Source organism: Achromobacter denitrificans NBRC 15125, assembly GCF_001571365.1.
GTDB lineage: Bacteria > Pseudomonadota > Gammaproteobacteria > Burkholderiales > Burkholderiaceae_B > Achromobacter > Achromobacter denitrificans.
This window is the reverse complement of sequence record NZ_BCTQ01000008.1, coordinates 1-55,468: the sequence shown is the minus strand read 5'-3', so window position 1 is coordinate 55,468 and position 55,468 is coordinate 1. Positions and strand designations below refer to the sequence as shown.

The window sequence follows — 55,468 nt, the reverse complement described above, 5'->3', positions numbered from 1 at the left end:
TGATCCGCGTCGCCGTCGAGCACGCGGCGGGCCGCATTCCGGTCATTGCCGGGGTGGGTGCCAACTCCACCGACGAAGCCATCCACCTGACGCGCCACGCCAAGGCCGTCGGCGCGCAGGCCGGCCTGTCGGTGGTTCCGTACTACAACAAGCCTTCCCAGGAAGGCCTGTACCGCCACTTCCGCGCCGTGTCGGAAGCCGTCGACCTGCCCACCATTCTGTACAACGTGCCGGGCCGCACCGTTGCCGACATGAGCAACGATACGGTCCTGCGCCTGGCCCAGGTGCCGGGCATCATCGGCATCAAGGATGCCACCGGCGACATCGCCCGCGGCGGCCTGCTGCTGCGCGAAGCGCCGGCCGGCTTCCAGGTCTTCAGCGGCGACGATCCCACCGCCGCCGCCCTGATCCTGCTGGGCGCGCGCGGCAACATCTCCGTGACCGCCAACGTGGCGCCGAAGCTCATGCGTGACCTCTGTGCCGCCGCCCTGGCCGGCAATGTGCCGAAGGTGCGCGAACTAAATGCGCGCCTGGCGCGTCTGAACAAGGCTTTGTTCGTTGAAGCCAATCCCATCCCCGTCAAGTGGGCGCTGGCCGAATTGGGCCGCAGCGCACTTGGCTACCGGCTGCCGCTGGTGGAACTGGGGGCGCAGCACCATGCGACGGTGCGCGACGCGCTTCAGGATGCGGGCCTGCTCTAAATATCGTGAGGATACGTATGAACAAGCGTCATGCCGGTTTGTCGGCATTGATGTCTCTGGTGTTGTTGGCCGGTTGTAGCGAGGTCAATCAACTCCTGGGCAATGAAGAGTCCGTCAATTACAAAAGCGCGGTCACGCAGCGTGGAGAGCCCCTGAGCATCCCGCCCGACCTGACGCAGGCCAACAGCGATCCGCGCTACCGCGCGCCCGCTTCGGGTTCGACGACGTACTCGCAGTTCCAGCAGCAGGGCGAGGCGCAAGCCAGCGCGCCCAAGACCAGCAACGTGCTGCCCGCTCGCACGGACATGCGCGTCGAGCGCGACGGCGACCTGCGCTGGCTCGTCGTGGACCGTCCCCCCGAGGACGTGTTCCCGCGCCTGATCGACTTCTGGACCGAAAGCGGCTTCACCGTGGCCAGCAACAGCCCCAGCGCCGGCCTGATCGAAACCGATTGGGCGGAAAACCGCGCCAAGATCCCGGAAAGCTGGCTGCGTCAGGCCTTGGGCATGATCCTGGAATCGGCCTGGGATAGCGGCGAGCGCGAGAAATTCCGCACGCGCGTCGAACGCGTCAACGGCCACACCGAAGTCTACGTCAGCCATCGCCAGATGCTCGAAAAGCGCGTCGGCGCCGACGGCGGCCAGGTGCAATGGCAGAACGGCAAGGAAGATCCGGGCCTGAACGCCGCCATGCTCGCCCGCATGATGGTCTACCTGGGTTCCGACGTCGACAACGCCCGCAAGCTGGTACAGCAGGCCGAGGCCGCGCCGCAGAAGCCGGCGGTGCAGCAGGATGTCCGCGCGCAGGGCGCGTCGCTCATCGTCAGCGAATCCTTCGACCGCGCCTGGCGCCGTGTCGGCGTGGCGCTGGACGGCGGCGGTTTCGCCGTGGACGACCGCGACCGTTCCGCCGGCGATTATTTCGTCCGCTACGTCGATACCGACACGGGCGAGAAGATCGAGCAGCCGGGCTTCTTCAGCCGCATGTTCTCGGGCGACAAGAAGGCCGAGGCGCCGCAGTACCGCATCCACCTGGCCGCCAGCGGCGACCAGACCCTGGTCACGGTGCTGGACGCCAATGGCGCGCGCGACAACAGCGCCACCGCCCAGCGCCTGCTGAGCGTGCTGAAGGACAAGATGTAAGGCAATCAGCCCGGCGCCCCGGCGCCGGCTGCAAGAAGAGGCCCCCGAGCGGGGCCTCTTTTTTTTGTCCCGGCGCGGCCAGGAGAGCGGCGCGCAGGCGGGGGATGCGCAGACGCAAAAAAGCCCCGGCAGTCGCGCTGCCGGGGCTTTCTTGTCCTCTCTCTGCGGGGGTTCGTCGCGGAGCGGTTTAGGACGCGGGGGTGGTCGATCCGCCCGGGGTGGTCGAACCGCCGCCCGGCGTGGTGTTGGGCGTGGGCGCCGGCGCCGGGGCAGTGGCCGGAGGCGTGGAAGGAGCAGGCGTGCTGGCGCCCGGAGCGGGGTTGGTCGCGGGCGCCGGGGCATCTTCCTTCTTGTTGCAGGCGCTGAGCGCGACGGCCAGCACCGAGGCAATAATCAAGGTTTTGCTCATCATTTTTAGACTCCTGTAGATGACGACTCTTGAAACCCCGTTAGGGGAAACCAGAATCCAGGCTACAGGAACACGCTGGCCGATCCCGTGTGAAAGTTAAAAAGGTGGCTTCCCAACGGCAACAAACCTTTCAGCTTCGTGTTATGTCTTTCCTGATGTGACGCGCCGAATAGACCTGTTTTCGTTCTGTCCTAGACAGATACGTACCCGTTTCCAGATACTACGCCGCCTCGAAGCGGATCCAGCCCGAATCCAGCCAGTCCGCCAGGCAGGAGCGCGCCTCGTCCGACAGGCGGGCGCAGGCCGGGTCGGCGCAGTCCAGGCTGCGCGCATCGGCCAGCGCGCGCAGCGCGGCATCGGCCGGCACCATGGCCGTCTCGCCGTTGATGAACAGCTGCTTGCCGCGATACAGCATGCGGCTGCGGCGATCCAGCACCAGCCGGCCCGACGCGGGCCAATCCTCTTCCAGGTCCACGTCCATGCCTTCGGGCCCGTCGAACACGCTGAGGTTGCTGGGTTCGGTCAGCCAGCAGCCCAGGAAGCGCGAGGCCAGCGCATCGTCGAAACGCAGCTTCTCCACCGTTTCCAGGGTGGCGGCCACCAGCGCGTCGGGCAGGGCGGCCGGCGTGTCGACGGCGGGCTGGCCCGGATCGCGGTAGACCGCGGACAGCTTGGGTCCGGGCAGGGCAGGCTCGCCATAGGGGCCGCCCAGCAGGCCGACGCGCGCCATGACCTGGTCGGCGGCCGCCTCCAGCAGGCCGCGGGCCAGCGTGGCCTGCGTGGGCGCGCGGAAACCGATGGAGATCGTCATGCACCCGTCGCCCACCGCGACGCCGTCGTGGGCGGCCTGCGGCGGCAGGTAGAGCATGTCGCCGGGCGCCAGCACGGCCGTTTCCTCGGGCTCGAAGCGGCTCAGGATCTTCAGCGGCAGGCCGGGCTCCAGGGACAGGTCCTTCTGGCGGCCGTAGCGCCATTCGCGCTCGCCCGCCGCTTGCAGCAGGAACACGTCGTAGCTGTCGAAGTGCGGACCCACGCCGCCGCCGTGGCTGGCGATGCTGATCATCACGTCGTCCAGGCGGGCGTCGGGGATGAAGCGGAACAGCTGCATCAGCTCGGACGCGGCATCGCTGTGGAGGTCCACGCTCTGCACCAGCAAGGTCCAGTCGCCCTCGTTGTCCTTCGGCAGCCGCGCGAAGGGCCCGTTCTCCATTTGCCATTCGCCGTTCTCGCGCCAGATGAGGCGCGACTCCACGTCGTCGCGGCGCGCCAGCTTCTTGATGGCGGCGATGGTGACGGGCGGCTTGAAGCCGGGGATCGCCTGGCGGATCAGCAGCGGCTTGCGCTGCCAGTGGCGGCGCATGAAGTCATTGGGGCTTTGGTTGCCCAGCAGCGGCAGGGGATGGTCGAGGTTCATTGGAGGTGCTTCTTCAAGCGGTAAAGGGCATCCAGCGCTTCGCGCGGGGTGAGGCTGTCGGGATCGATGGCGGTAAGTTCCTCGCGCAGCGCATCCAGCGCCTCGAAGGCGTCGACGCGTTCGGCCTCGGCGTCCGCGTGGGCGTCGGCCTCGGCCGCGGCCGAGAACAGGCCGAGCTGCGGCGTGGGCGCGCCCTGGGCTTCCAGGCGTTCCAGTTCGCGGGTGGCCTGGCGGATCACGGCGGCGGGCACGCCGGCGCGCTGGGCCACCTGGATACCGTAGCTGCGGCTGGCGGGGCCTTCGCGCACTTCGTGCAGGAACACGATGCCGCCCGCGGATTCCGCGGCGGCCAGGTGCACGTTGGCGGAAGCCGGCTGCTCGGCCGGCAGGCGCGTCAGTTCGAAGTAGTGCGTGGCGAACAGCGTCAGCGCGCGGTTGTGCGCCAGCAGGCGGCAGGCGATGGCCCAGGCCAGCGCCAGGCCGTCGTAGGTCGACGTGCCGCGGCCGATCTCGTCCATCAGCACCAGGCTGTTGGGCGTGCTGGCCGACAGGATGGCGGCGGCCTCGGTCATCTCCATCATGAAGGTCGAGCGTCCGCCGGCCAGGTCGTCGGCCGCGCCGATGCGGGTGAAGATGCGGTCGATCTTGCCGATGCGAGCGCGCGCCGCGGGCACGAAGCTGCCGATGCGCGCCAGCAGCACGATCAGCGCCACCTGCCGCATGTAGGTCGATTTACCGCCCATGTTCGGGCCGGTGATCAGCAGCATGCGGCGGGCGGGCTCCAGCCGGCAGCCGTTGGGCGTGAAGCGCTCGATCGCGTGTTCCACCACGGGGTGGCGCCCGGCCTCGATGTCGATGTCGGCCTGCTCGGACAGTTCGGGCGCGATCCAGTCGTGGCGGCGCGCGTGCTCGGCCAGCGAGGCCAGCGCATCCAGTTCGGCCAGTGCGGCGGCGCAGTCCGACAGCGGGCGCACGTGCTCGGCCAGCACGTCGAGCAGTTGCTCGAACAGCCACTTCTCGCGGGCCAGCGAGCGGTCCTGCGCCGACAGCACCTTGTCTTCCCAGGTCTTGAGTTCGGGCGTGATGTAGCGTTCGGCGTTCTTCAGCGTCTGGCGGCGGCGGTAGTCTTCCGGCACTTTCGCCGTCTGGCCCTTGGTGACTTCGATGTAGAAGCCATGCACCCGGTTGAACTCCACGCGCAGGTTGCTGATGCCGGTGCGCTCGCGCTCGCGGGCTTCCAGCTGCACCAGGAAGTCGCCGCCGTCGGCGGCCAGCGCGCGCAGTTCGTCCAGCTCAGAGTCGAATCCCGGGGCCAGCACGCCGCCGTCGCGGATGGCGACAGCGGGCTCGGCCGCGATGGCGCGCACCAGCAGGGCGGCCAGCGCCGGATCGACCGACAGGTGCGAAACCAGGTCGCCCAGGCGCGGCGAATCCGCCATCGGCTCGACCTGCTCGCGCAGCGCCGGCAGCGCCTGCAGCGCGTCGCGCAGGCTGGCGAGTTCGCGCGGGCGCACCGAGCGCAGCGCCAGGCGCGTGGCGATGCGCTCGATGTCGGGGAAGGCGTTCAGCGCGCCGCGCAGCGATTCCAGCAGACCGGCCGAGCCGAAACCGGACCCGCCGAAGGTCTGCTCCACGTCCATGCGGCCGGCCAGCAGCGCCGAGATGGCTTGCTGGCGGGCTTGCGCCGGTTCGTTCTCGCGCAGCGGGTGATGCAGCCAGCGGCGCAGCAGGCGGCTGCCCATGGGCGTGCGGCAATCGTCCAGCAGCGAGAACAGCGTGGGCGAGTCTTCGCCGGAGAGGGTCTGGGTCAGCTCCAGGTTGCGGCGGGTGACCGGGTCCAGCAGCACGTACTGGCCGGGGCGCTCGGCGGACAGCGTCTGCACGTGGGCCAGGGCCTGCGACTGGGTGCGGGCCGCGTAGCGCAGCAGGGCGCCCGCCGCGCAGACGCCGGCCGGCATGTCTTCGACATCGAAGCCCGCCAGCGTGTCGGTCTTGAAATGCGCCAGCAGGTGGGCGCGCGCGCTGTCGGTCTCGAAGTGCCAGTCCGGCACGCGGGTGCGGGCGCTTTCGAAGGGGAAATCGAATTCGGCGCCGTCGGCGCAGATGACCTCGGCGGGCGCGATGCGGTGCAGTTCCGATTCCAGCTGGGCGGGCGCGCATTCGGTCACGCGGAACTCGCCGCTGGCGAGGTTCAGCCAGGCCACGCCGGCGCGCGGCGCGCGCGCCGGGCCGATGACGACCACCGCGGCCAGCGCGCGGTCGGCCTTGGCCGGCAGCAGCGCGTCGTCGGTCAGGGTGCCGGGCGTCACGATGCGCACGATGCGGCGTTCGACCGGGCCCTTGGAAGCGGCCGGATCGCCGATCTGCTCGCAGATGGCGATCGATTCGCCCATCGCGACCAGGCGCGCCAGGTACTGCTCCATCGCGTGCACGGGCAGGCCCGCCATGGGGATGGGAATGCCGTTGGACGATCCCCGCTTGGTCAGCGTGAGATTGAGCAGGCGCGCGCCGCGCTCCGCGTCTTCGTAGAACATTTCATAGAAGTCGCCCATGCGGTAGAACAGCAGCAAGGGACCGGCCTCCGCCTTCAGGCGGAGGTATTGCTGCATCATGGGAGTGTGGCCCGAAAGGGCGTCGGCGGCGGAGTGGGGCGTTGCTGAATTCATGCCCGTAATTGTATCGGGCGGGCGAGGGGCTGCGGGGCCGAGCAACGGATTTCGAGCGTGTTTGTCTTTTTCAGTATTGGTGATGGCGAATGGGGAAGCGTTGCATCTGAGCCCGCAGTTTTCGCATGCATGAATGCTATGTTGGATCGATGTTGTCCCAGGCGATGGTGTCGATCTGTGTCGTTTGGCAATCGGGGCAGTTGCCTAAGAATGGATTGCTAGCCCAAGCATATGACAGAAATTCCACATTAGACGTAGGTGGCATGGCAGGCATCGACACCTGCCGCCACGTCTACGTCACTGTTGTGAAACGGTACTCAGTGCATGACTAGCCGGCAACTACATGTCAAACGCATGTTGGTGCTGAGAGACTTCATCGATGAGATCCTCCCACGGCCATCGAACAGTAGCGAACTGGCGGTATAGCAATAACTGTCTGTCGACAACGGTGATTTTCTCGTCTTGTGGGTCATAAGCCAACACTAATCCTCGGCCGTCCGAGTCAACCTGTAGCTCTGGAAAACGCGACAGAACGGCTTTCAGATTTCCCATCTGAATGCGTGGCTGCCGGGCATGTGCCGCAGCATAAATTACGCGCGCACTGAGGCCTTGTGAGAGCTGCTCATCCGTTGCCGACATGATTGCAGCCATTGCATGCGCGTAAATTCCTGTTGAATTTGGCCGGTTGCGGATGCCTTCACATACGCGTTTGGCGAAGGCTTGGTAGAGCTGATTGAGCTGTTCCGAGACATGCATTGCAGCATCTTTCACAGCATTTGGAAAATCCAATCGCAATGGGTCTGACCGCTTGGAACCATCGGGGATGTCCAACTCATCGGCTATTGTGCGTAGTGCCAGTTTTTGCACTAAGCCGACGCTTCCATACGAAATTCGCGCCAACTCTGAGGTCATCGGCTCTGACAATTCAAGACCCAAGTTCTTCGCCCCTTTACTAAGGACCGCCTTTAGTTCATGTTCTTGCCAAGTGACGGAAATTTCTTCGATACGATCTGAGAGGTCAGGGTTCAAAGTAATCAGCATATTTTCGCTGATCCAAACTCCGACAACCACCACGTAAGTTTTGTAGTCCCAGAGGGTCTTCAAATCGAACGCAAATTTCTTCTGTTCTTCGGTGGTTAGGTAGTGAAAATCCTCGATTACGAGAATTCGTCCGGAAGAGCGAATGATCTCTGCGATAAAGTCGAGATCATGGAGATCCTTACCTACAACTTTCGTAGTCTTTCCGGCCTCGTAACCGCCTTCAGTTTCGATTTCGCCGGTCACTTTGGCGAGGAGCTTAAATCCCGCTTCGCCTGAGGCCGACAGTCGCCCGTTCACGCCAAGTGTTCTTGTTCGTTCTCCCTCGATACTGATGTCGAGTTTGGCAAGGGCGTCCCGATATATATCAAGGGTAGTGTATTGAAGTCTGCATTGAACAATGATTGGGTCGTGCAATACGCGCTGGCGCAACCATGATTTGCCGGCTTTCGAAGCTCCCCTGATCGCGATATGCGTATGCTGGCGTTCAATCAGTTTGAGAAACTCCAAATCGAGATCACCTCGATCAATGTAGGAATATTCGCGAACCTCAGCCTGAATCCCAAATACTTCATGTGTCTTCATGTGCACACCCAGTAAATTATGGCAGCGTATTGTCACATAATGCGTGTTCCTTTGCAGGTGCCACTTCTTCCCCTTGCGTTCAGCTCAGCGCAAATTGTGGGTAATGCACAAAGTGGTGGTGTCTAGTGCGCAAGGGGGACGTAGGGTCGTCGCGCGGCATGCTCGTATGGAGCCAGCTTGGTGGCGGGACATGACTCCCACATGGATTTAACCACCCGTCCGCAGTCGACGAGACGATTGCGGCGAGCGGGAACAGATGCGCGCCGCAATCGACTTGAGAGGACTTCGTTTTCGCCGAAGCTCTATTTATTGATGATGTTGCCCAGTTTCTTGATGACTTCGCGCTCGGTGTCGGCGCTGGCCTCGGCCGCCTTGGTGTAGGACGCGGAATCCATGTACTGGGGCGAGACGCCGGATTGGCGCAGCAGGGCCAGGAAGGCCTCGTCCTTGAGCGTATCGCGGAACGCGCCGTCGAGCCTGGCGATCACGGCGGGGTCCATGCCCTTGGGGCCGGCGATGCCGAAGGGCGAGGTATGGACCACCGGATAACCGGACTCTTTCAGGGTGGGCACGTCGGGCAGGTCGGGCGAGCGGCGATCGCCCAGCGAGGCGAGGATGCGGACTTTGCCCGAGGCGACGTAGGGCAGGATGGTGCTGGCGCCGACCAGCACCTGGATGTGGCCGCCCAGCATGGCCGACAGGGCGTCGGAGTCGCCCTTGTAGGGCACGTGCGTCCACTTGGCGCCGGCGGCCTCGCCCAGCTGCACCATGGCGATGTGCTGGCTGCTGTAGGCGCCCGGCGTGCCGTAGGAGAGGGCGTCCGGCTTGGCCTTCGCGTAGTCGACCAGGTCGCCCAGCGTCTTCCAGGGCGAGTCGGCGCTGACGGCCACGTAGTAGTTGTAGCCGGCGATCATGGAGATGTAGGTCAGGTCCTTGATCGGGTCGTAGCGCGTGCCGGTGATGTGGGGCATGCGGAAGATCCCGATCGGCACCATGGTGACCGTGTAGCCGTCCGGCGCGGTGTTGAGCATCTGCGTCGCGCCCAGCGTGCCGTTGGCGCCGGTCTTGTTCTCGACCACGACGGTCTGGCCCAGCCGCTTGCCCGATTGTTCGGCCAGCGCGCGGCCGACCACGTCGGTGACGCCGCCCGCCGAGTACGGGATGATCAGGCGGATGGGGTGGCTGGGGTAGTCCTGCGCCAGGGCGGGGGTGCCGGCCGTGGCGGCCAGGGCCATCGCGGCTGCTGCGAAAATCTTCTTCATGCCATGTCTCCGTTATGTGTGCGGGGCCTCCGGTCGGGCGGAGGCCTGTTATAGGGGTCAGTCGATGATGCGGGCGCGGCTCTCGCCGAAGCCGATGCGCGGGTAGCCGTCGCGCTGGCAGTACGCCGTCAGCAGGATTTCGTCTCCCGCTTCCAGGAACAGCCGGGTTTCGCCCGAAGGCAATTCGATGGGCCGGGTGCCGCCTCGCGTGAGTTCGAGCAGGCTGCCGTGCCCGCCGTCGTCCGGCGTGGAGATGGTGCCGGAACCGAGCAGGTCCCCGGGGCGCAGGTTGCAGCCGCCCAGGGTGTGCTGGGCCACCATCTGCGCGGGCGTCCAATACAGGTGGCGCGTGTCGCTGGCGGCAAGCCGATGGGGGTCGAGCGCCAGTTCGCGCATGCGCGCCGTCGACAGCCGGGCTTCCAGCGCGACGGCCAGCCCGCCCGTGGCGGAATCGGCGTCGTCGCGCAGATAGGGGAGCAGTTCCGGGTCGTCGCTGCCGCGCGCCATGGGCGCGCAGCGGAACGGCGCCAGCGCGTCGGCCGTGACGATCCAGGGAGACACCGTCGAGGCGAAGTTCTTGCCCTGGAAGGGGCCGAGAGGCTGGTATTCCCAGGCCTGGATGTCGCGGGCGGACCAATCGTTCAGCAAGCCGTAGCCGGCCGCGTGGCCGGCCGCCGAGGCCAGGGGAACCGGAGCGCCCAGCGGATTGCCCGGCCCGATCCAGATCGCCAGCTCCAGTTCGAAGTCCAGTTGCGCCGACGGCCGCAGCGCCGGGACGTCCACGCCCTTGGCGGTCCTGACCTGGCCGGTCGGGCGCCGCACCGGAGCGCCGGAGGGGCGGATGGAGGAGGCGCGGCCGTGATACGCGATCGGCACGTGCTTGTAGTTCGGCATCAGCGGGTTGTCGGGGCGGAACAGCTTGCCCACCTGCGTGGCGTGGTGGATGCCGGCGTAGAAGTCCGTGTAGTCGCCGATGTCGGCGGGCAGGAGCATCTCGCATTCCGTCTGCGGATGCAGCAGTTGGCCGGCCAGCGCGGCGTGGCGCGCGCGTTGCGGATGGTTCGCGTCGAGCAGGGCGAACACGGCATGGCGCAGCGCCGTGCGCGCGGCGGCGGGCAGGGCCATCCAGGCATTGAGCGTCGGGGCCGCCAGGGCCTGGCGCGAGGCCGGCTCCAGGCCGTCGAGCAGGCCCAGTTCGACGGCGGCGCGGGCGTCCAGCACCCGGTCGCCGATCGCCACGCCCACGCGCGGCGCGCCGCCATCCCGGCGGAAGACGCCCATGGGCAGGTTCTGTATGGGAAAGTCCGCGTGGCCGAGGGCGGCGTCGATCCAGCTTGCCGCTTCGGGCGCGTGGGTATGGTCCAGCATCAGGGTCTCCAGAGTCCGCGGCTTCAGGCCGCCGTCGTGCCGCCGTCCATGGCCCATGCCACGCCGCGGACTTCGTCCGCGTCCGGCGAGCAGAAGAATTCGCACAGGCCGGCTATCTGCTCCAGGGTCACGAACTTGCCCGACGGCTGGCGCAGTCCCAGCAGCCGGTCGGTGGCGGCCGCGTTGTCCAGGCCGTCGCGTTCGGCCAGCGCGTCGATCTGCTTCTGCACCAGCGGCGTGTGGACCCAGCCGGGGCAGATGGCGTTGCAGGTGATGGCGGTCTTCGCGGTTTCCAGGGCCACGGATTTGGTCAGCCCGATAAGCCCGTGCTTGGTGGCGTTGTAGCCGGTCTTGCCGGCGCGGCCGCGCAGGCCGCTGATGGACGCCATATTGACGATTCGGCCCCAGTTGCGCGCGCGCATGGCGGGCAGCGCCGTGCGGATCGTGTGGAAGCTGGCGGACAGGTTGACCGCGATCATGTCGTCCCATTTCTCGACGGGAAAGGCCTCGATCTGGCTGACGTGCTGGATGCCGGCGTTATTGACCAGGATGTCCAGCGCGCCGTACGCCTCGTTCAGCTCCGCCATCATGGCTTCGATCTCGGCCGGCTTGCGCAGGTCGCAGGGTTGGAAGCGCACGGGCACGCCATAGGTTTCCCGGAATTCGGCGCACAGCGCGTCGGCGGCGGCCGCGTCGGCCAGGCCATTGAGGACCAGGGTGGCGCCGGACCGCGCCAGGCGCCTGGCCACGGCCAGGCCGATGCCGCTGGTCGAGCCGGTAACCAGGGCGACCCGCCCCGAAAGATCTGCCATCGTCGTGCCTCTACATCATGTCGTTGTTCGATGCATGGCAGGTTAAAACGGGTGGATTGAGTCGTCCAATTTATTATGGACGTATTATTTATATACACTGAGTATTAATTTGCGTGTCGGCCTGTAGGGAATCCGTCCGATGGAATTGCGCCACCTCCAGAGTTTCATGGTTGTCGCCACCGAGCTGAGCTTCACTCGCGCGGCCCTGCGGCTGCACATCGCCCAGCCGCCGCTCAGCCAGCGCATCCGCGAACTGGAAGAGGAACTGGGCGTAAAGCTGTTCGAGCGCAGCACGCGCAAGGTCACGCTCACCGTCGCCGGCCGCGTGTTCCTGGACGGCATCCAGCCCATGTTCCGGCAACTCGACGGCGCCGTGGAGGCCTGCCGCAAGGCCGGGCGCGGCGAGACCGGCAGCCTGCGCCTGGGCTACACCGGGCGCGCCAGCCACGTGCGCCTGCCGGGGCTGGTGCGCGACTGCCGCCGGCTCCACGGCAATATCGCGCTCGATATCCAGGGGCCGCTGCCCACCGGCGAGCTGCGGCTGAAGCTGCTGGACGGCACACTGGACGCGGCGCTGTGCTTTCTGCCGCTGGAAGGCCGCAACATCGCGTCGCACGAGTTCATGCTCAGCGAGTTTTCGATCGCGCTGGCCGACACGCATCCGCTGGCGGCCAAGGCCGATCTGGCTATCGCCGACCTCGCGCACGAGCCCTTCATCGCCTATCCCTCGGGCAAGGGCTTCCATCTGCGCGACGCCATGAACGCGATCTGCCTGGGCGCGGGGTTCATGCCGCGCGTGGTGCGCGAGACCGAGGCGTCGCAGACGCTGCTGTGCCTGGTCGCGGCCGGAACCGGCGTGGCCATCATTCCGCGCGATATCGAGTCGTTCAATATGGAAGGCCTGGTGTTTCGCCCCTTGCCCGCGGACGCGCCCAAGCTGCAGCACGGCATCGCGTGGCTGGACACCAACCAGAATCCGGCGCTGGGCCATCTGCTGGCGCTTTGCGGAGTCCGTTCCGCGAATAGATAGGGCGCGGCGGCCGCCGCCGCGGCGCTTGCGGCGGCGGGGCGCCGGCGTCACAATCGCAGCGCGCGGCCCAGTCTTTGCCGCCGGAGCCGTACAGACATGCAGGATATTCCCGTTCCCGAGACGCTGGACGCCAGCGCGCGCGTCACCATTGTCAGCGGGGCGCACCAGGCCGAGTTCGCGCCAGCGGGCGGGGGCCGGCTGACGCGCCTCTCCACGGGCGGGCACGATTGGATCGTGCCCTTGACCGACACGCACTGGCCGGCGGCGAAATGGCCGCGCGCGGGTTCCTACCCGCTGGCGCCCTATGCCAACCGCATCCGGGACGGCGTGTTCACCTTCAACGGCGCCAGGCATGTCCTGCCGTCCCTGTCCGGGCGTCCCCACGCGATCCATGGCGCGAGCCTGTACCAGGCCTGGCGGGTGCGCGACCAGGCCGAGGACTGCGTCGACCTGGTGCTGGATCAGCCGGCGGGCATGCTGGGCTGGCCCTGGCCGTTCGAATGCGTGCAGCGCTACCGGCTGGATGCGCGCGGCCTGAGCGTGGCGCTGGCCATCGTCAACCTGGGCGACACGCCGATGCCATTCGGCTTGGGGCTGCATCCTTATTTCACGGCGCAGCGGGTCACGCTGCATGCGCGGCGCCTGTGGCCGGCGGACGCGGACGGCTTGCCCACGGGCAGCCAGGTCGGCCACGTGCGCGAACTGCGGCGCTCGGCCGAAGGCTGCGATACCTATCTGTCGCAGTGGGAAGGGCGCGCCACCCTGCACTGGCCCGACGGGCACGAACTGGCGCTGCATGCCGATCCGGCCTTCGCGCACCTGGTGGTGTACACCGCCCCGGGCTCCGATTTTCTCTGCGTCGAGCCGGTGACCAACGTGGCGGACGCGTTCAATCTGGCGGCCGCGGGCGATACGCGCACCGGCATGCGGGTGCTCGAACCCGGCGCGCGTTTCAGCGCGACCGCCTTGCTGGGCCTGACCGCGCCGCGCGCGGCCCGCGCCTGAGCCGCGGCGCGAGGGCGCATGCCGCGCTTGGAAAGCGCGCTCGCCTGCGGCGATAATCCGGGCAATCCAAGTCTAGGGAGTCGATACGTGAAAAAGCTCAGCACCGAACAATTGCAGGCCGCGGCCGAGACGCTGCGCCGGGTGCAGGCAAGGCTGGCGCGCGCCGGCAACCTGCCGCTTGAGCCCACGATCTATGCCTGCGCGAAAGGCTTTCGCCGCAACGTGCCCGACTACGTCTGGTCCTGGCTGTCCGGCCTGCTGGCGCCGCACAAGAGCCTGTCATCCTGGATGGACGCGCACCAGCCGGGCTGGCGCGAAGGCAAGACGCCGGCCGCCGCGGTCTATGCGCGCAGCGAGAACGGCTGGTTCGAATGGCTGATCGCCGAACTGGAATCCGAGATCGCCGATCCCCATGCCCGCGCCAGGCGGGAAGGGCGCGGCTAGGCGCGACGCGGGCCGGCGCGGCCCGCGCTCAGGCGCGCTCGGCGCGCGAACGGCGCAGCAGGTGGAACAGCAATTCCAGCATGGCGGCCGCGAGCACGGCGGCCAGCACGGACCCCAGCACCAGGGCGTCCCACATGCGGGGAGGCCCGACCCGGAACTGGACGGTATCGAAGACGAGTCCGGCGGTGATGCCCGCCACGACGGCCGCTTTCCAGCCTTGCAGGGGGGCGAGCCTGAGCATTATCAGGGTGAAGGCCACCATCGCCCACAAGATGGGCTCAAGCATCTGATCGAGCAGGTGATCAAGCAGAGGAAACTCCCTATGGCGTTGCGCGCAGACGAGTTTTTACTGCTTTCTTGCCCTAATTGCGAGATGCCCCGCCCGCGGGCGGGCGGGGCGCGGCCTCCACACGGAGGCTAGAAGCCTTCCAGCACCACCTTGCCCCGGGCCTTGCCGCTTTCGATGAAGGCATGGGCGCGGCGCAGGTTCTCGGCGTTGATCTTGCCGTAGTGCTCGCCCAGCGTGGTGCGCAGCGTGCCGTTGTCGATCAGCCGGGCAGCCTGGTTCAGCAGTTCGTGCTGGGCGATCAGGTCGGGCGTATCGTGCAGGGGCCGCGCGAACATGAACTCCCAATGCAGCGAGGCCGACTTGGACTTGAGCAGGCGCACGTCGAGCGCGGCGGGATCGTCGATCAGCGCGACCCTGCCCTGCGGCGCGATGGCCTCGGCGATCTGCGGGAAGTGCGTGTCGGTGTGGGTCAGCGCGGCGATGTCGCTGACGTGCTCGAAGCCGATGCGCTTGAGTTCTTCCGTCAGCGGCCGGGTGTGGTCGATCACGTGATGCGCGCCCAGTTCGCGCACCCAGGCCTGGGTTTCCGGCCGTGACGCGGTGCCGATCACGGTCAGGCCCGTCAACTGGCGGGCCAGTTGAACCAGGATGGAACCCACGCCGCCGGCCGCGCCGATGACCAGCAGGCTGCGCTGGCTGGGGGCGTGGTTGTCCAGCACGCGCAGGCGGTCGAAGAGCAGTTCCCAGGCGGTGATGGTGGTCAGGGGCAGCGCCGCGGCCTGGGCATAGTCCAGGCTGGCGGGCATTGCGCCCACGATGCGCTCGTCCACGACGTGCAGTTCGCTGTTGGCGCCGGGGCGGGTCAGGGCGCCCGCGTACCAGACCCGGTCGCCGGGCTTGAACAGGCTGGTCTTGGCGCCCACGGCGCGCACCACGCCGGCGGCGTCCCAGCCGATGATCTCGGGCTGGCCGTCCTTCGGCTTGCGATTGCCGCGGATCTTCACGTCCACCGGATTGACCGAGATGGCGCGGACTTCCACCAGCAGGTCGCGGTCGCCCGGCACGGGATCGGCGACGGTGATGTCCTGCAGGGCTTCGGGATGGTCGGCGGGCAGGTTCTTGAAGTAGGCGATGGCTTTCATGGATAGGGCTCGGACAGGGATGGGGAATCAGAGGATGGAGCGGACCACGCCGCCGTCGACGCGCAAGGCCGCGCCATTGGTGGCGGAGGCCTGGATGGAGCTGGCGTAGACGACCATGTTGGCCACTTCTTCCACCGTGGCCAGGCGGCGCAGCAGCGAAGTGGGGCGGTGCTGGGCGATGAAGTCGCGCTCCATGTCGTCCTGCGTCACGCCTTGTTCCCTGGCCATTTCGGCGAAGAAATCGGCCACGCCTTCGGAGCGGGTAGGGCCGGGCAGCACGGCGTTGACGGTCACGCCGGTGCCCGCGGTCAGTTCGGCCAGCCCGCGCGACACGCCCAGCATCGCCGTCTTGCTGACGCCGTAGTGGATCATCTCGGCGGGGATCTGCACCGCCGATTCGCTGGAGATGAAGACGATGCGGCCCCAGCCGGCGGCGAGCATGCGCGGCAGGTAGTAGCGCGACAGGCGCACGCCGCTCATGAGGTTCACGTCCAGCATGTATTGCCAGTCGTCGTCGGTGATCTCGGTGAAGGACTTGGGCGCGAAGTAGCCGGCGTTGTTGATCAGGATGTCCACGTCCGGGTGCGCGGCCGAGATCGAGGCCGCGCCGTCGGCGGTGGCGAGGTCGGACTGGACCGTTCCGATCTGGGCGGAGGGAAACTGCCGGGCGAGGCTTTCGGCGGCCTGGGCGAGCTTGGCGGCGTTGCGGCCATGCAGGACGACGTGGGCGCCCGCCTGGGCCAATCCCTGGGCGATCGCCAGCCCGATGCCGCCGGACGATCCGGTGACCAGGGCCTTCTTGCCGTTGAGTTCGATGTTCATTGGGGACTCCTTGCGTGTCGGGAACAACTGCATGATTACCCAGTCCGCGGCGGGGAAAAACCGGCTAGCATCGCAGTCAGTTTCAATCATTCGTTGAAAATGAGAGCGCCATGGTGCGGTTCGAGGACCTCAAGATTTTTCTGGCCGCGGTGGACCAGGGCAGTTTTTCGGCCGCGGCGCGCGAGCTGGACCTGACGCCGGCGGCGGCCAGCGCGGCGGTCAAACGGCTGGAGCAGGCCCTGGACGCGCGCCTCTTCGTGCGCTCCACGCGCAGCCTGAGGCTGACGGGCGACGGCGAGCGCTATCTCGAATACGCCCGTTCCTCCATTTCCACGCTGGAAGCGGGCAAGAACGCCGTGGCGCGCAGCAAGACCGAGATCTCGGGCACCTTGTCGGTGTCCATCCCGTCGGACCTCGGCCGGCATGTATTGCTGCCCTGGCTCGACGCGTTCCAGGAACAGCATCCCCGCGTCGGCTTCCAGGTGCGAATCAGCGACCGCCTGGCCGACCTGTACCGGCAGCCCGTCGACCTGGCCGTGCGCTACGGCACGCCGACGGACTCCGGGCTGGTGGCCTTGCCGTTGGCCGAGCACAACCGCCGCGTGATCTGCGCCTCGCCCGCCTACTTCGCGCGCCACGGCATGCCGCAGGCGCCGGCGGACCTGCGCCGCCACAACTGCCTCTCCTTCGTGCTGGGCGAAACCCTGCACGATCGCTGGACGTTCCTGCGCGCCGACGGCTCCACGCTGACCGTGCCGGTCAAGGGCGACCGCGTCGGAGACGACGGCGAACTGGTGCGCCGGTGGGCGCTCGCGGGCCAGGGCGTGGCCTACAAATCGCGCTACGACGTGCTGTCGGACCTGCGCGCCGGACGGCTCGTCGAGGCCCTGGGCGACTACGCCAGCGAGCCGTCCCCGCTGTACCTGCTGTGCGTGCACCGGATGTTGCTGTCGCCGGCGGTCCGGCGCCTGCGCGAGTTCCTGCAGGAACGCTTCAGGCAGTTCGAGGCGGGGTAGCGCGGGTCTCGCCGCATTCGCTCAGTGCGCGTGGGCGGCGCGATTGGCCGCGCGGGTGCGGGCCGCCTTCTTCGCGGCGGCCGACCGGCCCGCGGCGCCCTTGGTGGCGGCGGCCTTCTTGGCCGCGGCCGAACGAGACGCCGCCGTGCGCTTGGAGGCCGCGGTGCTGGCCTGGCGCGACAACGCCGAGCGCGATGCCGGCTTGGCGCTTTCGCGTTTCAAGGCGGTGGTGGTGGCGCGGGCGCGCGTGGCGGACTTGGCGTGCCCGTCGCCGGCCGCATGGCTGTCCTGCGCGGCCTTGCGCTTGGTGGCGGCGCTGGCCTTCTTGGAAGCCGGCAGCTTGACGCCGGCGCGGCGGGCCTTGGACAGGCCGATCGCGATGGCCTGCTTGGTGGACCGCACGCCGTGCTTGCCTTCGCGCACGTGCTCGATTTCCTCGCGCACGAATTCTCCGGCCTGCGTGGATGCGGACTTGCCTTGACGTTTGTCGCGCGCCGCTCGTTCCAGGGTTTTTCGTTCAGGCATGACGATACCTCCTTGCTTGCGTTGCGGGTTGCGGCTCCGCGCGCCGAGTTCGGCGCGACGGAACTCGTAACACCACTCTAGCGCCGAGAGCGTATGCTGTGTGTTCGAATGGATTGCCGGTCGTAAGCGCCGGAACATCGCCGCCAGGCCGACGATTCACGACTCACCCCCCTTCGTGGAGACGAGCTATGTCGAATCACATCTACAAGCAAATCGAACTGGTGGGCTCTTCCACCAAATCCACCGACGACGCCATCTCGCAGGCCATCGAGCGCGCATCCGAAACCCTGCGCAATCTGGATTGGTTCGAGGTTACCGAGGTGCGAGGCCACATCAAGGACGGCAAGGTGGCGTACTGGCAGGTCGGCTTGAAGATCGGCATGCGGCTGGAGGGGAACAGCTGAGTCGGCACCGCTGCTTCTTTCTTGAGCATGCCTTCCAAGTGACTGTCGGATAAGGGCTTTTTCGGCTTGTTAGGCGACTGTTCATAGGCTTGTCCACATTCGCTGGGGACAAGCGGGGCCCGGTCGTGGCGCGGGCCTCGCCACCGCGCCCGCGCCTGCGTGAAGGCGCGGGCTTGCGCGTTTCTTGCCCGGTCCTTCCAAGTCGTTGGCCCATAAGGACTTTTGCGGTCTGCCCTCATACTGTCCTCAGGCTTATCCACATTTCCCGGGGACAACCGGGGCGTCGCAACCCGGCGATTGGGCCTTTCTTGATCACCCCCTGCAGGTCATTGATCTGCAAGGGAAATACCGACCTGCCCTCATACTGTCCTCATGCTTTTCCACAGAACGCGGGGACAAATCCACATTGCCGGCGGATCTGGCGCGCGGCATCGCCCGCAGGTCGGGTTTTAGTGGATAAGTGCGTCAAAAATCATCCAAAAGCATGATTGCGCAATTTTTGACCGGCCTTTGCAAGTGCTTGGCGGGGCAGGGGATTTTGGTTCTGCCCCAAGGCTGTCCTCAACCTTCTCCACAGTTGACGGGGATAAGTGGGCCCCCACGCTGCGCGCGCTTCGCGCGCTTGCTGCCCCCCGAGGGGGCTGGCCCGCCTTGGGGCGGCCCGGCGGCGGGCCGGCTATTTTTGCGGAGGCTGTGCAATCCGCCTCCCTCGCGCGCTTGCTGTTCTCCTAGGGGGCTGGCCCGCCTTGGGGCGGCCCGGCGGCGGGCCGGCTATTTTTGCGGAGGCTGTGCAATTCGCCTCCCTCGCGCGCTTGCTGTTCTCCGAGGGGGCTGGGGGGTAGGCCGATATTGTTGGGCCCCCACGCTGCATGCCTCGCGCAAAAAAAAGCCCCCCGACGTATCGGGGGGCGTGATCGCCTGGAGGTAGGGCAGGCGATCTCTGCCGGCTGGAGCGGGGCTCCTGGCCGGCAGCGGCGGCGATCAGGCGTTGAATTTCTTGATCCAGTCTACGTAGCGGTCGATCCAGCCTTGCAGGAATTTGCGCGTGCCTTCGTTGGTGACGTTGTACTGGTCGTCGATGAGGCCTTCCGTGAATTGGAGGAAGACTTCCGGCGTGGTCAGGGCATTGGCGCCTTCCGCGGCGAGGATGTTGCGCAGGTGCTGCTGCATCATCGCGGTGCCGGCGGCGCTGGGGGAGGTGCCGACGATGCCGACGGCCTTGCCGGTCCAGGAGTTCTGGCCCCACGGACGCGAGCCCCAGTCGATGGCGTTCTTGATGGCGGCGGGGACCGAGCGGTTGTGCTCGGGCGAGACGAACAGGATGCCTTGGGCATCGGCGATCTGCTGCTTGAGCTTGGCGGCGGGGCCGGGCAGGTTGTTCTCGTTGTCCTGGTTGTAGAGCGGCACGTCGCCCAGGCTGACGTATTCGAACTTGAAGTCCGCCGGCACCAGCTTTTCCAGCGCTCGGGCCAGCCGCAGGTTGAACGAGGCGGCGCGCAGGCTTCCGACGAAAACAGCGATCTTGTAGGTGCTCATGGGGCGCATGCTCCAAGCGGTGTAAGGGAACGATCAGTGTAGACCTGTCCGCACGCGGGCTCAATGCGGATCGCGCATATGGTTATTCAGCAAGATGACGCGCTGATGTCGGCGACGTTTGCCGTCGCGCACCGCCGTGGTGCGCGGCGCGGCCGGCCTTCACCAAGCTGGACCCTTTCGGCGCCCTGCCGCGGATCGCGGACGGGACCCGCCCCCTCCGGCGCGCGCCGCGGCGCGGCTGGCACGCCGCTTGCTTGCGATATGGGGCATAACACGCTGCACGCTGCCCCAGGAGTTCCGCCATGTCCAGTTCCGCCGTTCCCGCCCCGGTCACCATGTTGGTGACCCGGCATATCGCGCCCGAGCGCTATAGCGATTTTCTCGCCTGGATGCGGCAGGGGGAGATCCTGGCGGCGGGCTTTCCCGGGTTCCTCGGGTCGGGCGTGCTGCAGCCGCCGGAAGGCGGCGACCAATACCAGATCGTGCTGCGCTTCGCGGACGAGGCCAGCCTGAGCCGCTGGGAAAACTCGCTGCCGCGCCGCATGTGGCTGGAACGCGGCACGGCGCTGGTGCGCGCCAGCCATGCCCGCCGCGCCAGCGGCACCGACGGCTGGTTCGCGCCCAAGCTCAGCGCGCCGCCCCGCTGGAAGCAGGCGGTGAGCATCTGGCTGGCCTACTTCCCGGTGCTGCTCGCTTTCTCGATCCTCGCGAGCGAGCACCTGAGCGCGCTGCCCGTGTTCTGGCGCGTGCTGGTCACCAGCGTGACCCTGACGCCCATCATGGTGTTCGTGTGCATCCCCGTGGTGTCGCGGGTGCTGCAGCGCTGGCTGCGCGGCGGATGACCCCCGGGGAGCGGGGGCCGCCGCGCGTTACGCGGCCCGCGCGTGGCGCTTGGAATACAGGCGGTGCAGCGTGATTTCGCGCACGGCCGCCTGGCTGTCCAGGATGTGCGCGCGCAGCAGCCGCACGGCGCCCGCGGCGTCGCCGTCCAGCGCCGCGGCCAGGATTGCGCCGTGTTCTTCGTAGGTCTTGCCCACGCGGTCGGGCTGGGTGAAGTCCAGCCGCCGCACGATGCGGATGCGCTCCGTCGCGGCGCGGTGCACGCGCGATATCTCGGGGTTGCCCGCGGCGGCGACCAGGTCGATATGGAAGCGTTCGTCCAGGTCGGCCAGCCATTCGCAGTCGTTGGAGCGCTCGCCCGGGTCCACCAGCCAGGTGTCGGCCAGCCGCCGCAGCGCGCGCTGCGGATCGACGCCCTTGGCGGGCGCGCAGATCGCCTGCACCGCGGCCGCCTCCAGCACGCTGCGCAATTCGTAGAAGTGGTCCAGGGTGTCGAAATCCAGTGGCTTGACCAGCCAGCCGTTGCGCTGCCGCACTTCCAGGTAGCCCTCGCGCTCCAGCCGGAACAGCGCTTCGCGCACCGGCGTGCGGCTGACCTGCAGGCGGTCGGCGATCTCGGTTTCGGTGAAGCGGTCGCCCGGCGCCAGGCGGAACTCCAGGATGTCTCGTTTCAGCGTGCCGTACACGGTGTCGGCCAGTGTGCGGGGGATGTCGATCGCGGCGAAAGCACTTTCCATGTCGGGCCTCGGCGTTGCGGTTCAGAGAGGAAGGGCGCGCGCCGCGCCGGCCTGTTCCAGGACCAGGGCGGCGCGCAGGCAGTCGGCTTCGCGCCAGGGCGCGCCGATCAGCTGGACGCCCAGCGGCAGGTGGTCGTCCAGCCCGGTGCGCGGCCAGGTGGGGGCCGTGCATACGGGCAGGCCGATGCAGGAAATCGGTTGCGTCAGGATCCCCATGCTGGCCCGCGCCGGCAACTGCCGGCCGGCCAGCGTCAGCCAGTCGGTGCCGACGGGCGGGGCCGCGACCGGCGTGGCGGGCGCGATCAGCACGTCGTAGTCCTCGAACAGCGCCAGCGCCTCGCGATAGACGCGGTGGCGGATGCGCTGCGCGTGCTGCGTCCAGGCGGCGGGCACCAGGCTGCCGGCAACCAGCCGGTCGCGCGACAGGGGCTCGTAGTAGTCGTAATGCGTGACCAGCCGGCGGCGGTGCAGGGCGCCGCCTTCGGCCGCGGTAATGACGAAGGCGGCGGCGCGCGCCTGCTCGGCGCCTTTCAGTTCGACGACGCCGGCCGCGCCCAGCGCTTGCGCGGCGATCTCGACGGCGCGGCGGGCCTGGGGGCCGGCCCATTCCGAAAAATAGCCGTCCAGCACGGCGACGCGCAGGCGGGGCGCATCGCTCGCCAGCGCAGGCAGGACGGGCTCGGCGGGATGCTGGGCGCAGGCGACGTCCTCCGCGTCGGGGCCCTGCAGCGCGTCGTAGGCCGCCGCGAGATCGGCGGCGCTGGCGGCGAACGGCCCCAGGTGGTCTAGGCTGCCGACGAAAGGAAACGTGCCCGTCCGCGACAGCCGCCCGTAGGTGGGCTTCAGGCCGAACACGCCGCAAAGCGAGGCCGGCACGCGGATCGATCCGTTCGTGTCCGATCCCAGGGCCAGCGGCACCATTCCGCCGGCGACGGCGGCGGCGCTGCCGCCCGACGAGCCGCCCGCGATGCGCGAGGGATCGTGGGGATTGCGGCAGGGGCCGTAATGGGTATTCTCGGTGGTGAAGCCGTAGGCGTGCTCGTCCATGTTCAAGGCGCCGACGAGCACCGCGCCGGCCGCGCGCATGCGCTCGACCAGGCTGGCGTCGCGCCGCGCCGGCGGATTGGAGGCGTTGACCCGGCCGCCGGCCAGCGTCACTTCGTCGGCGATGTCGAACAGGTTCTTCACGGCATACGGGACGCCCGCGAGCGGGGGCAGCGCTTCGCCGCGCGCGCGGCGCGCGTCGATGGCCGCCGCTTCCTGCCGCGCCCGGCCTTCGGTGAGCGCGGTGAAGCAGTTGTAGCGGGGATCGCGCTCGCGCACGCGGGCCAGGGTGGCGTCCAGCACCGCCATGGCGCTGCGCTGCCCGCTGCGGACCTGGTGCGCGATGTCCTGCGCGGGGCCGCTCACGGGCGGAACACCGAGGCGGACTCCAGCTCCGTGGACAGGGGCTCGTCCACGAAGCTTGCGGCGATGTCGTGGATGCGCGAGAACTGCTGCACGATCTCGGCCGTGGCGGGTTCGCGCAAGGCATAGCCCGCGAGCGCCAGCGCGCTGCGCACGTATTGGTCGATGGTCTCCTGGGTCATGGCGGCTCTCCGGCGGCGGGATGGGTTACTTGCGCACTTCGCGCTGGAAAATCTCCAGGCTCAGCTTTTTCATCTGCACGAAGCTGGGCTCGGACAGCGTTTCCACGGTGCGGGGGCGGGCGTCGCGATAGTCCAGGATCTCCGCGACCCGGGTGGGGCGCTTGGTCAGCAGCAGGACCTGGTCGGCGAGATAGACGGCTTCCTCCAGGTCGTGGGACACGAGCAGCATGGTGGTGCCGGTCTGCATGAAGACTTCCTGCAGCTTCTCGCGGATGAAGAGCGTCATCTCGAAGTCCAGCGCGGAAAACGGCTCGTCCAGGAACAGCACCTCCGGCCCCGGCGCGAGGGCGCGCATGATGGAGGCGGTCTGCTGCTGCCCGCCGGACAGCTCGTAGGGATAGCGCTTCAGGTCGAACTTCACGTCGAACGACGTCACCAGTTCTTCCACGCGGGCATCCACGTCGGCCTTGCCGCGGCCTTCCAGGCGCAGCGGATAGGCGATGTTGTCGATGGTGCGCAGCCACGGGAACATGGCTTCGCGGTAGTTCTGGAAGACGTAGCCGATCTTGGTCTGCGCGAGCGACTTCCCGTCGAACAGGATTTCGCCCGCATCCACCGGGATCAGGCCGGCGATCATGTTGATCAGCGTGGACTTGCCGCAGCCGTTGGGGCCGAAGACGGACACGATCTTGCCCTTCGGGATGTCCAGGTTGAAGTTCTCGTAGAGCGGCCAGCCGGCGAAGTACTTGGTCAGCCCGCGGATCGTGATGTGGGTGCCCAGCGGGCCGGGCGTGAACGGGGCGCCGGCGGGGCCGGGGGCGATGACGGGATTGATGACGGTGGACATTTATCGGCCGCTCCAGTGGACGACGCGCTTTTCCAGCACGAGAAAGAGGATGTTCAGCACATAGCCGAGCGCGCCGGCCGCCAGGATCGAGGCGTACATCTCGCGCACGTTCAGCACCTGCTGCGCGTTGATGATGCGATTGCCCAGGCCGCTGTCGGCGCCGATGAACATCTCCGCCACGATCACGATGACCAGCGCCATCGAGACGCCGCTGCGCAGGCCCACGAAGGTGGGTTGCAGGCTTTCCCAGATCAGGACGTCCTTGAAGATCCGCCAGCGCGACGCGCCCATCACGCGCGCCGCCATGACGCGCTGTTTGCGGGCATTGATCACGCCGTAGGCGCTGTTGAACAGGATCACCAGCACCGCCGCGAAGGCGGCAATGGCGATCTTGTTCATGTCGGTCACCCCGAAGATCATCAGGAACAGCGGGATCAGCGCGGACGAGGGCGTGGAACGGAAGAAGTCCACCAGGAATTCCACGCTGCGGTAGGCCTTCTCGCTGCTGCCCAGCAGCACGCCCAGCGGCACGCCGATCACGCCGGCGATCAGGAAGGCCTGCAGCGTGCGGTTCAGGGAAGACAGGAAGTCGCCCAGCAGCGGACCGCCCGCCATGCCCTTGGCCAGGGCCGCGATGGCGGCGGCGGGCGTGGGCAGCAGGACGGGGCTGACCAGTTGCAGGCGCACCACCAGGTCCCAGACGACGAACAGGGCGAGCGGGCCGATCAGCGGCAGCAGGCGCGTGGCGTCGAAGCGGCGGGCGGGCCGTTTGGCCTCGGGAGCGGCGGCGGTCATTGCGGTGGCTCCCATGGCTCAGCCCTTGTAAAGCATGGTGGAGACGTCGACCTTCTGCGCGAACACGCCTTTCTCGGCGAAGAGGTCGAAGAATTTCTGGAAGTACTGGATGTCGTCGGGCGTGAACTCGTTGTAGAGCGTGTAGGCCGCGAGCGGCACGGCTTCGGTCATGGGGCCCTCGATCGCGGTGTAGCCCTTCATGTACGGGCGCGCCTCGTCGGGCCTGGTGCGGATCAGTTCGATGCCGCGCGCGTACGCGGCGATGAATTTCTTGCTTTCCTCGGGATGCTTCTTGAGGAAGGCGGTGGTCAGCGACGCCGATCCGCCGAACCACGGCGCCATCGGATCGCCCAGCACGTACTTGGCGATGACGCCCGCTTCCAGCACGCGGGTCGTGCCGTTCAGGCGGCCGACCGTGCCCGTGGGCTCCAGCGTGTAGCAAGCGTCCAACTGGCCGGCGGCAACCGCGGCGACGTGCTGGCTGATCGCCAGCTCGACCACGGTTGCCCCGGTTGCGCCGGCGCGCTCCAGCACTGCTTTGGCCAGCGTGGCGTTCTGGATGCCGGGTCCAGATCCGACCTTTTTCCCCTTGAGGTCTGCGATGGATTGGATGGGACTGTCTTTCGCGACGATGAACTCGTCCAGCACGTTCCTGGCGTTGCTGGGGTTGGACGCGAAAATCTTGAACAGGCCGGGCGAGGCGATTTCGCCGATGGCCAGGTTGGCGGAGCCGGTGCCGTTGGCGCTGCCGTCCGCGCGGCCGGCGAGCATGGCTTCCATGACCTGCTGCGCGCCCGCGAACTTGAGCGGCTCGACGTTGAGACCGGCCTCCTTGAAATAGCCTTTTTCCAGCGCCGCGTAGAAGGGCAGGCCGGCCGCCACCGGCCAGAAGCCGATGCGGATGGCCGGGCCCGTCTGCGCCCTCGCGATCGCGGGCGCCGCCAGGGTTGCCGCGCCCAGCGCGGCGCCCTGGATCAGCCGGCGGCGGGTGGCATTGAAGGCGTAGGGCGCGTTGCGGTGGATCATGTGGGGCTCCTGGTCTGCGAGGGAAATGGCGCTTGTGGACAAGCTTGCATACCAGGGATCAAGCAATAGTCGTGCCAACTCGCCGCCATCGGCCCGGCGCCCGGGGCGGGCCGATGACGGCCTCGGTCCGGTGCCGCGCGTGAACCACTTTGGTGCATGGTGCACCACTGAAGGGGACGTAACCCGCCGGATCCCGTGGCAGGCCCGATGGCGGTAGCATGTGGGCGGGATCGGAGCCTGTCGCTCCGAGGTTCCCGTTATTGCGCGACGCCTTGCGGCGTCGTACCGAGATGAACACGCGCTTTGTAGAAGCTTTTCTGTGGTCGGCGCGCCTGGGCAGTTTCCGGGCGGCCAGCGACCGCCTGCACATCACCCAGGCCGCCGTGGCCAACCGCGTCGCCTCGCTGGAAGAGGACATCGGCGCCCGCCTGTTCGAGCGCGACGCCAAGGAGCTCCGGCTGACCGCGATCGGCACCCGGCTGCTCGACTACGGCGAGCGCCTGCTGGAGATCCGCCAGCAGATCCTCTCGCTGGGCAAGCGGGGCGACGAAGTGTTCGGCCTGGTCCGCATCGGCGCGATCGAGACCGTGGTGCATACCTGGCTGATCGGCTTCCTGACCAACCTGCGGTCCACCTATCCGGGCATCGAGGTGCAGCTCACTTCCGAGACCACGCGCGCCCTGCACCGGGGGCTGCGCGAGGGCACGCTGGACATCGCGCTGCAGACCGACCTGCTGAACGATTCGGGCATCATCAGCACCGCCTGCCTGCCGATGGAGATGGGCTGGGTGGGGCCGGCGGGCGACGAGGACGCCCTGACCGTGCAGCAGCTGCTGGCCGAGCCGGTATTGACCATGAGCCCCGGCTCGCAACCCCATGAGGCGCTCAAGGCGCTGTATCGCGAGGCCGGCCTGCCGCAGGGCAAGGTGCACTGCGTCAGCTCGATCTCCGCGCTGGCGAGGCTGGTGCGCAGCGGCTTCGGGCGGGCGCTGGTGCCCCTGCCGCCCATCTACGAATACGTCGCCCGCGGCGAGGTGCAGATCATCCGCAGCGACCTGCCCGTCCCGCCCCAGCTGCTGGTGGTGAGCTACCTGGAAGGCGCGGGATCCGAGGCCATCCGCCTGGTGGCCGAGCTGGCCTGCCGGGCCTCGGATCAGTTCACGTCGTCCGTGTCTGCCCCACGGATGGGTTCGGCGCAATAGTGTTATCCCTAGGGCGGCTTTCAGTAATTCTGTTGCCGCGTAGAAAAATTACTCGTTTGTCCGCGAGCCGCGCGCCGGCTGAAGATGGGGCCTTCCGAAACCGAAGGAACCACCCGTTTTCCGCCCATGAGCACGTATACCGACTCCTCCCTCCCGCCCAACGGCCTGCTGTTCGTCGCTTCTGACGTCGACGCCGCCGACGAGGCCGACTTCAACCGCTGGTACGACCGCGAGCACGTGGAAGAGCGCGTGCGCATCCCGGGTTTCCTGTCGGGCGCCCGTTACCTGTCCCGCGAAGGCGGCCGCAAGTACCTGGGCCTGTACCGCACGCAATCGCTGGCGGCCTTCGCCACGCCGGACTACCGCAAGGCCTTCGAGCAGCAGACGCCGTGGTCCGTGGCCAACCTGGGCCGCATGCGCGACCCGATCCGCCGGGTGTGCGCGGTGCAGGCCGTGACCGGCTTCGGCACCGGCAGCCACCTGGTCGTGCTTGCGCTGCCGAACGTCGAAGCGGGCGAGGCCGCGATCGCCCGGGCGAGCCGGGTGGGCGCGGGGCTCGCGGAATCGGACGGCTTCGTTCAGTCCTATTTGCTCGTGCCCGATACCGCGCTCAGCACGCCGCTGCCCCGCGAATCCACCGAGAACCGGCAACTGGTGCCTATGTTCGTGGTCGAGGCCAGCACCGCGCCGGCCGCGCAGGCGCTGCGCGCCCGGGCCGCCTCCGCGTTCGAGGCCGACCCGTCCGGCGCCTGGCTGCTCGACCTGGGCTGGAAACTGACCGCGGCGGACCTGCGCTGAGCGCGTCGTCCCGGCATCACATTCATCCAAGAAGGGGAAATCCATGGCTGAAGAAACCTTGTACGACGCCGCGGCCGTCAAGACCGCGGCCGCGCCCGACAAGATGCGGCGTCTGGCCTTGGCCAGCTCGGTCGGCACCACGCTGGAGTGGTACGACTTCACGATCTACAACCTGATGGCGGCATTGGTCTTCAATGCCATCTTCTTCCCGTCCTTCGATCCGCTGACGGGCACCATCCTGGCGTTTTCCACCTATGCGGTGGGATACGTTTCGCGTCCGCTGGGCGGCTTCGTCTTCGGCCACCTGGGCGACCGCCTGGGGCGCAAGTTCGTGCTGGTCGCGACCCTGGTCATCATGGGCATATCCACCGGGCTGATGGGCCTGCTGCCCACCTACGCCTCGTGGGGCGTTTGGGCGCCCGTGGCGCTGGTGGCGCTGCGCTTCATCCAGGGCGTGGCGCTGGGCGGCGAGTGGGCGGGTGCGGTGCTGCTGTCGATGGAGCACGGGCGTCCCGACCAGCGCGGCCGCAATGCCTCGTTCACGCAGGTCGGCCCGTCCTGCGGCACGCTGATAGGCACCGGCTTCATCGCGGCCGTGACCGCCTTCCTCAGCCCCGAGGATTTCCAGGCCTGGGGCTGGCGCATTCCCTTCGTGTCCAGCGTGGCGCTGGTGATGTTCGGCCTGTGGCTGCGCCGCGGCGTCGAGGAAACGCCGGTGTTCCGGGAAATGGAAGAGAAGCGCGAAACCGCCAGCACGCCGATCAAGGAAGTGCTGGGCCAGCACTGGCGCCAGCTGCTGGTCGCGGGCGGCTCGCGCATCGGCTCCGATGTGCTCTACGCGCTGGTCGTCGTGTTCACGCTGACCTACGTGACGACGGTGCTGCACCTGTCGCGTCCCATGGCCTTGACCGCCACCATGCTGGGCGCGGCCCTGAATGCGATCGCCGTGCCGATCTGCGGCTACCTGTCCGACCGGATCGGCCGGCGCCCGGTGTACCTGGCCGGCGCGGTGCTGGGCATGATCTGGGCCTTCGTGTTCTTCGTGCTCATGGATACCGCCCATCCCGTGGCCATCTGCGCGGCAGTGGTGGTGGGTTTGCTGATCCACGCGCTGATGTACGGCCCGCAGGCCGCCTTCATCACCGAGCAGTTTCCCGGCCGCGTGCGCTATGCCGGCTCGTCGCTGGCCTACACGCTGGCCGGCATCGTGGGCGGCGGCTTCGCGCCGCTGATCATCGCCAGCCTGTTCAAGTCCTGGAATTCGACCTTCGCGATTTCCCTGTACGTGGCCGCCGCGCTGGTGCTGACCGCCGTGGCCGTGCTGGCCGCGAAGGAAACGGCCAAGTCGCCGCTGCAACGCTGACGGCGCCAGCCGGATCCGCCGCCGCCCGGGCCCGCGCCCCGGCGGCGGCGTGCCGTTTCAGGCGATATTGCGGTTGCCCAGCGGCTCGCCGGCCAGCCAGCGGTTGAAGTTGGCGACGAACAGGCCGCGCACGCGCGCGGCGTTGCCGTCGGAGAAGCCCGCGCTGTGCGGAGTGACGATCACGTTGGGCAGGTCCCACAGCGCGGAGCTGGGCGGCAGCGGCTCTTCCTGGAACACGTCCAGGAAGGCGCCGGCGAGACGCCCGGCGCGCAGCGACTCGATCAGCGCGGCCTCGTCGATCACGTGGCCGCGGGCCACGTTGACCACCATCGCATGCGCGGGCAGCGCGGCGAGCGCGTCGCGGTCGACCAGGTTGCGGGTGGCGGACGTGAGCGGGCAGGCCAGCACCAGCCAATCGGCCTGGGGCAGCAGGCCGGCCAGGCCGTCGTAGTCCACGCTGCGGCGCGCCAGCGGCACCGGCGCGCCGCTATGGCGCGCGACCGACACCGCCAGGCCCAGCGCGTCCAGCAGCGCGCCGATGCGCTGGCCGATGCCGCCCCAGCCCACCACCACCGCATGCTGGCCCGCCAGGTCCCGCGGCATGCGCTCGTCCAGCAGCGGCCGCCAGGCGCGGGCGCGCTGGTCCGCGGCCAGCGTCGGCAGGCGGCGCGCCAGGGCCAGCACGCCTGCAATGGCGGTCTGGGCCACCACGGGATCGCTGGCGCCCTGCGAAGTCATGACCGCCACGCCGCGCGCATGCAGGCTCTGGTAGATCTCGCGGTCGGCGCCGGCGGAGTGCACGTGCACCCAGCGCAGCGCGGGCGCATGCCGCATGGCCTCGTAGTACAGCGCCGTCGCGGCGTGGATGTCGAACTTGGTCGAGCGGCCGGTGATGTCGCGCGAGACGAAGGCCGTTTCGGCGGGCGTGGCCTCGCCCGCGACGGGGTGGACCAGCGCGTAGCGCCCCGCTGCGGGCGTGCCGTCCAGGGCCCGCCGCAGGGACGGCGCCTCGGTCGGGGAACAGAGGATGCGGATGGGCGGGCTTGGCGTCATGGCGGGGCGCGTTCAATTGGCCTGCGGCGCGAACTTCTTCACCAGCACGGCCCACTTGTCGTGTTCCTGCCTGATGAAGGCGGAGAACTGCCCCGCGCTGCCGCCCACCGGCTCGGCGCCTTCGCGCAGCATCTGCTCGTTGAGCGCCGGCAGGGCCGCGTTGACCTCGCGGTTGACGACGTCCACCACCTGCTGGGGCGTGCCCTTGGGCGCGAAGAACCCGAACCACGAGCCGGCGTCGAAGCCGGGATAGCCCGATTCGGCGATGGTGGGCAGCTCGGGCAGCGTCGCGGACCGCTGCGAGGTGCTGACGGCCAGCGCGCGCAGCTTGCCGGAACGGATGTGCCCGATCACCGACGGTATCGTGGCGAACATGAAGTCGATGCGGCCGGCCAGCAGGTCGTTGACGGCGTCCGCGCCCTTGTAGGGCACGTGCGTGGCATTGACGCCCAGTTCGTCCATCAGCATGTAGCTCGACAGGTGCGAGGACGTGCCGACGCCGGTGGAGCTGTAGTTGAGGTGGCGGGCCGTCTTGACGTATTTCAGGAAGCCCTGGATGTCCTTGGCCGGCGAGGCGGGCGGCACCACCAGCACGTTGGGCACCGTGGCGATCTGCACCATGGGGACCAGGTCGGTCAGGGGGCTGTAGGGCAGCTTGTTCAGCGACGGATTGACGGCGATGGGGCCCACGGAGTTGACGATCAGCGTATGGCCGTCGGCCGCCGCCCGCACCACGTATTCGGTGCCGATGTTGCCGCCCGCGCCGGGTTTGTTCTCGACGACGAAAGGCTGGCCCAGCTTCTGGGTCAGGGTGTTGGTCACGCTGCGGGTGAGGGTGTCGGTGGTGCCGCCGGGCGAGAACGCCACGATGACCTTCACCGGCCGGTCGGGATAGTCCGCGGCCGTGGCCGGCGGCGCCGCACAGGCGCCGGCCAGCGCCGCGGAAGCGAGCAGGGCTCGGGCAGTGTTCATGATGTCTCCTCGCGTGGATATCGTCGCTGTGTCGATGGCGCCGTGCCGCCACGCCGGCCGTCGCCTTGGGGGAAACGTCGGGGTCAGTCGCGATAGCCCGGGTCCAGCCGGTCGAGCTTGCGCAGCAGGGCGGGCCACTCCATCACGCCGTAGGGGCGCCGCGTGCCGGGCTGGTAGTTGTTCCAGGTGTCGTGCAGCACGGGCGCGGCCACGGCCTGCAGCGGCGCGCCCGTGGCCATGGCCGCCAGCTGGGAACGGCAGGCCAGTTCAAGCCGGTGCATCCAGTTGAAGGCCTCGCCGACCGTGCGGCCCACGGTCAGCGCTCCGTGGTTGCGCAGGATGAGCGCCTCGCCCTGGCCCAGGTCGCGCAGCAGCGAGGCCTGCTCGTCGGTGCCCAGGACCACGCCCTGGTAGTCGTGGTAGCCGATCTTCAGGAAGCGCATGGCGGTCTGGGTCAGGGGCAGCAGCCCGCACTCCAGCGACGAGACGGCCATCGACGCCCAGCTGTGGGTGTGGATCACGCAGTCCACGTCGTGCCGGTGGGCGTGCACCGCGCTGTGGATCACGTAGCCGGCCTTGTTGATCCCGTAGTCCAGGTCGCCGTAATCGGGCCGGGCGAGGATCGTGCCGTCCACGTCGACCTTGATGAGGCTGGACGCGGTGATCTCCTCGTACATCATGCCGTAGGGGTTGATCAGGAAGGCGTCGTTCTCGCCGGGGACGCGCGCCGAGATGTGGTTGGCCATCATGTCGGCCATGCCGTAGAGCTCGACCAGGCGGTAACAGGCCGCCAGGTCGACGCGGGCTTGCCATTCCGCGTCGGAGCATTGCGGGCGCATGGAGGATATGCGGAGGCGTCCCCGGGCTTGGGTGTCAGTCGTCATCGGAATTCGTGAAGATCCATTGCCGCCGCACCATGCCACGGCATCCATGGCTGGCAATTTATCTGCGGGAAGTGGCAGGGCCTAGCCATGCCTCCCGCATGGGGGCATCACGAATCGAGAAGGGTTGCGCCGGGCCAGCCGCCATGCCGGACCAGCGCGCGCATCACGTCCAGCAGCACCACCCGGGCGGCCAGCGCCGCCGGCGACAGTTCTTCGTCGTTGATGCAATAGACCAGGTTGCGGCGGAACAGGAAGGGATCGTCGATGGGGTGCATGCTGAGCAGGCCCGACTCCACCCGGGCCACGGCCGCGCCGGGCTGGATGGTGGCCAGCGCATTGGCCTGCACCAGGTCCATCAGCGTGGTCAGCCCGTCGACCTCGACGCCGATCCAGGGTTCCACGCCGGCGCGCTCGAACGCGGCCTCGACCCAGGCCCGCAGGCCGTGGGCCTTGCTTGTCACCGCCTGCGGCAGCGCGCCCAGTTGCGCCATGGAGATGGGCTCGCCGTCGGCCAGCGGCACCATGCCGCGGCGCGCCAGCAGGAACAGCCGCTCGTCCAGCACCGGGATGGCGCTGCGGCCCTGGTTGCTGTCGTTCTGGAACAGCACGGCCAGATCGAGCCGGCGCCCGTTGAGCAGTTCGCCCAGGTTGCCGGACAGGCCTTCGACCAGGTGCAGGCGCACGTTGGGATAGCGTTCGGACATGGCCGTGTAGAACGGCCGCGCCAGCACGGAGGCGGTGGTGGGCGCGAATCCCACGCTCACCATGCCGGACAGGCGCGCCTCGCGCGCCGCGGCCACCGCGTGTTCCGCGTGCCGCAGCGTGAGTTGCGCCTGCCGCAGGAAGGCCGTGCCCGCCGGCGTGGGCACGACGCCGGTATGCGTGCGCACCAGCAGCCGCGTGGCCAGCTCGCTTTCGAGGCGGCTGATCTGCTGGCTCAGCGCCGAGGCGACCACGCCCAGTTCGCGCGCGGCCCGGCCGATGCTGCCCAGTTCTGCGACGCGGACGAAGTAGCGGAGTTGGCGGAGTTCCATGGCGGGAGGCGGGATCGGAGAGGGGAATAGTAGTCGCTGGCGTAGCGCTCGGGCCGCCCGGCCGCCTCGGGGTAAGCCCGTCTGAACATTCAAAAAAATGTCAGGTATCTGACTTAATTCTGAACATCAAACGAAAATTGTTTACACTCTCATCCTCAAAATTCGAGGATGAGCGGACCGCCGCGGGGGCGGGTGTCGTTCCAGTTACGGGAGAAAGTCGATGCGCAAATTGCTGTTGGGAGCGGTCCTGGCCGCCGCGGTGTTCGGAGGGACGGCCCACGCCGCCGTCGAGCCCAAGGCCGTGGTCGCCACGTATTCGGACCTGGCGCTCGCCGGTTACGAAGATTCGCTGGCTTCCGCCAAGACGCTGCGCGCTGCCATCGACGCGCTGATCGCCAAGCCTGGCGCCGACACGCTGAAGGCCGCGCGCGAGGCCTGGCTGGCCGCGCGCGTGCCCTACCAGCAGACCGAGGCCTATCGCTTCGGCAACCCCATCGTCGACGACTGGGAAGGCCGCGTGAACGCCTGGCCGCTGGACGAAGGCCTGATCGACTACGTGGATGCCTCCTACGGCACCGAGAACGACGAGAACGCCTACTACGCGGTCAACGTCATCGCAAATTCCAAGATTTCGGTGGGCGGCAAGACGGTCGACGTCAGCAAGATTACGCCGCAGCTGCTGTCCGAGGTGCTGCATGAGGCCGACGGCAACGAAGCCAACGTGGCTACCGGCTACCACGCCATCGAATTCCTGCTGTGGGGCCAGGACCTGAACGGCACCGGCGCCGCGCCGGCCGACCGCAAGGGCACGCCGCAGGAGCGTCACTCGGGCAACCGTCCGCACACCGATTTCGATCCCAAGCAATGCACCGGCGGCCATTGCGAGCGCCGCGTCGAATTCCTGAAGGCCGTGACCGACCTGCTGGTGAACGACCTGGAAGAGATGGTCGGCAACTGGAAGAAGGACGGCGCCGCGCGCAAGGCCGTCGAGGAAGATCCCAAGGCGGGCCTGATCGCCATGCTGACGGGCCTGGGCAGCCTGTCCTACGGCGAGCTGGCCGGCGAACGCATGAAGCTGGGCCTGATGCTGCACGATCCCGAGGAAGAGCACGACTGCTTCTCGGACAACACGCACAATTCGCACTACTACGACCAGATCGGCATCCGCAACGTGTACCTGGGTTCGTATACCCGCATCGACGGCAAGACGGTCTCGGGCGCCAGCCTCTCCGAACTGGTGAAGGCCAAGGACGCCAAGCTCGACGCCGAAGTGCGCGCCAAGCTGGACGCCACCGTCGCCGCCATGCAGGCCATGAAGACGCGCGCCGAAACGGTGGAAACCTATGACCAGATGATCGCGGACGGCAACAAGGAAGGCAACGCCGTGGTGCAGGCCGCCATCGATCGCCTGGTCGACCAGACGCGCAGCCTGGAGCGCGTGATCGCGCTGCTGGAACTGGGCAAGGTCGCCATCGAAGGTTCCGACAGCCTGGACAAACCCGACGCCGTATTCAAGTGAAATTCGCATTAGCCGCCGTACTGGCGGCGTCGGCCCACGCCGTCGCCGCCGCAGCACCCGCCGCGCCCGCCGGGCGCGACGACCTGACGCCCGAAGACCAGAAGCGCGTAACCGCCATCACCGCGCCCGCGCGCGATTTCTCGAAGGCCGAAACCTTCGAGACCATGCAGGCCGGGGCGGCCACCACCAACAAGCTCATCAACGCCGACATCTTTTCGCAGCCGTCGGCCAACATGAGCTTCGAGGGGCGCCAGGAGTTCCAGGTCGGCAACGGCCTGTTCCGCAAGGACTGGGTCTCGGCGCCCGCGTCCACGCAGGCCTCCGACGGGCTCGGGCCGCTGTTCAACGCGCGCTCCTGCCAGGCCTGTCATACCAAGGACGGACGCGGCACCGTGCCCGGGTTCGATCCGCTGGAACGCACCGACGCCGTGGCGCTGCTGCTGCGCCTGGCCGTGCCGCAAGGGCCGGACCGCGGCCATCCCAAGCTTGCCGCCGGCGAAATCGCCTCCCTGCCCGAGCCGGTCTACGGCGTGCAGCTGCAGAACTTCGCGGTGGCCGGGCTGCCCGCCGAAGGGCGCATGGAGATCGAGTACGAGCCGGTCTCGGTGGCGCTGAACGGGGGAGAGACCGCGACCCTGATGAAGCCGACGTACCGCATCGAGAACCTGGGCTACGGCCCCATGCGCGCCGACACACAGATCTCGCCGCGGCTGGCGCCGCCGATGATCGGGCTGGGCCTGCTCGAATCCATCCATGAGGCCGACATTCTGGCCAACGTGGGCGCGGACAAGCGCGACGGCATCGTCGGCAAGGCCAACTGGGTCACCGACGTCCGCACCGGCGCCCGCGTGCTGGGCCGCTTCAACCTGAAGGCGGGGCAACCCACGGTGGAGCAGCAGAGCGCCGCCGCGTTCTCGAACGATATGGGCCTGTCGACGCCGCTGTTCCCCAAGCACTCCGGCGATTGCACGGCCGCGCAGCAGCCGTGCCTGGACATGCCGCACGGCGCGCAGCCGCGTTTCGGCCCCGAGGAAGTGCCGGGCAAGCTGATGGACTTCGTCACCATCTATTCCACCAATCTTGCCGTGCCCCAGCGCCGCGACGCCGACGACGCCCGCGTGCTGGCAGGCAAGAAGCTGTTCTACGAAGCCAATTGCGTCGCCTGCCACGTGCCCAAGTACGTGACGAGCCGCAACGCCAAGCAGCCCGAGCACCGGTTCCAGCTGATCTGGCCCTACACCGACATGCTGGTGCACGACATGGGCGACGACCTCGCGGACGGCGTGTCCGACGGCGAGGCCAATGGCCGCGAATGGCGCACGCCGCCGCTGTGGGGCATCGGCCTGACCAAGACCGTGAACCCCAACGCCACCTGGCTGCACGACGGGCGCGCCCGCAGTTTGCTGGAGGCCGTGCTTTGGCATGGCGGCACCGCCAAGCCGGCGCGCGACCGCGTCGTGGCGATGACGCCCGAAGAGCGCGCCGACCTGATCCGTTTCCTGGAGTCGCTGTGATGGCAGCATTGCCCAAGCGCGTAATCAAGCTGGCCGCAGCAGTGGCCTTGACGGCGGCCGCGCCCTGGGCCGCGGCCGCCGGATTGCCGGCGGACCTCGGCGAGCGGCTGGCGCGCGATTACGCCCGCCCGGCCGTGGCGAAGATGGCGGAGGCCGCCTCGGCGCTGGACGGCGAGCTGCGCGGTTGGTGCGCCCAGCCGGCCGCGGCAGGAGCGGCCCGGGTCGGCGAGGCGTTTGAGACGCTGGCGCTGGCGTGGTCCGGCGTCGAAATCCTCCGCTTCGGACCGCTGGTGCAGGCCAACCGCTACGAGCGCCTGGCCTTCTGGCCCGACACCCGCGGGGTGATGCCCAAGCAGGTGCAGGCCCTGATCGCCGCGCAGGACGACGCGCTGCTCGCGCCGGGCGCGCTGGCGGGCCGCAGCGTGGCGGTGCAGGGGCTGCCCGCGCTGGAATACGTGCTTTACGGCGAGCCGGCCCTGCTTGGGCAGAGCGGCGCGCCGGGCTTCGCCTATGCCTGCGGCTATGCCCGGGCCGTCGCCGCGAACGTCGCCGCGATCTCGCGCGACGTGGCCCGGGCCTGGAGCGCCGAGGGCGACTTCGGCCGCCAGTTCGCGCGCCCGCAGGCGGGCAACGACCTTTATCGCGATCCGCAGGAAGTGGCGGCCGAGGCCATGAAGGCCCTGTCCACCGGACTGCAGTTCGCGCGCGACGTGAAGATCGCGCCGGTGCTGGGCGATTCCGCCGCGGCGGCGCGCCCCAAGCGCGCGGCCTTCTGGCGAAGCAAGCTGTCCACGCGCCTGCTGGCCGCCAACGTCGACGGCCTGAAGGCGTTTTATCTGGCCGGCGCCTATCCCTTGCCGGCGGGCGACGCCTGGATGGATGCATCGATGCGCGGCGAGTTGGGCAGCATCGCGCAGACCTTGCGCGCGGTGCCGGTTCCGCTGGAAGAGGCCCTGGCGCAGGAAGAGGGGCGCCGGCTGCTGACGCTGGCCGCGCTCACGCTCAAGAACGCCAAGGCCATCGTCGACCAGGACCTGGCGCCCGCGCTGGGCGTCATGATCGGATTCAATGCGCTCGATGGCGATTGACCGGCGCCGCTTTCTCGCGCTGGCGGGCGCGCTGGGCCTGGCGCCCGGCGCCGCGCTGGCCGCCTTGCCCGAGGACGGCGGGGCGCTGTACCTGAGCGCCCGCAAGCGCGGCGGGCGCGACGAGGCGGTGTTGCTGGACGAGGCCGGACGCGACCGGCTGGTGCTGCCGATGCCCGCGCGCGGCCACAGCTTCGCCATCGATCCCGCCGGCCGGCGGGCCGTGGTGTTCGGACGCCAGCCGGGCTTCTTCGCCCTGGCGTTCTCGCTGGACGGCGCGGGCGAGCCCCAGGCGTTGCCCCTGCATGAAACGCGGCATTTCTTCGGCCACGGCGCCTACCTGGACGGCGGCCGCCTGCTGGCCGCCACCGAAAACGACTTCGAGGCCGGGCGCGGCGTCCTGGGGCTGTACGATGCGTCGGCCGGCGGCGGCTACCGCCGGGTCGGCGAGTTCGACACCGGCGGCATCGGCCCGCACGAGGTCGTGCTGATGCCCGACGGCAAGACCCTGTGCGTGGCCAACGGCGGCATCCTGACGCACCCCGACTACGGCAAGCTGGAACTCAACCTGGACACGATGCGGCCGTCGCTGGCCTATATCGACGCGGCCAGCGGCGCGCTCCTGGAAAAGGAAGAGCTGGCGCCCGAACTGCATCGCCTCTCGATCCGCCACCTCGCGCTGGCCGCCGACGGCGCCGTCTGGTTCGGCTGCCAGTACATGGGGCCGGCCGCCGATCGCCCCGCGCTGGTGGGACGGCATCGGCGGGGCAGCCGGCTGGAGCTGTTCGAAGGGCCGGCCCAGGCGTTGCGCGAGATGCGCAACTACGTGGGCTCGGTCGCTGTGGACGCGGCCGGCGCGGTGGTCGCCACGTCGAGCCCGGTGGGCGGGCAGGTGATCTACTGGGACGCGGCCAGCGGCCGCTGCCTGGGCACGACGGCCCTGGCGGACGGCTGCGGCGTGGCGCCCGCCGCGGGCGAGGGCTTCCTGCTCAGCAGCGGCCTGGGCGCGATGCTGCGCGTGGATGCCGCGGGCGAACCACGGCAGGCGGTCCTGGCGCCGTCGCGCGAGCTGTCCTGGGACAACCATTTCCGCAGGGCCGCGGCCGGGGCCTGACCGCCTTCTTACAAACCATGACATAACAGGGCCGCGACGCGGCCCTTTGCGCAATGCGCATCTGATACAGTTTTGGTCGTTTTTTTCGCCCCATCAGGGGGCGGCGCGAGGGGCCCTGGCCGCCGGGCCGTCCCAGGTCGGAAGCGCCCTCCGGTGGGGCGCGACGCGGGGCAACACAGGAGAATCCATGGAAGAAGCCTTGAAAGAATTCAATACCTGGGCGCCCAAGCTCGTGGACCTGGGGACCAACCTGCTGGTCGCCCTGTTGATCCTCGTCATCGGCTGGTGGGTATCTTCCCTGCTCGGGAGCTGGGTGCGCCGGGCCGCGACGCGGTCCAGCAAGATCGATCCCACCATCATTCCCATGTTCTACAGCACCGTGGTCTGGACGGTGCGCATCTTTACCGTGATCGCGGTGCTGGCGCGCTTCGGCGTGCAGACGGCCAGCCTGATCGCCGTGCTGGGCGCCGCCGGCCTGGCCGTGGGCCTGGCGCTGCAAGGCACGCTGCAGAACATCGCGGCGGGCATCATGCTGCTGATCCTGCGTCCGATCCGCGCGGGCGAGTACGTGGCCCTGAGCTCGGGCGCGGACGGCACGGTGGAAGAGGTCGGCCTGTTCCTGACGCGCCTGGTGCAGGTCGACGGCATCCACCTGACCCTGCCCAACAGCACCGTGTGGAACGCCACCATCACCAACTACAGCCGCAACAAGACGCGCCGCCTGGATATCCCGGTGCCGGTGCGCTACGGCGACGACCTGGAAGTGGTGCTGGCCAAGCTGAAGGCGCTGGTGGACGCCCGCCCGGAAGCGCTGAAGGATCCGGAACCCCAGGTGAAGGTCTTCGACTACAAGGAAAACGGCGTCATCGTGAACGTGCGCGTCTGGGCCGAGGCGAGCAAGTACTGGGACCTGCGCTGGGGCCTGTACCAGCAGATCCGCAGCGAACTGGAGCACGCCGGCTTCCAGCCGCCGATCCCGCTGCGCGAGATCCAGAATCCGAAATCCGGAGCGGCCGCCTAGCGCGGACCGCGCTTTCAGCAGGAACGGAAACGGGCGCCTCGGGCGCCCGTTTTACATTGCGGCGGCCGACGCGGCCGGAGGTCAGGCTTGCACGGCCAGCCGCGCCAGTTCGGCCTTGATCCAGCCCGCGATTTCACGCTGGCGCTGCGCCGGCATGCGGTCGATGATGGCGGTGACGCTGACGGCCAGCAGCGGCGCGCCCTGGGCGTCCAGCAGCGCGCAGCCCACGCCCAGCGCGCCGCGCACCGCGTGGTTGCCGACCACGGAATAGCCGCGGGCGCGGGTGTTGTCGATCAGCCGGTACATTTCCTGCGGCGTCATGCCGCCGTATTCGTCCAGCCGGCCGGAGTTGCGCTCGACGATGCCGCGCGCCATGTCGTCGGGCAGCGCGGCCAGCAGGGCCATGCCGCCCGAGCCCACGCCCAGCGGCTGCCGCTTGCCGGCGTAGGTGGCCAGGATCTGCACGGGGTAGCTGCCGATCTCGCGATGCAGGCTGATCGAATCGTCGTCGTCGCGCACCACCAGGAACACCGCGTCGCCGGTGCGGTCGGCCAGGCGTCGCAGCACGGGCAGCAGCTGGCGCACGCGCGGATCGCGCGAACGGGTGTCCGGGTCCACGGCCAGCTGGGCGCGGTATTTCTTGGTGCCGGCCACGGGCAGCACCAGGCCGGCGTCCAGCAGGGCGGCCAGCAGGCGGTAGATGGTGGGGCGCTGTATGCCCGTCAGGCGCGCGATATCGGTCACGCTGAGGCCATCGGGACCCTGGTCCCGCAGGGCGGCGAGGACGGCCAGCCCGCGCCGCAATGTGCGTGGGCCGGCGGCCGCGGCATCGCTGTCTTGCATGTAAATCTCTGAAAACTTGGGGTTATTCCGGAACGGTCAAGGGAAAACCATTGTCCGCACCGTGGACTCTACCTTGATGTTGCGCCCATGTATAGCCGAGAATGCATCATCCAATAATTCGAATCGTCCATTTCATGGACAGTACCCGCACGGAGACACTATGACTACAGGTCACAAGCCTGGACTGCGGCGTTTCGCCGCCACCCTTCTGGCTACCGCCGCAAGCGCATTCGCAATGGGCTCCGCCCACGCCGCCTATCCGGACAAGCCGGTGCGCATTGTGGTCGGCTTTTCCGCCGGCGGCACCACCGACGTGATCGCCCGCATCATGGCCAAGGAACTGACCGAAAGCCTCGGCCAGTCGTTCGTGGTCGAGAACAAGCCGGGCGCCGGCAGCAACATCGCCACCGACCAGGTGAAGCGCGCCGATCCCGACGGCTACACGCTGCTGTTCGTGGCCGTGACCAGCGCCATCAACCAGACGCTGTACAAGAACGTCAATTTCGACCTGACCAAGGATTTCACGCCGGTGGCGCTGGGCGCCAAGGTGCCGAACATCCTGGTGGTGAACCCGCAGGTTCCCGTGAAGTCGGTCCAGGAACTGGTCGACTACGCGAAGAAGAACCCCGGCAAGCTGGCGTTCGCCTCGTCGGGCAGCGGCACCTCCATTCATATGGCGGGCGAGCTGTTCAAGATGCAGACGGGCATCGATGTGCTGCACGTGCCCTATAAGGGCAGCGCCCCGGCCGTCACCGACCTGATCGGCGGACAGGTCCAGTTCATGTTCGACAACATGCCTTCGTCCTGGCCGCACGTGCAATCGGGCAAGCTGCGCGCCCTGGCCGTGACGACCACGGACCGCTCCAAGAGCGCGCCGGATCTGCCCACGATGAAGGAATCGGGCTTTGCCAACTTCGATGTGTCGTCGTGGTTCGGCCTGATCGCCCCCGCCGGCACCCCGCCCGACGTCGTGAACAAGCTGAACGCAGCCATGGTCAAGGCGCTGGACAAGCCCGAAGTGCAGAAAAGCTTCGAGAGCCTGGGCGCGGTGGGCGTGAAGACCACGCCGGCCGAATTCGGCCAGTTCATTAAGTCGGAAGTGGAAGGCTGGGCTCCGGTGGTCAAGGCCTCCGGCGCCAAGGTGGATTGATCTTCGCGTTCCCGGGCGGCATGCCGCCCGGCGACCGATGCACGGGGACGGGCCATTGCCCGTCCCTTTTTTGCGCGGCGGATGCCGCGGCGCCTTACTTTTTCTTCAGCATGGCGGTGCACACGCCGCGCATCATGTCCACTTCGTCGCGGGTCAGGCTCAGACGGGAGTACAGGTGGCGCATGCGCGGCATGAGCTTCTTGGGATGCGCCGGGTCCAGGAACTGGACGCCGATGAGCGCTTCTTCCCAGTGCGCCAGGAAGGCCTGCACCGCCGCGCTGGAGGCGGGCGCGGCGCCGGGCGCCGGCTCCTGCGCAGTGGAGGCGGGCAGCAGCGCGGCTCCCTGGGCCACCAGCAGCGCGTAGCGCAGTTCCCAGGCCGCCAGCTGCAGCGCCTGGGCCACGTTCAGCGAGCTGTATTCGGGATTGGCGGGAATGTGGCAGATGCGGTGGCACAGGGCGATCTGGGCGTTGGTCAGCCCGGCCCGCTCGGTGCCCAGCACGACCGCGGCGATGCCTTCGGCCGTGTCCGCCAGGTGGTCGCGGGCCAGTTCGGCGGCCTGCCGGATGTCGCAGGGCGGGGGGCCCAGGTCGCGCACCCGGGCGGTGAGCGCGAAAGCCAGCGTCACCGGCTCCAGCGCTTCTTCGAGGGTGCCGTAGACCTGGGCGCCTTCCAGCACGTCTGCCGCGCCGCTGGCGAGCGCCACGGCTTCGGGCTGGCTGGTTACATCCGGAAACTTTGGGTCCACCAGCACCAGTTCGGAAAAGCCCATCGTCTTGATCGCGCGGGCCGCCGAACCCACGTTTCCGGGGTGGCTGGGGTTCACCATAATGAAGCGAACGCGTGAAAATGCTTGAGTCATTTAAAATGGCACGTTTGGCTTAGTGCCTTCCTGGTTTTTTGGGTCGATTTCCCCGGTTGGGGCAAGGGCGGCCCCGGGGCGCGGCAAGCGGCCTACCATCAAGCCAACTCATCGCATTCGTACGGAATTTTATGCACCCGATGCTCAACATCGCCATCAAGGCGGCCCGGCGTGCCGGCACCATTATCAACCGTGCCAGCATGGATTTGGAACGACTCAGCGTGGCTCGCAAGGGGCCGCGGGATTATGTCACGGAAGTCGATCGCGCCGCCGAGGAGTCGATCGTCGAGACGCTGCGCGCCGCGTACCCGGACCACGCCGTCCTGGGCGAGGAATTCGGCCTGCAGGGCCCCGACCAGGCCGAATTCCAGTGGATCATCGATCCCCTGGACGGCACCACGAACTTCATCCACGGCCTGCCCAACTACGCCGTGTCCATCGCGCTGACGCAGCGCGGCCAGGTCACGCAGGCGGTCATCTACGATCCGTCGCGCAATGAACTGTTCACGGCCAGCCGCGGCAGCGGCACGTTCCTGAACGACCGCCGCGTGCGCGTGTCGGGCCGCACCCGCTACCACGAAGCGCTGCTGGGCGCGCACTGGCCGAACGCCGGCGACCTGGAACAGGGCTCGGCGCGTTTTCGCCAGATGGCCGAAGGCAGCACCGGCGTGCGCCGGCTGGGCGCCACGGTGCTGGACCTGGCCTACGTGGCCTGCGGCCGCCTGGACGGCTTCTGCGGCGTGGGGCTGAAGCCCTGGGACCTGGCCGCGGGCAGCCTGATGGTGCTGGAAGCCGGCGGCCTGGTTTCCGACTTCGACGGCGAGCAGGAATGGATGGATACCGGCAACGTGCTGGCCGCCAGCCCCAAGATCTTCACGCAGATGCTGTCCGCGCTGAATCCGCCGTCGGCGGCCTGAGGCCGGGCGCTTCCGCGCCGAAAGCAAAACGCCCCGACGGGGCGTTTTTTTTGTCGCAGGGCCGCCCCAAGACAAAAACGCCCCCTTAGGGGGCAGCAAGCAAGCGAAGCTTGCGCAGCGTGGGGGCCATTTTTTGGCCCGCGCGGGCCGACGGCGCCTTGCCGGTCAGGACTCGGCGCCCTGCACGGCCAGCCCGCCGTCGGGCAGCGCGAACCAGGCGCGCAGGCCGTGTTCGCGGACGATGACGTCGGCGGCATCCAGCGGCATGTAGGAGAAGGCCGTGGACAGCGCGTCGGCCATGGTGGCGTTGGGCGCCATGACGGAGACGCTGCGGTACAGCGGCCGCGCCCGGCCGGTGCGCGGATCGAAAAGATGGGTGAACCGGCCTTCGGCGTCGATGGCCGTGCCATAGCCGCCGGAGGTGGCCAGGGCCTGGTTGCGCAGGCGCGCGGTGGCGAGCAGGGCGGCGGGGTTTTGCGGATCGGCCAGCCCGACCTGCCAGTCGGCCGGCGCGTCGCGGGTGTCCATGCCCTGTATCTCGCCCATGTCCACCAGCGCCCGCTCCAGTCCGGCTTCCTTGAGCAGTTCGGTGACGCGGTCCGTGATGTAGCCCTGCGCGATGCCGTTGAGCGTGATGCCCATGCCGGGGCGCTGCAGGGTGATGCGGTCGCTCTCCAATGCCACGTCCTCGTACGACACTCGCGCCAGCGCCTGCGTCACGGCAAGGGCGGGCGGGCCGTCGCGGCTTGCGCCGGGCTGCGCGAAATGCCCGGCATACAGCTTCCACAGCGGCTGCACGGTGGGATCGAAGGCGCCGCCGGTCAGCCTGCCGTACCGCTGGCTCACGCTGAGCAGCCGCAGCAGGTCGGCGGGCGGATTGTCGAGGTATCCCTGGCGGTTCAGGCGCGAGAGGGCGCTGTCGTCGCGGTACAGGCTGAAGACGGCCTCCAGCCGCCGCAGCTCCTGGAGCGATTGCGCGATCAGGCGCTGCGCGGCTTGCGGATCCGGGTGGTACAGACGCAACTCCGCGTCGGCGCCCAGGGCCACGCCCTGCCACACGGTCGGCGCGATCGACGCCGCGGCGCGGCGCGCGGGAAAGGGGGCGAGCGCCAGCGCGGAGGCGGCGGCTGCGATGCCGATGAAGCGGCGGCGGGTAGGATTCATGGCGATGGTCCTGCAAAGAAGGCGGGAGCCTTGCGGCGCCGGGCTATTGGGCGAAGACATAGGCCTCGGGCACCTCGGCGAAAGTGACGACCCGGCCGCCGTGGGCCTGGGCGAAAGTCTCGGCGCTGGCGCGCTGCGAGAACGGCATGGCGTCTTCGGCGCCCATGCCGCCGATGAAGCGGCCTTCGATCACGTAGAAGGCCTGGCGCGCATCGATCCAGGCGGCCGGATCGGGCGCGCCGTCCGCGCCGGCCGTGGCCATATCGTTGACGTAGATGGCGCTGATGGTCTTGGGTTCCTCGGGCAGCAGGGTGTAGGCGAAGACCTGCTTGATCGACGAGAACCAGACCGGCGCCGGGCGTCCCTTGAGAAAGAGCTGTCCCTTGGGGCCGTTGTGCTCGTTCAAGGCCATGCCGCAGTAGTGGCCCACGGATTCCAGCGTGACCGGCTGGGGCGCGGGCGGAGGGGCGTCGGGGCCGGCGCCGTTGCCGCAGGCGGCGGCGGTCAGCAGGGCCGCGAGGGCCAGGGCGAGCCGCAGGCGTCTCATAGCTGCTTCCTCCGGAAGGCGGCCGTCGCCAGCAGGAAGGGAACGGCGATCCACAGCAGCAGCGCGGCGATCAGCGCGGCCAGCGGCAGGCTGGCCTGGTCGCTCAGCCCCGCCATGCCGGCATACAGCGAAATGTTCTCGAAGCCCGTCAGGTTCAGCAGGCGGTAGACGTCGGAGGGATTGAACAGCAGCAGCGCGTTGAGCATCCCGGGGCTGACGTGACGGCCCTGGTCCGCCGCCAGGACGCCCAGCAGCGCCATGTCGTAGATCACCACGAAGAACAGCCAGACGCCCAGGGCGATGCCCGCCGCCGTGGCGCGCTCGCGCACCAGCGTGCTGATCAGGTAGCCCATGGCGAGAAAACTGGCGCCCAGCAGCACGCTGGCGCCGATCAGCAGCGCGAAGGGCTGCCAGGCGCTCGCGTCCAAGCCGCCATAGGCCCATTGCAGCGCCAGCCCCGCCGAGCCGTAGCCCGCGCCCGTGGCCAGCGCCAGGATGGCCAGGTGCCCGATGAACTTGCCCACCAGCACCTGCCAGCGCGAGACCGGATAGCTGAGCAGCAGCGCCATCGTGCCGCGGTCGACCTCGCCGACCACGGCGTCGTACGCCAGCAGCATGGCGATGAGGGGAACCAGGAAGATCGACAGGCTCGACAGGCTGACCACGGTGACGGTCAGCGGCTCGGCCTTGACCGTGCCGGTGGGCGAACTGCCCAGCAGGCCGAGGGCCAGCGCCAGCGCGGCCAGCAGCAGGGCGGTCGCGAGCACCCAGCGGTTGCGCAGCCCGTCGCGGATTTCCTTGCCGATGATGGTGGCTACGGCATTCATACGTCTTCCCGTTCAAGCAGATGTGCATAGATGTCGTCCAGACCCGGCACCTGGATGTCCAGGTCGTGGATGTCGGACGAGATGGCGCCGATGCTTCGGATCGCCGCGATCTTGTCGTGCTCCTGGCAGGCCAGTTCGTACCGGCCCGCCTCGATGCGGCGCCAGGCGCCGGGCGGCGGCGTGTCGGCGCTGGCCAGCGTGAGGCGGATGCGGATCGGCAGGCCGGTGGAGCGCCGCAGCGCCGACATGGCCCCGTCCGCGATCTTCCTGCCGGCCTTCATGACCACGATGCGGTCGGCGTGGCCGGCCAGTTCCGACAGGGCATGCGTGCTCAGCAGGATGGTGGCGCCGGAGGCGCGCAGTTCGTGCACGATGTCGTAGAACATCAGGCGCGAGGCGGGATCCAGCCCCGTGGTGGGTTCGTCGAACAGCAGGACCCGCGGTTCGCCCAGCAGCGCCTGGGCCAGCGCCAGGCGCTGGCGCATGCCCTTGGAATAACCGCCCACGCGCCGGCGGGCGGCGCCGGCGATGCCCACTTTCTCCAGCAGCGCGGGATTGCCGGACAGGGGCTGGCGCTTGAGCCGGGCGTAGAAGGCCAGCGTTTCCTCGCCGGTCATGGACGGATGCAGCGCGACGGTTTCGGGCAGGTAGCCGATGCGGTTGCGCATCCGCGCCGCGGCGGGGCTGTGGGCGTCGTGCCCGAACAGCGCGACGCGGCCGCGGGTGGGGCGGATCAGGCCCAGGATGAGCTTGATCAGCGTGCTCTTGCCGGCGCCGTTGTGGCCGGCCAGGGCGACGCATTCGCCTTCGCGCAGCTGCAACTCCAGGCCGTCGACGGCATGTTGCGCGCCATAGTGCTTGCTGACGCCGGACAGCGTCACAAGGTCGGTGTTCATGGGGACTCCTTGGGGCGGTCGGCGGCCGGTTGCGGCGGCTGCATGAGCGGGGCGCTGTCGATCACGCCGCCGGGCAGGATGGCGGGGAACTGCGATTGCGCCCAGCGCACGATGGTGATGGACGGGCTGTTGAGCAGGATGCGCGCGGCGGGCGCGCGCCACAGCAGCTGGTCGACCACGTCGTTCGGCCGGTAGGCGGTGTCGGCGATGCCGTCGCCGTCCAGGTCGAAGGCGGTGTTGTCGCTCCAATAGTTGCCGCGGCCGTCCACCGACCAGTCCAGCGTCCGGGTGCCGACGTACTTCACCTGGTTGCGGTTGTTGATGAAGGCATTGCCGGCGATCTGGTTGCCTTCCGAGCCGGCCGTGAAATGCACGCCGATCTCGCAGTTGGCGAACCGGTTGTCCTGGAAGACGTTGCGGTTCGCGTTGTAGATGAACACGCATTTCCCCGCGCGGTCCACCGAGTTGTCCGTGATGCGGGAATGGTTGGCGTAGTTCAGCATCAGGCCTTGCTCGCGGCTGTCCAGCGCCACGTTGCCGCGGACGATGAGCCGGTGCGAATACATGATGGCGTAGGCCACGTCGGTGCCGGTCGCGACGTTGCCGCTGATCTCGCTGTCGTTGGTGTACATGTAGTGCACCGCGTAGCGCAGGTCGTGGAAACGGTTGTCGTTGAAGGTGTTCTGCTTGCTGGTATTGACGAAGATCCCGTCGCGGCCGGCAGAGATGTCGTTGTCGAGGATCCGGGTGCCCGGGGTGTTCCACAACGTGACGCCGTTGCCGCGCTCGGCCACCCTGAGCTCCTTGTTGCCCACGATGCGGTTGCCGCGCACCAGCGCGTCCGAGGGGCCCCAGACGTGGACGCCCACGAGGTTGTCCAGGATGTCGTTGCCCTCGACCCGCGCGCGATGCGCCTCGCGGTCCAGGAAGATGCCCGCGTCCATCTCTGACAGGCTCAGGCCGGAACGGGTGACGGTCAGGCTGCGCAGGGACACGTCCGCGGCCTTGACCCAGACGGTGCGGCCCTGGCGCGTGCCCGCGATGACGGCCGAGCGGTCCTCCGGGCCTTCCAGCGTCAGCGGCTTGTCGATGACGATGCCGCCGGCGTAGGTGCCCGGGGCCAGCTTGAGCACGTCGCCGGCCTCGGCGGCCGCGATGGCCTGCGCGAGGTCGGCGCCGGGCGCGACCGCGTGCACGGCCGCCACCGCGGCGCCGGACAGCGCCAGGGCAAAGGCCGCCAGCGCGGCGCGGGCGGCCCCCCGGCCGCCGCTCGTCAGCATTGCGATGAGCCTCATGGACGCTACGCGGTCTTCTTCGGGTGGACGATCATCTGGCCGGACATTTCCATGTGCAGCGCATGGCAGAACCACTGGCAGTAGTACCAGTACACGCCCGGCCGGTCCGCCTTGAAGGTGACCGACGAGGTGGCCTGGGGCCCGATTTCCATGGCGATGCCGTGGCCTTCGAGCGTGAAGCCGTGCGTCAAGTCCTCGATCACTTCCATGTTCGTCACCACCACGGTGACTTCGTCGCCCTGGTTGACCTCGAACTTCTTGAGGCTGAACATCGGCGCGACCGCCATCATGTACACGCGCACCTTGTTGCCGTCGCGCACGACCTTGGCCGCGTCGTCGAGCGACACGCCGTCCTTCTTGGCCATCTGGCGGGCTTCTTCCCACATGGGGTCGTCGCGCTTCCAGACGCTCAGCGGGTGGACCTTGGAGCGGTGCACCAGGCACATGTCGTGCGGTTCGGCGAAGCTGGGGCCGTCATGCACCAGCTTCATCTCGTCGCCGGAGATGTCGATCAGCTGATCGTTCTCGGGCTTGAGCGGGCCGACGTTCAGGAAGCGGTCCTTCGAGAACTTGTTCAGCGACACCAGCCACTTGCCGTCGGCCTCGCGGGTTTCGCCCATGGTGGTGTGGTTGTGGCCGGGCTGGTAGTGCACGTCCAGCTTCTGGATGATGGGATCGACCTTCTCGCCCTTGTAGGCGCGCTTGGCCTTGTCGATGTTCCACTTCACCATCTGGCTGTCGATGAACAGCGTGGTGTAGGCGTTGCCGCGCCCGTCGAAGGCCGTGTGCAGGGGCCCCAGGCCCAGCTGCGGCTCGGCCACCACGCAGTCGCGCGGCTTGATCTTGTCGTCGAACAGGTCGTCCAGCGTGCGCACGTCCAGCACCGTGACGGTGGGGGACAGCTTGCCGTTGAGCACCACGTGGATGCCGTCGGGCGCGGCGTTGCAGCCGTGCGGCGAGTTCGGCACGGGAATGTAGCGGGTGTACTTGGAGCCGTGGCGCCCGTCGATGACCGGCACGCCGCCCATCATCTTGTAGTCGCCCGACTTGACGGCTTCCTCGATGCGCTTGATGTTGAACACCACCACCCAGTCCTGCTCGTTGGCGGACATCTCTTCCACCGTGACGCCCTTCTCGGAGTTGTAGCAGGTGGAGAAGGAGTACTTGCCCTGGTAGTCGGCGTCGCCGTTGTCCAGGTTGCCGTCGACCAGCACCTGCCAGGCGACCTTCATCGTGTCGCCGTCCAGCGCGGTGTAGACGGCGAAGAAGTTCTTCTTGGGATCGTCGAGCACCTTGCCGTCGTTGGGCAGCGGCGAGATGTGCTCGCCGTTGGCGAACACGTAGCCGGTGCGCGGATAGCGCTGTGGCCGCAGGCCGTGCACGCCGGACACGTTGGGCAGCTCGGTGATCTTGTCCGTCTTCATCACGTCCAGCCGGATGCGGGCGACGCGGTTGTTGGCCTTGTCGTTGATGAACAGGTAGCGGCCGTCGTAGGTGCGGTCGGTGAAGGACAGGTGGGGGTGGTGGGCGTCGCCGTTCGGGAAGACGCCGCCCTTGTCCTTGAGGTATTCGCGGGTTTCGGGCGTCAGGCCCTCGGTGAGGATCTTGCGGCTTTCGTTCGTGCGGCCCCAGCCGGTGGCGCTGCAATGGTTGAAGACCGGGATGCGGACCAGTTCGCGCATGGACGGCAGGCCCAGCACGCGGACCTCGCCCGACTGGCCGCTGGAGTTGAAGGCATAGTATTCGTCCAGCTCGCCGGGGCCGACGTGGCCCAGCACGCCGTTCGCGCCGGCTTTTGCGTCCTTGCCGTGCGCGGTGGGAATCTGCGCGCCCGCGACCAGGCCGGCCGCGCCGGTGATCGCTGCGGTTCCGAGGAAGCTGCGGCGGGTGAGGCCAGCCTTTTCGGGATTCTTGTCGGACATGGATAACTCCTCGATAGGAACGGCGGCGAACGCCGTGGTGTAAAAAATGACCGCTGGCGCGGCGCCCGCGGCGCGGGCGTTCCCGCTCCGGGACGGCCCGGGGCGGGAATGGGGGTTCAGGCTTCGGATTGCGGGTTCGGATTCGGGGCGCGGTGGATGACGATCGGCTGCTCGACGGGTTCCTCCGCGGCGGGCCGGCGGCGTTCCCGCTTGGCTTTCTTCTGGATCAGGTGCGGACACTTCTGGTCATGGTGGTAGAGCATCTGGCAGTGCAGGCACTGGATGCACTCGTTCGGGTTGATTTCGCCGGTGGGGTCGATGGCCTGCACCGGGCATTCGAGGTTGCAGCGCTGACAGGGGTTGCCGCAATCGCGGTAGCGGCGCAGCCAATTGAAGATGCGCAGCCGGGCGGGTATGGCCAGCGCGGCGCCCAGCGGACAGAGATAGCGGCAGAAGAAGCGTTCGACGAACAGGCCGGCCGCAAGCAGCGCCACCGCGAACACCACGAAGGGCCAGTAGCGGACGAAGCGCAGGATGATCGCGGTCTTGAAGGGTTCGATTTCGGACAGCTGTTCGGCCAGCGCCAGGTCGTACAGCGAGAAGCCGAACAGCAGCAGGAAGATCACGTACTTCAGCGTCGACAGGCGCTGGTTCACGCCGTGGCTGATCTTCACCTGGCGCACGCCCAGGCGCTTGGCCACGCGGTTGGTCAGCTCCTGCAGGGCGCCGAAGGGGCACAGCCAGCCGCAGAAGGCGCCGCGGTTCCAGAACACCATCGAGATCGCGGTGGCGCACCACAGGATGAACACCAGCGGATCCATCAGGAAGTATTCCCAGCGGAAGTCGCTGCGCAGCGCCGAGAAGAAGGTCAGCACGTTCACGATGGACAGCTGGGCCTGGCCGTACCAGCCGATCCAGAACAGCGCGAACGCCAGGAACGCCAGCCGCAGGCGGTCGTGCAGCAGGGGCCGGCTGGTGAGCTGGTCCTGGAAGAAGAAGATGCCGACCAGCACCAGCAAGGCCACCGTCAGGACGGCCACCTGGCCGGACTTGCCGCGCCAGATCTGTTTCCACAGCGCGGGCGCGGGTTCCTCGGCGGCCGCTTGCGCGGCGGCCGGGGCGGAATTGGCGGCCGCGGTCGCGGGCGTCGCGGCGGGCGGCTGCGCGCCGTCTGCGGGCCGGGTATAGGCCGAGGGCAGGTCGTAGCCCAGGTCGAAGGTGACGAACGCCTTGTCCTTCACGCTGAGCACGCGCTGCACCATGAGTTGCAGGCGCCAGGGCGCGACCGGGTCCAGGATGGCGTCGTCCGGCACCACGAACAGCGCGACTTCGCGGAACGCGGGGGCGCCCTCCGCGACGACGTCGGCCAGGCGCTGGTGGTTGCGGTCCCGGAAACGGAAGCTGCCTTCATCCTGGATCACTTCGATGCGGTCGAAGATGCCGCCGCGCACGTAGCCCGATCCCTTGAAGGAATAGCTGCCGTTGCCCGCCACCAGCACGGCCTGCTGGCCGGGCTTGAGCCTTTCCTTCAGGCGCTGCCATTCGGTGTCGCCGAGCAGGCTGCGGCCGATCGCGGGCACGCTGACGAGCGCGGCGTAGAGATCGATGAAGGTATCGTCGTCCGACTTGCCGTCGCCGCCGGCCGCGGCATCGGCCCTGCCGGATTCGCGGAAGGCGCGGTCGACGTCTTCGGGCGTCAGCCGCAGATTGCGCACGGCGCCGGCGTCGAGCAAGGCCTGCCACGACTGCGGCGTGTCCTGTTTGTCGTCCACGACGCGCGCGGCGACGGGCGCCGCCTGCTGCGCGGGGGCGGCCGTCTTGTCGATGCCATGGGCGCGCGCCACGGCGATGGCCGAGCGCGTGATGCTGTCGCCGATCACCATCAGCGTGACGGTCGCCCCGCTGATGATGTCCACGGGCGGCGGCGCGCCGTGGCGGGGAGGGGAGTCGACGAAATTGAGGCCGACGTAGCCGCTGATGAAGTGGTCCACCTTGGCTTGCGGAATGCCGATGAGCACGATGGGCTCATGGTGTTCGACCAGCTTGGCGCCCATGATGCGGCCGTCGTTCGCCAGCGCCACCAGCACGTCGATGGGCTTGCTGGAATAGCCGCGGGTGTTGACCACGTCGGAAGTGAGATACACCACGCCCACCTGGCGTCCGCCCGCGTAGGCCTTGGCGACCATCGGCTTGCCGGCGGGAGCGTCGACCCGGTCGGCGCCGGGAAAGAGTTCGCCTATCGGCGTGGAGGCCAGGAAGTCGGGCAGCCGCTGCGCCTGCGCGATGCCGATTGCCGTTCCGAATAGCAGCAGGATGAGAAGTGCCGCCTGGATGAACCGAGTGAACCGTAGCCCCGCCGCTGTGCTGCCTTGCATGCTCGAACTCTACTTGTTTGCAATTGTTTGCAGGCATCCTACGAAGATGGAAGACCCTTCGTATTGCGGTTTGTCAATGGGCACGGTTTCGGTGCGCCGGATGGGCCAATACCCCTATGCGGCATGGGGATTTCCCCTGTTTTTGGGCATCTGAACGGGGTGGGATTGATGTCCGTCAATAGCGCGCTTTTTTCGCCGTCTTAGACTTGTGCGTGGCGGCAGCGACGCAGGCATGTGCCTGGCGCGAGTCGAAGAATGGCCGCCCTGTTTACGGAGAGTCTCCATGCTGGCAAAAGCCACCCTAGCTATCGTTCTGTCCGCAGCCAGCCTGCCCGTGCTGGCTGCTCAATGCGAAGCAACCATCGAAAGCAACGACGCCATGCAGTACAACCTGAAGGAAATGGTCGTTGACAAAAGCTGCAAGCAGTTCACGGTGCACCTCAAGCACGTCGGCAAGATGGCCAAGGTCGCCATGGGCCACAACTGGGTGCTGACCAAGGAAGCCGACAAGCAGGGCGTCGCCACTGACGGCATGAACGCCGGCCTGGCGCAGGACTACGTGAAGGCGGGCGATACCCGTGTCATCGCGCACACCAAGGTCATCGGCGGCGGCGAATCGGATTCGGTAACGTTCGACGTGTCCAAGCTGACCCCGGGCGAAGCCTATGCCTACTTCTGCTCGTTCCCCGGCCACTGGGCCATGATGAAGGGCACGCTCAAGCTGAGCAACTGACCCCGCCCTAGCGCGCAGATACCGGCCCAGGGCCGGTTTTTTTTGTCTTGGGGCGGCCCTGCGAAAGAAAATGGCCCCCACGCTGCGCGCTTCGCTTGCTTGCTGCCCCCCAAGGGGGCGTTTTTGTCTTGGGGCGGCCCTGCGACAAAAAATACCCCCCACCGGCCCCTGGTTCCTACGGCCTAAATCGCCTGTGCATCAGGCGTACGGAGGGGGGGCGTCACCGGCGTGTCACGGATTTTCCATGTACGATTACCGGTCGTGTAACTTCTGGAGCTCCTGATGGAGTGGCTGCTGGACCCCACCGCGTGGGTCGGCTTGCTTACCCTGGTCGTCCTTGAGATCGTCCTGGGAATCGATAACCTGATTTTCATCGCCATCCTGGCGGACAAGCTCCCCCCTGCGCAACGCGACCGCGCGCGCATCATGGGCCTGAGCCTGGCGCTCATCATGCGCCTGGGCCTCTTGTCGGTCATGTCATGGCTGGTCACGCTGACCGCCCCCCTGTTTTCCATCGGCCCGCTGTCATTCTCCGGGCGCGACCTGATCCTGATGATCGGCGGCCTGTTCCTGCTGTTCAAGGGCACCATGGAACTGCACGAGCGTCTCGAAGGCTCGCAGCACGGGGGCTCCTCGGGGCCGCGGGTGTACGCCAGCTTCTGGGTGATCGTGACGCAGATCGTGGTGCTGGACGCGGTGTTCTCGCTGGATTCGGTCATCACGGCCGTCGGCATGGTGGACCACCTGGCCATCATGATGATCGCGGTGATCATCGCGATCGGCATCATGCTGCTGGCCTCCAAGCCGCTGACGCGTTTCGTCAACGCCCACCCGACGGTGGTGGTGCTGTGCCTGGGCTTCCTGCTCATGATCGGTTTTTCGCTGCTGGCAGAAGCGTTCGGCTTCAAGGTGCCCAAGGGCTACCTGTACGCCGCGATCGGCTTCTCGGTGGCCATCGAGGCCCTCAACCAGGTGGCGCGCCGCAATCTGCTCAAGCTGGATGCGCGCCGCCCCATGCGCGAACGCACCGCCTCGGCCGTGCTGCGCATGCTGGGCAAGCGTCCTCCGGCAGACGAACCCGACCTGCCCAGCGCCGACGGCCCGTCCGTCCCGGCGTTCGGCGTGGAAGAGCGCAACATGGTCAGCGGCGTGCTGACCCTGGCCGAACGGTCCATCCGTTCCATCATGACGCCCCGCACGGACGTGTCCTGGATCAACATCGACGATGATCCCGAGACCATCCGCGCCCAGCTGACCGAGGCGCCGCACAGCTTCTTCCCCGTCTGCCGCGGCTCGCTCGACGAGGTGTTGGGCATCGGCCGCGCCAAGGATCTCGTGGCCGACCTGATCACCGAGGGCCGGGTGCGGCGCAACCGCCTGCGCGACCCCATCATCGTGCACGAGTCCATCGGCATCCTGCGCCTGATGGATACGCTCAAGCGCTCGCGAGGCCAGCTGGTGCTGGTGGCCGACGAGTTCGGCGCCATCGAGGGGCTGGTGACGCCCATCGACGTGTTCGAGGCGATCGCCGGCGAATTCCCCGACGAGGACGAACTCCCCGACATCGTCGCCGACGGCGACAACACCTGGAAAATCGACGGCGCCGCCGACCTGCATCACGTCGAGCAGGTGCTGGAGACCGAGGGCCTGGTCGACGACGCCCAGGACTTCTCCACCCTGGCGGGCTACCTGCTGTCGCGTTTCGGGCACCTGCCCAAGCCGGGCGACGTCTGCGAGTATGAAATCCATCACGACCATTTCCGCTTCGAAGTCCTGGAAATGGACGGCCGCCGCATCGCGCTGGTGCGCGTGGAGAAGCGGCCGCAAGAGCTGCACGCCGACGACGCCTCCCTTGCCAACGACTAACTGGAGCGACTCCGCATCGTGACCGAAAACGCGCTATACCTGATCAAGGCCTTCGTCCTGGGCATCATCGAGGGGCTGACGGAATTCATCCCCGTCTCCAGCACCGGCCACCTCATCCTGGTGGGCGACTGGATCAATTTCGAGTCCAGCCAGGGCAAGGTCTTCGAGGTGGTGATCCAGCTGGGCTCCATCCTCGCGGTGATGTGGGTCTTCCGCGCGCGCCTGCTGCGGCTGGTCCGCGGCACCCTGACCGGCGTGCCCAGCGAAGTCGCCTTCACCCGCAACCTGATCATCGCCTTCCTGCCGGCCGCCGTCATCGGGGCGATCTTCATCAAGTCCATCAAGAGCGTCTTCTACCACCCCAGCGTGGTGGTGGTGACCCTGGTGCTGGGCGGCCTCATCATGCTGTACGTGGAGCGCAAGACGCACCATACGCCGGGCGACCAGCCGGGCGCGGCCGACGATACCGCCTCCGACGAACGCGCCACGGCCCGGACCCTGGAGCAGATATCCTGGAAGCAGGCGCTGGGCGTGGGCGTGGCGCAGTGCCTGGCCATGATCCCGGGCACCTCGCGGTCGGGCGCGACCATCATTGGCGGCATGATCGCCGGCATCCAGCGCAAGACGGCCACCGAGTTCTCCTTCTTCCTCGCCATGCCGACCATGCTGGGCGCCGCGGTCTACGACATGTACAAGAACATGGAGCTGCTGACCCAGCACGACCTGGCCGGCATCGCGGTGGGCTTCGTCGCCGCGTTCCTGAGCGCCATGGTGGTCGTGCGCGCGGTGCTGCGTTTCGTCGCCAACCATACGTACCGCGTGTTCGCCTGGTACCGCATCGTCTTCGGCGCCGTGGTCGCGGCCTGGATCTTCACCCGCTGAAGCCTTCGCAGCGACGAAAAAGGGGCCCGCGAGGGGCCGTAGGATGGGTGGAGCGCGAGAGTTCTTAAGCCAGAACACCGCCATCCATCGCGCGAAACCCATGCGGTCATGGGCAGACTGGTTTTAGGTCTATGCCGGGCACCCTCTGCCCACGGCCGCATGGGTTTCGCGCGTTGAGCACCGGGG

At 68.0% G+C, this 55,468-nt stretch carries 52 protein-coding genes (1 of these 52 cut by a window edge); 21 read left to right on the top strand and 31 right to left on the bottom strand.

What is annotated here, in order from left to right:
- Together dapA and bamC are read left to right on the top strand one after the other, a co-directional pair.
- Positions 1-701 carry the 3' portion of a 4-hydroxy-tetrahydrodipicolinate synthase gene (dapA, locus tag ADE01S_RS08940; protein WP_062681333.1) on the top strand. Its footprint begins 205 nt before the window's first position, so only the last 701 of its 906 coding nucleotides appear in the window; its start codon lies off the left edge, out of view; it ends in the stop codon at positions 699-701.
- Positions 702-718: 17 nt separating this feature from the next.
- On the top strand, positions 719-1,843 hold the full coding sequence (bamC, locus tag ADE01S_RS08935) for an NlpB/DapX family lipoprotein (protein ID WP_062681332.1): 1,125 nt from the start codon (positions 719-721) through the stop codon (positions 1,841-1,843).
- 187 nt (positions 1,844-2,030) lie between these two features.
- Here the strand turns inward: bamC and ADE01S_RS08930 are convergent, their stop codons facing one another.
- From ADE01S_RS08930 to ADE01S_RS08905, 7 genes are all read right to left on the bottom strand, one after another.
- Entirely contained in the window at positions 2,031-2,255 is a 225-nt protein-coding gene (locus ADE01S_RS08930; RefSeq protein WP_062681331.1) for a hypothetical protein, read from the bottom strand.
- 217 nt (positions 2,256-2,472) lie between these two features.
- A complete protein-coding gene (locus ADE01S_RS08925; RefSeq protein ID WP_062681330.1) occupies positions 2,473-3,666 on the bottom strand; it encodes a cupin domain-containing protein in 1,194 nt (397 codons plus the stop codon).
- Positions 3,663-6,332: a DNA mismatch repair protein MutS gene (gene mutS, locus ADE01S_RS08920; protein WP_082775737.1), complete on the bottom strand. Its 2,670-nt coding sequence runs from the start codon at positions 6,330-6,332 to the stop codon at positions 3,663-3,665. The genes ADE01S_RS08925 and mutS overlap by 4 nt, the downstream gene beginning before the upstream one ends.
- A gap of 339 nt (positions 6,333-6,671) precedes the next feature.
- Positions 6,672-7,955: a hypothetical protein gene (locus ADE01S_RS31165; protein ID WP_075873350.1), complete on the bottom strand. Its 1,284-nt coding sequence runs from the start codon at positions 7,953-7,955 to the stop codon at positions 6,672-6,674.
- A 302-nt stretch (positions 7,956-8,257) separates the two neighbouring features.
- Positions 8,258-9,217, bottom strand: a complete 960-nt coding sequence (locus tag ADE01S_RS08915; RefSeq protein ID WP_062681328.1) for a tripartite tricarboxylate transporter substrate binding protein — start codon at positions 9,215-9,217, stop codon at positions 8,258-8,260.
- A gap of 57 nt (positions 9,218-9,274) precedes the next feature.
- A complete protein-coding gene (gene fahA, locus ADE01S_RS08910; protein WP_062681460.1) occupies positions 9,275-10,585 on the bottom strand; it encodes a fumarylacetoacetase in 1,311 nt (436 codons plus the stop codon).
- A 23-nt stretch (positions 10,586-10,608) separates the two neighbouring features.
- Positions 10,609-11,397, bottom strand: coding sequence for a 3-hydroxybutyrate dehydrogenase (locus ADE01S_RS08905; protein WP_062681327.1), 789 nt, complete (start codon positions 11,395-11,397; stop codon positions 10,609-10,611).
- Between the two features lie 139 nt (positions 11,398-11,536).
- Between ADE01S_RS08905 and ADE01S_RS08900 the strand changes: the two genes are divergently transcribed.
- The 3 genes from ADE01S_RS08900 to ADE01S_RS08890 all read left to right on the top strand — a co-directional run bounded on the left by ADE01S_RS08900 (position 11,537) and on the right by ADE01S_RS08890 (position 13,876).
- Complete coding sequence (locus ADE01S_RS08900) at positions 11,537-12,427, top strand: LysR substrate-binding domain-containing protein (RefSeq protein WP_062681326.1); 891 nt, start codon at positions 11,537-11,539, stop codon at positions 12,425-12,427.
- 96 nt (positions 12,428-12,523) lie between these two features.
- On the top strand, positions 12,524-13,432 hold the full coding sequence (locus ADE01S_RS08895) for an aldose epimerase family protein (RefSeq protein WP_062681325.1): 909 nt from the start codon (positions 12,524-12,526) through the stop codon (positions 13,430-13,432).
- 87 nt (positions 13,433-13,519) lie between these two features.
- A complete protein-coding gene (locus tag ADE01S_RS08890; RefSeq protein ID WP_062681324.1) occupies positions 13,520-13,876 on the top strand; it encodes a hypothetical protein in 357 nt (118 codons plus the stop codon).
- Positions 13,877-13,904: 28 nt separating this feature from the next.
- Here ADE01S_RS08890 and ADE01S_RS08885 read toward each other — a convergent pair whose 3' ends face one another.
- From ADE01S_RS08885 to ADE01S_RS08875, 3 genes are all read right to left on the bottom strand, one after another.
- Positions 13,905-14,162: a hypothetical protein gene (locus tag ADE01S_RS08885; RefSeq protein ID WP_228468552.1), complete on the bottom strand. Its 258-nt coding sequence runs from the start codon at positions 14,160-14,162 to the stop codon at positions 13,905-13,907.
- Positions 14,163-14,293: 131 nt separating this feature from the next.
- Positions 14,294-15,307, bottom strand: coding sequence for a zinc-binding alcohol dehydrogenase family protein (locus tag ADE01S_RS08880; RefSeq protein ID WP_062681322.1), 1,014 nt, complete (start codon positions 15,305-15,307; stop codon positions 14,294-14,296).
- A 27-nt stretch (positions 15,308-15,334) separates the two neighbouring features.
- Positions 15,335-16,129: an SDR family NAD(P)-dependent oxidoreductase gene (locus ADE01S_RS08875; RefSeq protein ID WP_062681321.1), complete on the bottom strand. Its 795-nt coding sequence runs from the start codon at positions 16,127-16,129 to the stop codon at positions 15,335-15,337.
- A 110-nt stretch (positions 16,130-16,239) separates the two neighbouring features.
- Between ADE01S_RS08875 and ADE01S_RS08870 the strand changes: the two genes are divergently transcribed.
- Positions 16,240-17,145: a LysR family transcriptional regulator gene (locus ADE01S_RS08870; protein ID WP_062681320.1), complete on the top strand. Its 906-nt coding sequence runs from the start codon at positions 16,240-16,242 to the stop codon at positions 17,143-17,145.
- Between the two features lie 21 nt (positions 17,146-17,166).
- Here the strand turns inward: ADE01S_RS08870 and ADE01S_RS08865 are convergent, their stop codons facing one another.
- Entirely contained in the window at positions 17,167-17,670 is a 504-nt protein-coding gene (locus ADE01S_RS08865) for a DUF6496 domain-containing protein (protein ID WP_062681319.1), read from the bottom strand.
- A 188-nt stretch (positions 17,671-17,858) separates the two neighbouring features.
- Here ADE01S_RS08865 and ADE01S_RS08860 point away from each other — a divergent pair, with 188 nt between their 5' ends.
- Positions 17,859-18,074: a dodecin gene (locus ADE01S_RS08860; protein WP_062681318.1), complete on the top strand. Its 216-nt coding sequence runs from the start codon at positions 17,859-17,861 to the stop codon at positions 18,072-18,074.
- Between the two features lie 981 nt (positions 18,075-19,055).
- On the opposite strand, the gene ADE01S_RS08855 is transcribed toward ADE01S_RS08860, so the two are convergent.
- Positions 19,056-19,610 carry an NADPH-dependent FMN reductase gene (locus ADE01S_RS08855; protein WP_062681317.1) on the bottom strand — a complete coding sequence of 185 codons (555 nt, stop codon included), beginning with the start codon at positions 19,608-19,610 and terminating at the stop codon, positions 19,056-19,058.
- A 302-nt stretch (positions 19,611-19,912) separates the two neighbouring features.
- Here ADE01S_RS08855 and ADE01S_RS08850 point away from each other — a divergent pair, with 302 nt between their 5' ends.
- Positions 19,913-20,452 (top strand): antibiotic biosynthesis monooxygenase, encoded by a 540-nt coding sequence (locus ADE01S_RS08850; RefSeq protein ID WP_062681316.1) that lies wholly within the window; start codon positions 19,913-19,915, stop codon positions 20,450-20,452.
- 27 nt (positions 20,453-20,479) lie between these two features.
- Here the strand turns inward: ADE01S_RS08850 and ADE01S_RS08845 are convergent, their stop codons facing one another.
- The 6 genes from ADE01S_RS08845 to ADE01S_RS08820 are packed head-to-tail and all read right to left on the bottom strand — an operon-like array spanning position 20,480 to position 25,444.
- A complete protein-coding gene (locus ADE01S_RS08845) occupies positions 20,480-21,187 on the bottom strand; it encodes a GntR family transcriptional regulator (RefSeq protein ID WP_062681315.1) in 708 nt (235 codons plus the stop codon).
- 21 nt (positions 21,188-21,208) lie between these two features.
- Positions 21,209-22,597: an AtzE family amidohydrolase gene (locus tag ADE01S_RS08840; protein WP_075873351.1), complete on the bottom strand. Its 1,389-nt coding sequence runs from the start codon at positions 22,595-22,597 to the stop codon at positions 21,209-21,211.
- A complete protein-coding gene (locus tag ADE01S_RS08835; protein ID WP_062681314.1) occupies positions 22,594-22,776 on the bottom strand; it encodes a DUF4089 domain-containing protein in 183 nt (60 codons plus the stop codon). Before ADE01S_RS08835 ends, ADE01S_RS08840 begins: the two co-directional genes overlap by 4 nt.
- Before the next feature lie 25 nt (positions 22,777-22,801).
- Complete coding sequence (locus ADE01S_RS08830) at positions 22,802-23,623, bottom strand: ABC transporter ATP-binding protein (RefSeq protein ID WP_062681313.1); 822 nt, start codon at positions 23,621-23,623, stop codon at positions 22,802-22,804.
- Positions 23,624-24,418 carry an ABC transporter permease gene (locus ADE01S_RS08825; RefSeq protein ID WP_062681312.1) on the bottom strand — a complete coding sequence of 265 codons (795 nt, stop codon included), beginning with the start codon at positions 24,416-24,418 and terminating at the stop codon, positions 23,624-23,626.
- Between the two features lie 18 nt (positions 24,419-24,436).
- Entirely contained in the window at positions 24,437-25,444 is a 1,008-nt protein-coding gene (locus ADE01S_RS08820) for an ABC transporter substrate-binding protein (RefSeq protein ID WP_062681311.1), read from the bottom strand.
- A 290-nt stretch (positions 25,445-25,734) separates the two neighbouring features.
- Between ADE01S_RS08820 and ADE01S_RS08815 the strand changes: the two genes are divergently transcribed.
- The 3 genes from ADE01S_RS08815 (at position 25,735) to ADE01S_RS08805 (ending at position 28,807) form a co-directional block, all read left to right on the top strand.
- A complete protein-coding gene (locus ADE01S_RS08815) occupies positions 25,735-26,646 on the top strand; it encodes a LysR family transcriptional regulator (RefSeq protein WP_062681310.1) in 912 nt (303 codons plus the stop codon).
- 126 nt (positions 26,647-26,772) lie between these two features.
- On the top strand, positions 26,773-27,444 hold the full coding sequence (locus ADE01S_RS08810; RefSeq protein ID WP_062681309.1) for a DUF4286 family protein: 672 nt from the start codon (positions 26,773-26,775) through the stop codon (positions 27,442-27,444).
- A gap of 43 nt (positions 27,445-27,487) precedes the next feature.
- Complete coding sequence (locus ADE01S_RS08805; RefSeq protein ID WP_062681308.1) at positions 27,488-28,807, top strand: MFS transporter; 1,320 nt, start codon at positions 27,488-27,490, stop codon at positions 28,805-28,807.
- Between the two features lie 57 nt (positions 28,808-28,864).
- Here the strand turns inward: ADE01S_RS08805 and ADE01S_RS08800 are convergent, their stop codons facing one another.
- The 4 genes from ADE01S_RS08800 to ADE01S_RS08785 all read right to left on the bottom strand — a co-directional run bounded on the left by ADE01S_RS08800 (position 28,865) and on the right by ADE01S_RS08785 (position 32,750).
- Positions 28,865-29,860, bottom strand: a complete 996-nt coding sequence (locus ADE01S_RS08800) for a D-2-hydroxyacid dehydrogenase (protein ID WP_062681307.1) — start codon at positions 29,858-29,860, stop codon at positions 28,865-28,867.
- Positions 29,861-29,872: 12 nt separating this feature from the next.
- On the bottom strand, positions 29,873-30,832 hold the full coding sequence (locus ADE01S_RS08795; RefSeq protein WP_062681306.1) for a Bug family tripartite tricarboxylate transporter substrate binding protein: 960 nt from the start codon (positions 30,830-30,832) through the stop codon (positions 29,873-29,875).
- A gap of 83 nt (positions 30,833-30,915) precedes the next feature.
- Complete coding sequence (locus tag ADE01S_RS08790) at positions 30,916-31,671, bottom strand: class II aldolase/adducin family protein (protein WP_232481961.1); 756 nt, start codon at positions 31,669-31,671, stop codon at positions 30,916-30,918.
- Positions 31,672-31,823: 152 nt separating this feature from the next.
- Positions 31,824-32,750 (bottom strand): LysR family transcriptional regulator, encoded by a 927-nt coding sequence (locus ADE01S_RS08785; protein WP_062681304.1) that lies wholly within the window; start codon positions 32,748-32,750, stop codon positions 31,824-31,826.
- A gap of 220 nt (positions 32,751-32,970) precedes the next feature.
- Here ADE01S_RS08785 and ADE01S_RS08780 point away from each other — a divergent pair, with 220 nt between their 5' ends.
- From ADE01S_RS08780 to ADE01S_RS08760, 5 genes are all read left to right on the top strand, one after another.
- On the top strand, positions 32,971-34,269 hold the full coding sequence (locus ADE01S_RS08780) for an imelysin family protein (protein ID WP_062681303.1): 1,299 nt from the start codon (positions 32,971-32,973) through the stop codon (positions 34,267-34,269).
- Entirely contained in the window at positions 34,266-35,783 is a 1,518-nt protein-coding gene (locus ADE01S_RS08775; RefSeq protein WP_062681302.1) for a di-heme oxidoreductase family protein, read from the top strand. Before ADE01S_RS08780 ends, ADE01S_RS08775 begins: the two co-directional genes overlap by 4 nt.
- Entirely contained in the window at positions 35,783-36,871 is a 1,089-nt protein-coding gene (locus ADE01S_RS08770) for an imelysin family protein (RefSeq protein WP_062681301.1), read from the top strand. Before ADE01S_RS08775 ends, ADE01S_RS08770 begins: the two co-directional genes overlap by 1 nt.
- Positions 36,861-37,982 carry a DUF1513 domain-containing protein gene (locus ADE01S_RS08765; protein WP_062681458.1) on the top strand — a complete coding sequence of 374 codons (1,122 nt, stop codon included), beginning with the start codon at positions 36,861-36,863 and terminating at the stop codon, positions 37,980-37,982. The genes ADE01S_RS08770 and ADE01S_RS08765 overlap by 11 nt, the downstream gene beginning before the upstream one ends.
- Positions 37,983-38,169: 187 nt before the next feature.
- Positions 38,170-39,003, top strand: coding sequence for a mechanosensitive ion channel family protein (locus ADE01S_RS08760; protein ID WP_062681300.1), 834 nt, complete (start codon positions 38,170-38,172; stop codon positions 39,001-39,003).
- An 81-nt stretch (positions 39,004-39,084) separates the two neighbouring features.
- On the opposite strand, the gene ADE01S_RS08755 is transcribed toward ADE01S_RS08760, so the two are convergent.
- On the bottom strand, positions 39,085-39,846 hold the full coding sequence (locus ADE01S_RS08755) for an IclR family transcriptional regulator (RefSeq protein ID WP_062681299.1): 762 nt from the start codon (positions 39,844-39,846) through the stop codon (positions 39,085-39,087).
- Positions 39,847-40,006: 160 nt separating this feature from the next.
- Between ADE01S_RS08755 and ADE01S_RS08750 the strand changes: the two genes are divergently transcribed.
- On the top strand, positions 40,007-40,996 hold the full coding sequence (locus ADE01S_RS08750) for a Bug family tripartite tricarboxylate transporter substrate binding protein (protein WP_062681298.1): 990 nt from the start codon (positions 40,007-40,009) through the stop codon (positions 40,994-40,996).
- A gap of 94 nt (positions 40,997-41,090) precedes the next feature.
- Here ADE01S_RS08750 and ADE01S_RS08745 read toward each other — a convergent pair whose 3' ends face one another.
- Complete coding sequence (locus ADE01S_RS08745; RefSeq protein ID WP_075873352.1) at positions 41,091-41,858, bottom strand: RNA methyltransferase; 768 nt, start codon at positions 41,856-41,858, stop codon at positions 41,091-41,093.
- A gap of 131 nt (positions 41,859-41,989) precedes the next feature.
- Here ADE01S_RS08745 and ADE01S_RS08740 point away from each other — a divergent pair, with 131 nt between their 5' ends.
- Positions 41,990-42,775 (top strand): inositol monophosphatase family protein, encoded by a 786-nt coding sequence (locus ADE01S_RS08740; RefSeq protein ID WP_062681296.1) that lies wholly within the window; start codon positions 41,990-41,992, stop codon positions 42,773-42,775.
- Between the two features lie 165 nt (positions 42,776-42,940).
- Here the strand turns inward: ADE01S_RS08740 and ADE01S_RS08735 are convergent, their stop codons facing one another.
- The 7 genes from ADE01S_RS08735 to ADE01S_RS08705 form a co-directional block, all read right to left on the bottom strand.
- Entirely contained in the window at positions 42,941-43,939 is a 999-nt protein-coding gene (locus ADE01S_RS08735; RefSeq protein WP_062681295.1) for an FAD:protein FMN transferase, read from the bottom strand.
- A gap of 43 nt (positions 43,940-43,982) precedes the next feature.
- On the bottom strand, positions 43,983-44,486 hold the full coding sequence (locus ADE01S_RS08730) for a nitrous oxide reductase accessory protein NosL (protein WP_062681294.1): 504 nt from the start codon (positions 44,484-44,486) through the stop codon (positions 43,983-43,985).
- Positions 44,483-45,313, bottom strand: a complete 831-nt coding sequence (locus tag ADE01S_RS08725) for an ABC transporter permease (RefSeq protein ID WP_062681293.1) — start codon at positions 45,311-45,313, stop codon at positions 44,483-44,485. The genes ADE01S_RS08730 and ADE01S_RS08725 overlap by 4 nt, the downstream gene beginning before the upstream one ends.
- On the bottom strand, positions 45,310-46,209 hold the full coding sequence (locus ADE01S_RS08720; protein WP_062681292.1) for an ABC transporter ATP-binding protein: 900 nt from the start codon (positions 46,207-46,209) through the stop codon (positions 45,310-45,312). The genes ADE01S_RS08725 and ADE01S_RS08720 overlap by 4 nt, the downstream gene beginning before the upstream one ends.
- Positions 46,206-47,504, bottom strand: a complete 1,299-nt coding sequence (locus ADE01S_RS08715) for a nitrous oxide reductase family maturation protein NosD (RefSeq protein ID WP_062681291.1) — start codon at positions 47,502-47,504, stop codon at positions 46,206-46,208. Before ADE01S_RS08715 ends, ADE01S_RS08720 begins: the two co-directional genes overlap by 4 nt.
- Before the next feature lie 5 nt (positions 47,505-47,509).
- A complete protein-coding gene (gene nosZ, locus ADE01S_RS08710; protein ID WP_062681290.1) occupies positions 47,510-49,426 on the bottom strand; it encodes a TAT-dependent nitrous-oxide reductase in 1,917 nt (638 codons plus the stop codon).
- A 116-nt stretch (positions 49,427-49,542) separates the two neighbouring features.
- Positions 49,543-51,801, bottom strand: a complete 2,259-nt coding sequence (locus tag ADE01S_RS08705; protein WP_082775736.1) for a NosR/NirI family protein — start codon at positions 51,799-51,801, stop codon at positions 49,543-49,545.
- Between the two features lie 283 nt (positions 51,802-52,084).
- On the opposite strand from ADE01S_RS08705, the gene azu reads away from it, so the two are divergent.
- The 3 genes from azu (at position 52,085) to ADE01S_RS08690 (ending at position 55,282) form a co-directional block, all read left to right on the top strand.
- Positions 52,085-52,534: an azurin gene (gene azu, locus ADE01S_RS08700; RefSeq protein ID WP_062681289.1), complete on the top strand. Its 450-nt coding sequence runs from the start codon at positions 52,085-52,087 to the stop codon at positions 52,532-52,534.
- A 282-nt stretch (positions 52,535-52,816) separates the two neighbouring features.
- Positions 52,817-54,400 carry a TerC family protein gene (locus ADE01S_RS08695; protein ID WP_062681288.1) on the top strand — a complete coding sequence of 528 codons (1,584 nt, stop codon included), beginning with the start codon at positions 52,817-52,819 and terminating at the stop codon, positions 54,398-54,400.
- 18 nt (positions 54,401-54,418) lie between these two features.
- Positions 54,419-55,282, top strand: a complete 864-nt coding sequence (locus ADE01S_RS08690; protein WP_062681287.1) for an undecaprenyl-diphosphate phosphatase — start codon at positions 54,419-54,421, stop codon at positions 55,280-55,282.
- The last annotated feature ends 186 nt before the right edge of the window (positions 55,283-55,468 follow it).

Coding starts and splice junctions, on each gene's coding strand:
- ADE01S_RS08755 (WP_062681299.1), bottom strand. CDS start 39,846: ATGCAAGACAGCGATGCCGCGGCCGCCGGCCCACGCACATTGCGGCGC.
- ADE01S_RS08815 (WP_062681310.1), top strand. CDS start 25,735: ATGAACACGCGCTTTGTAGAAGCTTTTCTGTGGTCGGCGCGCCTGGGC.
- ADE01S_RS08740 (WP_062681296.1), top strand. CDS start 41,990: ATGCACCCGATGCTCAACATCGCCATCAAGGCGGCCCGGCGTGCCGGC.
- nosZ (WP_062681290.1), bottom strand. CDS start 49,426: ATGTCCGACAAGAATCCCGAAAAGGCTGGCCTCACCCGCCGCAGCTTC.
- ADE01S_RS08925 (WP_062681330.1), bottom strand. CDS start 3,666: ATGAACCTCGACCATCCCCTGCCGCTGCTGGGCAACCAAAGCCCCAAT.
- ADE01S_RS08810 (WP_062681309.1), top strand. CDS start 26,773: ATGAGCACGTATACCGACTCCTCCCTCCCGCCCAACGGCCTGCTGTTC.
- ADE01S_RS31165 (WP_075873350.1), bottom strand. CDS start 7,955: ATGAAGACACATGAAGTATTTGGGATTCAGGCTGAGGTTCGCGAATAT.
- ADE01S_RS08785 (WP_062681304.1), bottom strand. CDS start 32,750: ATGGAACTCCGCCAACTCCGCTACTTCGTCCGCGTCGCAGAACTGGGC.
- ADE01S_RS08835 (WP_062681314.1), bottom strand. CDS start 22,776: ATGACCCAGGAGACCATCGACCAATACGTGCGCAGCGCGCTGGCGCTC.
- ADE01S_RS08745 (WP_075873352.1), bottom strand. CDS start 41,858: ATGACTCAAGCATTTTCACGCGTTCGCTTCATTATGGTGAACCCCAGC.
- ADE01S_RS08800 (WP_062681307.1), bottom strand. CDS start 29,860: ATGACGCCAAGCCCGCCCATCCGCATCCTCTGTTCCCCGACCGAGGCG.
- ADE01S_RS08735 (WP_062681295.1), bottom strand. CDS start 43,939: ATGAATCCTACCCGCCGCCGCTTCATCGGCATCGCAGCCGCCGCCTCC.
- ADE01S_RS08730 (WP_062681294.1), bottom strand. CDS start 44,486: ATGAGACGCCTGCGGCTCGCCCTGGCCCTCGCGGCCCTGCTGACCGCC.
- ADE01S_RS08720 (WP_062681292.1), bottom strand. CDS start 46,209: ATGAACACCGACCTTGTGACGCTGTCCGGCGTCAGCAAGCACTATGGC.
- ADE01S_RS08760 (WP_062681300.1), top strand. CDS start 38,170: ATGGAAGAAGCCTTGAAAGAATTCAATACCTGGGCGCCCAAGCTCGTG.
- ADE01S_RS08830 (WP_062681313.1), bottom strand. CDS start 23,623: ATGTCCACCGTCATCAATCCCGTCATCGCCCCCGGCCCCGCCGGCGCC.
- ADE01S_RS08750 (WP_062681298.1), top strand. CDS start 40,007: ATGACTACAGGTCACAAGCCTGGACTGCGGCGTTTCGCCGCCACCCTT.
- ADE01S_RS08900 (WP_062681326.1), top strand. CDS start 11,537: ATGGAATTGCGCCACCTCCAGAGTTTCATGGTTGTCGCCACCGAGCTG.
- ADE01S_RS08795 (WP_062681306.1), bottom strand. CDS start 30,832: ATGAACACTGCCCGAGCCCTGCTCGCTTCCGCGGCGCTGGCCGGCGCC.
- azu (WP_062681289.1), top strand. CDS start 52,085: ATGCTGGCAAAAGCCACCCTAGCTATCGTTCTGTCCGCAGCCAGCCTG.
- fahA (WP_062681460.1), bottom strand. CDS start 10,585: ATGCTGGACCATACCCACGCGCCCGAAGCGGCAAGCTGGATCGACGCC.
- mutS (WP_082775737.1), bottom strand. CDS start 6,332: ATGAATTCAGCAACGCCCCACTCCGCCGCCGACGCCCTTTCGGGCCAC.
- ADE01S_RS08905 (WP_062681327.1), bottom strand. CDS start 11,397: ATGGCAGATCTTTCGGGGCGGGTCGCCCTGGTTACCGGCTCGACCAGC.
- ADE01S_RS08855 (WP_062681317.1), bottom strand. CDS start 19,610: ATGAGCACCTACAAGATCGCTGTTTTCGTCGGAAGCCTGCGCGCCGCC.
- bamC (WP_062681332.1), top strand. CDS start 719: ATGAACAAGCGTCATGCCGGTTTGTCGGCATTGATGTCTCTGGTGTTG.
- ADE01S_RS08780 (WP_062681303.1), top strand. CDS start 32,971: ATGCGCAAATTGCTGTTGGGAGCGGTCCTGGCCGCCGCGGTGTTCGGA.
- ADE01S_RS08770 (WP_062681301.1), top strand. CDS start 35,783: ATGGCAGCATTGCCCAAGCGCGTAATCAAGCTGGCCGCAGCAGTGGCC.
- ADE01S_RS08885 (WP_228468552.1), bottom strand. CDS start 14,162: ATGCTTGAGCCCATCTTGTGGGCGATGGTGGCCTTCACCCTGATAATG.
- ADE01S_RS08880 (WP_062681322.1), bottom strand. CDS start 15,307: ATGAAAGCCATCGCCTACTTCAAGAACCTGCCCGCCGACCATCCCGAA.
- ADE01S_RS08725 (WP_062681293.1), bottom strand. CDS start 45,313: ATGAATGCCGTAGCCACCATCATCGGCAAGGAAATCCGCGACGGGCTG.
- ADE01S_RS08765 (WP_062681458.1), top strand. CDS start 36,861: ATGGCGATTGACCGGCGCCGCTTTCTCGCGCTGGCGGGCGCGCTGGGC.
- ADE01S_RS08895 (WP_062681325.1), top strand. CDS start 12,524: ATGCAGGATATTCCCGTTCCCGAGACGCTGGACGCCAGCGCGCGCGTC.
- ADE01S_RS08845 (WP_062681315.1), bottom strand. CDS start 21,187: ATGGAAAGTGCTTTCGCCGCGATCGACATCCCCCGCACACTGGCCGAC.
- ADE01S_RS08870 (WP_062681320.1), top strand. CDS start 16,240: ATGGTGCGGTTCGAGGACCTCAAGATTTTTCTGGCCGCGGTGGACCAG.
- ADE01S_RS08695 (WP_062681288.1), top strand. CDS start 52,817: ATGGAGTGGCTGCTGGACCCCACCGCGTGGGTCGGCTTGCTTACCCTG.
- ADE01S_RS08820 (WP_062681311.1), bottom strand. CDS start 25,444: ATGATCCACCGCAACGCGCCCTACGCCTTCAATGCCACCCGCCGCCGG.
- ADE01S_RS08860 (WP_062681318.1), top strand. CDS start 17,859: ATGTCGAATCACATCTACAAGCAAATCGAACTGGTGGGCTCTTCCACC.
- ADE01S_RS08715 (WP_062681291.1), bottom strand. CDS start 47,504: ATGAGGCTCATCGCAATGCTGACGAGCGGCGGCCGGGGGGCCGCCCGC.
- ADE01S_RS08825 (WP_062681312.1), bottom strand. CDS start 24,418: ATGACCGCCGCCGCTCCCGAGGCCAAACGGCCCGCCCGCCGCTTCGAC.
- ADE01S_RS08930 (WP_062681331.1), bottom strand. CDS start 2,255: ATGATGAGCAAAACCTTGATTATTGCCTCGGTGCTGGCCGTCGCGCTC.
- ADE01S_RS08705 (WP_082775736.1), bottom strand. CDS start 51,801: ATGCAAGGCAGCACAGCGGCGGGGCTACGGTTCACTCGGTTCATCCAG.
- ADE01S_RS08790 (WP_232481961.1), bottom strand. CDS start 31,671: ATGCGCCCGCAATGCTCCGACGCGGAATGGCAAGCCCGCGTCGACCTG.
- ADE01S_RS08805 (WP_062681308.1), top strand. CDS start 27,488: ATGGCTGAAGAAACCTTGTACGACGCCGCGGCCGTCAAGACCGCGGCC.
- ADE01S_RS08915 (WP_062681328.1), bottom strand. CDS start 9,217: ATGAAGAAGATTTTCGCAGCAGCCGCGATGGCCCTGGCCGCCACGGCC.
- ADE01S_RS08850 (WP_062681316.1), top strand. CDS start 19,913: ATGTCCAGTTCCGCCGTTCCCGCCCCGGTCACCATGTTGGTGACCCGG.
- ADE01S_RS08865 (WP_062681319.1), bottom strand. CDS start 17,670: ATGCCTGAACGAAAAACCCTGGAACGAGCGGCGCGCGACAAACGTCAA.
- ADE01S_RS08875 (WP_062681321.1), bottom strand. CDS start 16,129: ATGAACATCGAACTCAACGGCAAGAAGGCCCTGGTCACCGGATCGTCC.